The organism is Rhizobium sp. BK176 (assembly GCF_024808055.1).
In genome coordinates, this window is record NZ_JANUBV010000029.1 from 1 (window position 1) to 56034 (window position 56034).

A 56034-nucleotide genomic window follows, 5' to 3' on the forward strand; every position below is an offset into this window, starting at 1 on the left:
ATCTCCGGATCGGGTTTTTCGTGAAGCGACGGCAGTCGAACCTCGATGTCGTTGGCGACACCGAGAACGCCCTTGACCCGCTTGGTTGCTTTCTCCGCCTCATATTTCTGGGCGAAGCTGCGCACAAAGCCGCTGAGCGTGACGACCCCACTTTTCACCGCCACTCCGATGTCAGAGGCATCTATGTCCGGATCCCATTTGAGTTCGCTTTCCACATCACGTTTGATGTCGCTATCTGTTGTCATGTCGCGATCCTCCGTATTGAGTGATTAGGCTACGCTGAAGGTGGTTTTGCCTGCGCAGCATTACGAAGCTAGCTCACATGTGCAGCCTCCGACTTGACAGCTATCAGTTTTGGTTGGGAAGACTTCACGGGCGTTAGCCGGAGCAGAACTAAAAATGTCCGCAACCGGGGGACGGTTGCGGACAATATGGCGGGCTCGAGGGGAGGAGAGGCTTAGCCCGCCTGGACAGGAATGCGCTTTGTGTCTGCTTGCACTTCCGGTGACTTTGGAATTACGAGCGTTAACACACCATTTTTGAACGTGGCCTTAGCCGCATCGGGGTCGATTCCGTCGGGAAGAGGCATAATCCGTTCCACGGCGCCATAGGTTCGCTCCCTGACGAGAACGCCGTTTTTCTCCGCTTCACGATCGGACTTCTTCTCTCCGCGGATTGTCAGCAGACCGTCCCTGATCGACACGTCGATGTCCGCGTCGCTCATGCCCGGCAGCTCTGCTGTTACCGTGATTTCCTTGCCACTGTCGCCGACATCCATACGGACGGTGTCTGGTTGCGGCAGTCGATCTAGTGCCGCGAACGGATACGGCACCATCCGCCAGAAATTGTCGAAAGCGCGGTCGACATCCAGTTGAAGCCCGCGCAAGGGGTCCATCGGCGCAGTTCGGGCCGTTACGTCGCGGCCGGAGCCGCCCTGCCATCGAACGAGATCTGTGATTTTCATTGGGATTCCTCCATCATCCCGCCTTGACGCTGATCCTAGCGGCGGGCGACGGCGCCGATTTCGGCAGATTGAGCCGAAGCACGCCGTCCTTGAACACGGCATCGATCTTTGCTGTATCGATAGGCTCCGAGATCGTGAAGCTACGTTCGTAAGTGCCGTCGCGGTACTCGGCGTGAACCAGCGCATAACCTTCGGGCGCACTGGAAACCGATCGTGCTGAAATGCGCAGAACGCGATTGTCCAGGGTGACGTCGAGGCTCTCCGGATCCGCTCCCGGCATGTCGAGCAACATCTGAACGCCGGACGTGGTCTCGATAATGTCGATCGGCGGGACGAAGACAGGCTCGACCCGGGTTGGTTCCGCCGGTACGGTTCCATTGGTTTCGTGGTCGGTCATGGCGGCATCCTCCTCAGGAGCGGCTGACGGTAATCTTGTGCGGCCTGTCTGCCAGCGGCCGTGGCAGATCGAGCCGGAGCACGCCGTGCCGGAACGTCGCCTTGGCGCGGTCTCCGTCGACGCGGAATGGCAAGATGAGGTTACGGGCGAAGGCGCCGCTGATGCGTTCCTGGCGGTGGATGACAGCGTCTTCCGCCAAGGGTTCGGCGGGGCGGCTGCCACGCAACGTAACCGTGTTCTGGTGGACAGCGATATCGAGTTCCTCTGGCACCACGCCAGGTATCTCGGCCGTGATCACGGCTCCGTCCGCCACGGTCCAGATGTTCATCAATGGGTATTCGGGCGGAGCCGCCAGCCGGAGATTGTCCAACGGCCGGCCCATGTCCCTCTGGGCTGAGCGCATCTGGCGCAGCGGATCGTACCAGCGCACCGAGTTCTCGATGTTGTGCAACATGCCAATCTCCCTTCGTGCTCCGGATCAAGCTGCTATGTCTCCTCAAGGTGCATCCATCCCGCGCAGGCGACATTGATGATCGTCAGTTTAGAGCTGCGGAAATTCGTGTAGTTGCCTTTGGTGTCCTGACGTAAGCCACCAGCAGTCTTCATCCCGCCGAGGGAACATTCGCGAAGGACAGGTCTGCAAAGATGCCGACGAGTAGCAGTGATCCCTATGACATCATTGGCGTCAGGCGCGACGCCTCGCAGAACGATATCCAGGCGGCCTATCGCCGCAGGGCAAAGAAACTCCATCCCGATCTCAACCCTGGAAACAAGCAGGCGGAACAGGACTTCAAAAACCTGTCCGCAGCCTACGAGATTCTGCGTGATGAGGAAAAGCGCCGCCGTTTCGACAACGGCGAGATCGATGCGACAGGCGCGGAGAAGCCCCAACGTCGGTACTATCGTGACTTCGCTGATGCCGGCGCGGGTGATTTTTCCTACGAGAACGGCAAAGGCTTCGCGGATCCCGGTGAAGCCGACATCTTTGCTGAGTTCTTCTCCCGCCGCGGGCGTCGGAATTTCAGAATGCCCGGCGCCGACCTGCGTTACTCGATGGAGATCGACTTTATCGAAGCGATCAATGGCGGCACACGCCAGGTGACGCTATCCGACGGACAGACGCTCGAAATCCGTATTCCGCCTGGCGCGCGCGACGGGCAGATTCTCAGGCTGCGCGGCAAGGGCGGTGCTGGCGAAGGTGGAGCGGAGACCGGTGACGCCCTGATCGAGCTCCACGTGCGTCCTCATCCATTCTTTCGGCGCGAGGGTGACGACATCCGCCTGGACCTTCCGATCACGCTTGGCGAGGCCGTTCTTGGTGGAAAGGTTACGGTGCCTACGCCCGCCGGCCCGGTGCTAGCGATCGTGCCGGAGAATTCGTCGAGCGGCAAGACGCTGCGAGTGAAAGGAAAAGGCGCGGCCCGGCGAAACGGTACCCGGGGGGACGTCTACGCAACGCTAAAGATCGTGCTTCCAGAAAGGCCGGACACCGAACTGAAGGCATTCGTGGCCGGCTGGTCGGCCAGCAAGGGATACAATCCCAGGCAAGGGATGGGGGAATAGATCATGGACCATCAAGAGTTTGCCCGAGATCTTCATATCGATATGACAAGGCTGCGCATCTTCATCAACCGGGGCTGGATATCACCGATCATTCAGGACGGTAGGCCAATATTTCGGGAGGTCGACCGTGCACGAGCCGAGCTTATTGCCGATCTCGCCAATGAAATGGGTATCAACGACGACGGCGTCGATGTGGTGCTGAGTCTGGTCGACCAACTTTACAGCCTCCGCTGCGACTTCAGCAACTTGATCGACGCGCTCGAGGCTCAGCCGCAGCGCATTCGCCACCACGTCGTGAAAGACGTAAAAAAAAGCCAAACAGGCTGAGCGTGCGTGGATCGGGTGCTCTGCGCTGAAACATCATATATATCGAGATGTTCGACAGTCTGACTTCAACAGGTCGAGGCTCGGCTGCGCCAATCAAGGGGCGCCGAGCCCGCCGTCCCCGGACCGCGACACCGACCATCGCCGGACGAAGCACCTCGACGATGGTGCCTTCCGCGGCTGTCGTGTCGGAATGCTGGCGAATGGCGTGATGAACGTGCGGGTCGAAAGCCGAGCCGAGCGGATCGATGCGTTGCAATCCATGGCGTGAGAGCGTCGTCAGCAGGTTGGCTTCGGTGGCCTCCACGCCCTTCAGCACTGGATCGATCGCGTCGCGGTCCGAATCCTCTCGCGGCGCACTTTCGATCGCGCGCCGCAGATTGTCGAGCGTATCAAGCAGGTCTCCCGTCAGTTGCGAGGCGGCAAACTTCACCGCCTCCTCGCGCTGGCGCTGCATTTGCTGACGGATGTTCTGCTGCTCGGCCAGGGCGCGCAGCAGCTTATCCTTTGTCTCGGCGAGTTCCGCCTGGAGCACCGCGGATGAACCCTGGTCAGCCACGGTTTCCGAGGCCGGGGTATCGACAACGGGTCCAGATTCTGCGGGTTTCGGCCTGGGCTTTTGTTTATGGTCCGTGTCAACCATGGCGCTGACCGTTCTTGTCTACTTCCTCAAAATCGGCGTCGATGACATCCTCACCCGATGCGGTGCCCGACGACTCGCCGGATCCGGAGGTCGAAGTGCCAGAAGCCTCATGCACCTTGCGCCAAAATTCACAGATGCGATCTGTAAGGCGCTTTTGCTCCTCAAGCTTCAAGCGTTCGCGTTCGACGCGCCGCTCTTCACGAGGAGTGGCAATGGCGGCGCGTTCGGCCTGCTTTGCCATTCCGGCGGTTCCGCCTGGGTCTTTGCCGCTCGGTAGGAATTCAGGAGAGCAGCTTTGGCGTCAGCTGATGCAGCGCGGCGGTCAAGAAACTCCGCTATTTCTAGCGTTCTTCATTCTTGTCCCCCATGGCAATCGTTGCAGAGGTCAGCGCGCTCTTTCGCGTTTGGCGATTCCGGCCCCGATGTTGTCGACAAGCTCTTGGACAGCTCCTTGGCAGTCGAGCCTCTCGCAACCGATGTGTCTTGGCATCTCGGGCCCGAGCTGTAGATTCCAGCTCTTCCTGCGCGGTCTTTGGATAAGAATTGCGTTTGGACGCTGCTGAAGGCGATATCGCCCGCTGTCGGCTGTGTGAGTCTGCAGTTGGAACCGCGATAAGCTCGGCGAGCAGCCGAAACGAAAAAGGCCAGGCAAAAACGCCTTCCATGGTGAAATGGCTTCCGGCAGTGCCAGTACATCCGTGGTCAAAGGGAAGCGGATTCCGATTTATGCGGACTGCAGATTGCAGGCCGACATCTTGCCCGACTTCATGCTGCGCTCGAGCTCGAAGCCAACCTTTTGGCCTTCGACGAGTTCGCGCATTGCTGCACGCTCGACAGCAGAGATGTGAACGAACGCGTCAGCGCCGCCGTTGTCGGGTTGGATGAAGCCGAAGCCTTTGGTGGAATTGAACCATTTAACTGTGCCGGTGGTCATGATGAACCCTTTCAAAGCATAGAATGAAAAACCGCGAAGCCGATGCCGCGCGGGTGTGAACCGACTATATTTGAAACGGAAGTTCGCTTAAAGCGCGGTGCCAATCGCGCGGTGAACAAAGCTCGGCAAGCAAAAGATCGATGATGCATCTGTAGGGTAACGAGAGCGGCGGTTCAGCGGGTTGCAATCGAAGATGGCATGTTTCGTTTGGTGAGTTTGGCTGAGTCTCCCAGCAGGAAGGCGAGGTTTTCACCGTCGGCCCCAGCGAACGTAACGACGCGGGCCAGATCCAGGCGCTGGACGTCAAGGCCGGCGATCGAATCCTGTTCGGCAAATGGTCGGGCACCAAAATCAAGATCCGTGGCGAGGATCTGCTGATCATGAAGCAAAGCGACGTCATGGGATCATCGAGGCCCACGCGGAGCAAAGAAAGTCGCCTGAGGAGTTGAAGACATGGCTGCGAAAGAAGTCTAACTCCACGCCGACGCGCCTGAACGTATGCTGCGTGGGTCGATGTGCTTTCGAACGCCGTCAAGGTGCTCGGTCCGAAGGGCCGCAACGTGATTAAAGACAAGTCGTTCGACGCCCCGCGCATCACCAAGGACGGCATATCGGTCGCCAAGGAAATCGAGCTGGAAGACAAGCTCGAGAACATGAGGCCGCAAAAACGTTAGCCACGACCGCCGCCTGGTGACTGGCTGCGGTCAATACCTCAGAACTCAATCGTTGGGATTGTGGTCCACAAGAAGGCCCTGCAAGCGGCCGCTCCCGCTTGCGATGGTTGTGTCTTTGAACAACCGCGATACGAGGCGCGGTCGCGATCCTTGCCTCTCATCGATGAGGAGGAATGACATTCTCTTTATCTCGATCGTGATCACGCCTGCATTGTCATGACGACGATATTTGCCGGAATCCACCGTATAAAATCCATTTTCCGCCGCCCAGGCGGCTATCATATCCGCGTTCATCAAGATCCCGCTTTAGGAGGTGCGAACGTGCTTTTCTCTAGCTGTCCCGCTCGTGCAAATCACTTTGCAGTCGTAAGGATACCGTAATAGAAACGCTCCAATCCAGCCAAATCGGTCCACAATTGCAGTTCCCGCTTAGGTGTTGCGAGAAAGACTCGAATGAATGGTCCGAATCGGTACGGCTCAGCCGAGGTCCTACCCCTTAGTGCTTGAGAGGTTCGAACCGACCTCCCTGCCTTGAAGGACGGGGGACGGCACGCACCGCCCGCGCACGTCAGCGAGACTCGGCTCGCTGTCAACGCTACGGTCACGCCCGCCCTCGCAAATGAGCGTTACAAAGGTGGAGCTATTGGCGAACTCTAATCGTGAACCGCATTGACGGGCGTCATTTAAGGCGGATCGCTTCGCTGCTAATGTTTCCGCGGTGTCGGAGGAAGCAACTACGAATATATGTATCCCCAGTGCAACTCAGGCTCCGAATGTACTGTTCCAACCGTGGGTTGGTCCCTTCAACCTGCGGCATCGCATCGTCATGGCGCCACTGACGCGCTCGCGGGCCCGCCATCCGGGCAGCGCTGGCGGTGAGCGCCGACAGCTTGCTCTCAAAGGCGGGAGCTTGTGCCACTTCGCCGGCAAAACGGCGCCCACTACACCAGGAAGAGGTCGCTTACTCAACACAGAAAGGAACTCGATCATGGCAGAAGACACCCTCAAAGGACTCAATGTGGCCATCCTGGTCACCGACGGCTTCGAGGAGGTCGAACTCACCGGGCCACGCAAAGCTCTGGATGAAGCCGGCGCCACGACCAAGATCGTATCGCCCAAACATCAACACGTACGGGCGTGGAATTTCACGGACTGGAGCATAGAGTTGCCGGTCGATGTGGAACTTGATCAGGCCAAGCCGGAAGATTTCGACGCTCTGCTGCTGCCGGGCGGCGTTATCAACCCGGATTCGCTTCGCATTGACTCGAAGGCGGTTGGCTTCGCGAAGGCCTTCTTCGATGCCGGAAAGCCAGTTGCAGCGATCTGCCATGGTCCCTGGACCGTGATCGAGACTGGCGCGGCGCGCGGCCGACGCATGACTTCATGGCCCTCGCTCAAAACCGACATCAAGAACGCCGGCGCAGACTGGGTGGACCAGGAAGTGGTTGTGGACAAGGGGTTGGTCACGAGCCGCAGTCCCGATGATCTTCCGGCATTCAACCGGGAGACGATCAAGCTGTTCAGTGGAGCTGGTGGGCACCGCCATGCCGCATAATGCCAGGTCCACTGGACGGATCAGCAGGCGGCAGCTCGGTCCGCTGCATCGCGAGGTCAGCATTATCGGCCAGGGGACCTGGTACATCGAGGAAGGCGACCCCGCCTCCGCGATCGCCGCGTTGCAACGAGGCATCGATCTCGGAATGAACCACATCGACACCGCGGAGATGTATGGCACCGGCGCCACCGAGGAACTGGTCGGCAACGCCATCGCGGGCCGACGAGATGAGGTATTCCTGGTCTCGAAGGTGCTGCCACAGAACGCCACTCGACTGGGGACGAAGATCGCTTGCGAGAGATCGCTCACCCGCCTCAAGACCGACCGGCTGGATTGCTACCTGCTGCACTGGCGCGGATCGTATCCGCTGGAAGACACGTTTGCGGCTTTCGAGGCGCTCTGTAAGGAGGGCAAGATACTCTCCTATGGCGTGAGCAACTTCGACGTTCCGGATCTTGAAAAGGCATGCGAGATTGCCGGCGAATCGAGCATTGCCTGCAATCAGGTGCTCTACCATTTGCAGGAGCGCGCGATCGAACATGCCGTATTGCCCTGGTGCGAGCAGCACCGTCTCGCCGTCACCGCGTATAGTCCGTTCGGGCACGGCGATTTTCCAGGCAATTACACACCCGGCGGGCGCCTGCTCGCGGATATCGCGAAGGCGCATGATGCGACCACGCGCCAGGTCGCGCTTGCATTTCTGACGCGGGGGCCTTGGGTCTTCGCGATCCCCAAAGCGTCCAGCGTCGAGCATGTCGAAGAGAATGCCGGCGCGTCCGGTATACATTTGTCGCAGGCCGAGATCGCGCGGATCGATGCCGCCTTCCCGCGTGGTCCGCGTCGCCGCGGGCTGCCAATGATTTGACGGTCAAACCAGAGGGCTCGGCCAGCGAGGGCCTGCCGATGTCGCTCTTAGTTGTTCAGGGCCAAGGCGCAACGATCGAATGGCAACTTAACAGTCAACAAACTTCGGACGTCGCATCCATACTGACGGTTATCAAGGTTGGCCGATGCCTTCTCCGCTTATTCTGCTTCACCGCAAATGTTTCAGCGGCAAAACCCACGTCATCGCCCCAAGGAGATTAGTTATGCCAGCAAGCAATCGTGCGATCACTTTCTTGGAACCACACAAGATGGAACTCCAGGACAAAGGATACCCGAAGCTCGAGGACCCGCAGGGTAGGAAGATCGAGCACGCAGTCATCCTCAAGATCATTACGACAAACATCTGCGGCAGCGACCTGCATATCTATAACGGCCGCTTCGCGGCCCCGCAGGGGATGCTGATGGGGCATGAGAACACCGGCGAGGTAGTTGAGGTGGGCTCGCATGTCGAGCGCATCAAGGTCGGCGATGTCTGCTCCGTGCCCTTCAACGTGTCTTGTGGCACATGCCGGAACTGCAGGGAACGCCATACGGAAGTATGCCTCAATGCGAACGAAGAACTCGGCTTTTGTGGCGCTTACGGCTTCAATCTCGGCGGCTGGCAGGGCGGCCAAGCCGAATATATGCTGGTACCATGGGCGGACTTCCAGTTGCTGAAATTCCCCGACAAGGACCAGGCAATCGAAAAGATCAGGGACCTCACCCTGCTCTCCGATATTTTGCCCACAGGTTATCATGGCTGTGTCGTGGCGCGGGTTGGAACGGGCTCCACCGTGTACATTGCCGGCGCCGGGCCGGTCGGTCGCTGCGCGGCTGCGAGCGCGCAGCTTCTTGGAGCGTCTTGCATCATTGTCGGCGACCATAACGAGGCGAGGCGCGATCTGGTGAAAAAAGCCGGCTACGAGGTCGTGGATCCGTCAAGCACCACCCCCGTCGCCGATCAGATTGAGAAACTCCTCGGCACGGGCTCTCGCTGGGTCGACGCGTCTGTCGATTGTGTCGGCCTCGAGTGCCACGGGTATGGGCCGGACGGCAGCTCCGAGAACGTGGAGGAAGCCGTCATCAACACATTAATGGAAGTGACCAAGCCTGCCGGCGCCATGGGTATCCCCGGCGTCTACACTAATTTGGATCCCGGTGCTCGCACAGAACTCAACAAGAAAGGCTACATGGCCCTGGGCTTTCCCGCAGCCTGGGTAAAATCGCCCACATTCACCGCCGGTCAATGTCCCGTCATGCACTACAACCGCGATCTGATGATGGCCATCCTGTGGGACAGGATGCCTTACCTGACACCGCTTATAAACACCGAAGTGATATCGCTAGAACGGGCAGTCGAGGCATATCAAATCTTCAATGACGGATCGCCCAAAAAATTCGTGATCGATCCGCACAACATGACCAAGCTGATGTCGACCGGTTGAACTGGCGAGCGCCGGAAGATTGACGCCGAGCGCCCCCGCGATAGCGCGACCCGGCCCGTGGGCTGCCAAAGCCTCGAATCGATGAAGCCCCGGGGCAGCCCACACTATCGCGACGCCGAGCGGATCGATGGCGACCATTGTCGTCGAAACGTTGCCCTGATGCCATGAACTCTCCTCAACCGGTCTGTGCGAATGATGGAAACCAACAAGCCTCGGTCTCAAGAAGCGGCAAACGAGCCTCCGCGGGGCTTCGTGCGCGTGCGTGGAGCACGCGAGCACAATTTGAAGAGCATCGATCTCGTCATTCCGCGCGATGCCCTTGTGGTGTTCACCGGCGTCTCCGGCTCGGGAAAGTCGTCGCTGGCCTTTGGTACGCTCTACGCGGAGGCGCAGCGGCGCTATCTCGAGTCGGTGTCGCCTTATGCGCGGCGTTTGTTTCATCAGATGGCGGTTCCCGAGGTCGACGAAATCGATGGCCTGCCCCCGGCCGTGGCCTTGCAGCAGCAGCGCGGCTCGCCTTCCACGCGCTCTTCCGTCGGCAGCGTGACGACGCTTTCTAACCTCCTTCGGATGCTCTACTCGCGCGCTGGCAATTATCCCCGACACCAAGTACATCTCGATTCCGAGGCTTTCTCGCCCAACACGCCGGCGGGAGCCTGTCCCCGATGCCATGGACTCGGTCGGGTCTACGAGGCGACCGAAGGCTCGATGGTGCCGGATGATTCCAAAAGCATTCGCGAGCGCGCCATTGCCGCCTGGCCGCCCGCCTGGCATGGCGGCAACCTGCGCGACATGCTGACTACGCTGGGCTATGACGTCGATCGTCCATGGCGAGAGCTGCCGAAGGAAGCCCGCGACTGGATCCTCTACACCGACGAGCAGCCGGTGGTCCCGGTCTACATCGGGTATGACGCGGACGAGGCGCGACGGGCGATCAGGCGCAAGGAGGAGCCCAGTTACCGCGGCAATTTCTCCAGCGCCAGGCGATATGTGTTAAACACCTTTGCCACCACTCAAAGCGCGTCGATCAAGAAACGGGTGGCGCGCTACATGGTGAGCACCGAATGCCCGCTCTGTCACGGCAAGCGGCTTCGCCGCGAAGCGCTTTCCGTCAAGTTCGCCAGCTTCAATATTGCCGACATTTCGCGGATCCCACTGGCAAGGCTCGCTGACCTCCTGCGCCCCTATGCGGAGGCCACCGCCGCTACCCTGACCAAGCTGAAGGCGCAGCATCCGGAGAAGGCGTTGGTAGTGCAGCGGATCGCCGAGGACCTCGGCGGCCGGCTCGCGGTTCTGCTCGACCTCGGACTTGGCTATCTTTCACTGGAGAGAAGCACCCCGACGCTGTCACCGGGCGAACTGCAGCGCCTGCGACTTGCAACCCAAGTGCGGTCCAATCTGTTCGGCGTCGTCTACATGCTCGACGAGCCCTCAGCCGGACTGCATCCCGCGGACACGGAGGCGCTGATGACGGCGCTCGATCGATTGAAAGCCTCCGGCAATTCGCTGTTCGTGGTCGAACACGAGATCGATGTGATCCGCCATGCGGATTGGATCGTCGACGTCGGCCCGGGCGCCGGCGACCGCGGTGGCCGCGTGCTCTACAGCGGTCCGCTGCAAGGGTTCGAGCAGGCAGAGCAATCGCAAACTCGCCGCTACCTGTTCGACCACACTATTGTGTCAGACCGAACGCCGCGCCCACCCAGGGGCTGGTTGCGGCTGCGCGGGGTCAACTGCAACAACATCCATGGGCTCAATGTCGATTTTCCGTTGGGAGCATTTACCACCGTGACTGGCGTTTCCGGTTCGGGCAAGTCGAGCTTGGTGAGCCAGGTCCTGGTGGAATTGATTGCAAAGCAGCTCGGCCATCCCATCCCCTCGATCGATGATGAAGACGACGGGCTCGAGCGGACTGCCGTGACGACACCGCGCGGTCGGATCGCGAGCGGGGCGGAGGACGTCAAGCGCCTGGTGGTCGTCGACCAGAAAGCGATCGGACGCACACCACGGTCCAATCTCGCGACGTACACGGGGCTGTTCGACCACATTCGCAAAATTTTCGCGGCGACGAAGTCGGCGCGCGCCCGTCACTATGACGCTGGACGCTTTTCCTTCAATGTTGCCAAGGGCCGTTGCGAGACCTGCGAGGGAGAAGGCTTTGTTTTCGTCGAATTGATGTTCTTGCCCAGCGTCTATGCACCGTGTCCAACCTGTCATGGCGCTCGCTTCAACGCGCAAACCTTGGACATCGAATATCGCGAAAAGAACATCGCCGCAGTTCTGGGAATGACGGTAGATGCCGCCTACGCCTTCTTTGCCGAGGAGGCGCAAGTGCGCCGATTCCTCAATGTGCTGCGGCAGGTTGGCCTCGGCTATTTGCGACTTGGCCAGCCGGCCACGGAGCTTTCCGGCGGCGAGGCACAGCGGATCAAGCTTGCCTCCGAGCTCCAGCGGCCTCAGCGCGGCGCCACGCTCTACGTCCTCGACGAGCCCACCACAGGACTACACCCGGCTGACGTTGAGAGGCTCGTCGCGCAACTCGACGGGCTCGTCGAATCTGGCAATACCGTCATCGTGGTGGAGCACGACATGCGTGTCGCCGCCGGCAGCGACTGGGTCATGGATATCGGCCCTGGGGCAGGCGAGGAAGGCGGCCGTGTAGTGGCGTTCGGCACGCCAGCCGAGGTCGCGGGGTCGTCCATAAGCCGCACAGCACCATATCTGTCGCGGTTCACGGCCCCGGCCTGCGGCCGAGCTTGAGCCGGTCCAGTAGCAGCGCGCGAATTGAGATCGTCTCCTAGAACGGCCAATCGGGCGCCCCCGAATTGGAGGCGCTGAACGAGGTGATCGAACAGGGCAGATGGTCGCGCCGATCGGGGCGGAGTTGCGTTGGATCAAGCGGTGCGAGCGCATCAACTCGTCGCTGCCGGCCACGTGCTCTGAAAAATCGTCCTGCCGTTCAGCCGGCTCCATCGCGCGTTCCAGTGAACGGTCCCGTTCCCCTTTGCCGCGCGTCCCCTAGAATTGACCGTCGTCAATGCGTTGCGGCGTGCATCGCGCTAGTAAAACCTCAGTGGTGCCGTCAGAAGACGATCCGATACGCGCGGCGGGCCCCGGCATCGACTTGGGCACGAGCTGATAGACACGGCAGATAATTTCGCCGACCTGCTTGTCGCACCAAGGCCGCGCGATCGAGGCCGTGAGATGAACCGGTGAGGATATATGATGCCGAAGGTCGATCCAAGCGATGAGAGGATGTTTCCAAAATTCTCGGGGGCGGAAATCGATCGGCTTTGTCGGTTCGGCTACCAGCAGCGCTACAGCAAGGGCCAACCGCTGTTCCTGACAGGAGAGATCGCCCCCGGCATGTTTCTGCTCAAGAGCGGTCGCGCCCAAGTGACGCGGCGCGACCCGCTTGGACATCTCGCTCCGATCGTGGAAGAGACTGCAGGTGATTTCGTCGCCGAAGTGGAACAGCTTTCCGGTCGGCCGGCGCTGGTCGACGTTCACGCGGTCGACGATATCGAGGCCGTTGTCATTCGGGCCGAGAACCTGCGCGGCGTCATGATCGCGGAGCCCGAGCTTGGCGACCGGATCATGCGCGCCTTGATTCTGCGCCGCATCTTCCTTATTGAGGCGGGCGCCGGCGGACCCGCGCTGATCGGGTCCGAGGACGCTCCCGATGTCGTGCGGCTGCAAGGCTTCCTCGCCCGGAACGCCTACCCCTATCAGGTGCTCGATCCTGCGAGGGATCGCGAGGCCGCTGATCTCATCGACAAATATGCGCCGGATCCGAGCGACCTTCCACTGGCGGTGTGTCCCAAGGGCACAATTCTCAAGAACCCTAGTGAGGCAGACCTGGCACGCGCCCTTGGAATGGTACGGAGGGACGGTCGAGACCGGACGTACGACGTCGCCATCGTCGGGGCTGGCCCCGCCGGTCTTGCGACCGCCGTCTACGCGGCGTCCGAGGGGCTTTCGATCGTGGTCTTTGACGCACACGCGTTCGGTGGGCAGGCCGGGGCGAGTGCGCGCATCGAGAACTACCTCGGGTTCCCGACCGGCATATCTGGCCGGGACCTCGCCGGGCGAGCCTATGTACAGGCGCAAAAATTCGGCGCCGAAATGGCGATCCCGTCCGCCATCGCACGCCTCGACTGCGATCAAAATCCGCTGATGCTGGAATTCGCGGACGGGGCTCTGACCAAGGCTTCGGCCGTGGTGATTGCGTCCGGCGCACGCTACCGTCGGCTCGACATCCCCAATCTAAGCGAGTTCGAAGGACGAGGCGTGTGGTATTGGGCCTCGCCCATCGAGGCAAGGCTTTGCCGGCGCGAAGAAATCGTCCTTGTCGGAGGCGGCAACTCCGCGGGGCAGGCCGCCGTGTTCTTGCGCGACTACGCCGCCAAGATCTGGCTGGTTGTGCGTGGGGCAAGCCTGTCCGAAAGCATGTCCCAATATCTCATTGACCGGATACATGCGGCCAGCACCATCGAGGTGCTGACGAACACGGAGGTTATCGCGCTCTGCGGTTCACCGCAACGACAGCTTGAGCGCATCCGGTGGCGCAACCGCGTTTCAGGTGAGGAAACGGAAAGGCAAGTTCGGCATATGTTTTTGTTCCTCGGAGCCGAGCCGGAGTCTGGGTGGCTGCACGGCTGCGTTTCTCTCGACGCCAAAGGCTTCGTGCAGACGGGTGCGAGCGTGCAACAGGCGATCCCCTCCGCAATCGACGGCGCAGAACCGCTCTCACTGCAATCCAGCATCCCCGGCGTCTTCGCGGTCGGCGACGTGCGTTCCGGCTCGGTCAAACGCGTCGGCGCCGCGATCGGCGAAGGAGCCGAAGTCGTGGCCCAGTTGCATACCTATCTCACCGGTAAGGCGAAGGGCGCCGCCGTTTGCGCCCCGTCCGCCGCCGAGCTCCCGACCGTCTCTCCGCCTTCAACGCGGTAATTCTCCGCCCTTGTCGCGGCCCGACATATCAACGCCAGACAACGCCGGCTCGTTTCCTTGACGTGCAACACGATCTGGTGGAGTTTCAACGAGACGGAAGCGAGTTAACCGTGTTGGCATCGAAGGCCGGCCCGGCATGAACGCAGTTGCCAGCGCCAGAGCGGCGGCGGCTATCGAACGCGCTACCGTCCATCCGGATACAGCCGAGAGCCATGTTGTAGCGGCTGAGTTTGCGACCGTCGCGGCGACCGACGATCATTGGCGTTCACACACTCTCGGCACCGCCCAGGTTCGGGTCTCTTTATCATTGCCCGGCAAGCCTCCGAAGAAGCGGCTCACGGGAGACGGCGATCTCGTAGAGCATGGAGGCGCTCACGCGTTCCTCCTGGATCATATTTCTCGAATGCTGAAAGCTGATGCCTATGGATCGGGCAAGGCCGGGCTTGCGAAAACCGCCCAACTGGACGCGCGACCGCGATCTGCATGCCAACATGCGCATCGGCTGGATCACAGCGGGTAGGTCTTGGCTTAGCAATACCGTAAGAGCAGGAGGCTATTTCGATTCCGACAATGCTTTTGCGTCTTGTCATTCCCGGAATGTGAGTGTGTCGAGATACGCCGTCAGGAACTCAGCAAAATTTCCGAATGCTTGGGGAGTTTGCAGGACTGCGCAAAATGGCATGGGCGCCTTCACCTCGGCGCTACATCCGACTTCAACTCGAGGGCGGGACGTGCGGCATCTGCAAAGAATGGACAGCAGGTGTGTCGCGCAACTGGATAATCGAACATAGGTCAGATATGTTTTGCCGACGGCGCGACGAACCCTTCAAAAGCCTATGTCGAGCGCGATTGAGTGGAAAGATCAAGGCCGCGCCACAATAACACTGACGAAGTCATGCGCACAGAAAATCAGAAGATACTATCGCGGCGCGCCTTATGGCGTTCCTCGATTAGGGGGCGGCAGGTCTGCTCGACCGCCTTTACTGCAAGATCAAGCCTCTTCTTCAAAGCGTCTCCCTCCATTTCTCCCCAACCGATCGCGGCCTCCCATTGATCGCGTTCTTGTTCTCGTCCGGCTGGCTTCTGGCCATGGGTGCGGACCAAATTGCGGGCCGCATCGACAATTTCGTTGTGAATTGCCCTTATCTCGTCGAACGGGCGCGCAGCCTCTTCTCCGAAGTAAGCCATGAAGCGGTATCGGCTGGCCCGGAGCTCGGAGAAGACTTGGCTTTCCTTCGTCAAGCGGTCCACGGGGGCGATGATCTCGCTCTTTTCGGGCTCATCATCGTCCTGTCCAATTTCTGGTCGATCAGTCTCATCTTGATCGGCATCTGACGCCGGAAATCGCGCCCATGTCAGAATGTCCCTGGTCCGATAGAACCCCGCCAAAACCTCTTCCGCCAATTCAGCCTTCCGCCTGCCGACCGTTTCGGCCCTCCATGCATTGAGCCCGCGCATCCCGGCCCAGCCAGCCAGAAGGGCCGCCATGCCGGTCATTAGATTGGCCCATGCGGAAATCCATTCAGGTGACACGACCGACCTTCCGTGCGTACGTTTCGATAAGGCCCATACGTTTCTATCTGCGTTCCGTTTGCCGCCTGTTGGCGTTTGCAGAAGAGACGAAACGCTCAATTATCCAGTTGCGCATGCGTCCGCGTGACGACGTCTTCGCCTCGGTGGCAATTCCATCAACAGTTCAGCCTAGGCTTGGCAATACCGTATAGATGCGCGTTATAAATGCAAGGAATTCTGCCACATAGCTGCGGAGGGATGACGTCAGTTTCACTGGGCAAGTGCGCTCTCGGCGTGCTGGTTGGATCAGGGCGCCGACCCGGTGACCGCCTTCCTGTGTGTCTCTATTGAAGCGCCCGGTCCAGAGATATGCATCCTCTGGCACCGCTACTTCGAGTTGCCGGCTTTTCATCACCTTCTCGACGTCGATGCCGGCGTTGCGCAACCGCTGACAGTGATCGTCCTTGTGGTGATCGGATGGTCCCACCAAAGGGAATGGGCTGGGGCGTCGACTTCATATCAGTCTCCAGGATCCGAGGGTTTGTCCTTATGCCGGATTTCCGCCATGGCTTTTTGTTGCTCTGGCCAAGCCAGGAGGTCCGCCATTTGGAGTGCAAGCCGATCAAGCGGAGCATGATCGAACTCGCTCTCTACCTGCGCTTTGCGAAAGTGCGTCGAGAGCACGCCCCAGAGACGGCCATTGCTGCTGATCAGCGGGGTCGATTGCACGGCAGCAATGCCGTCGGCGCTCATCATGTCGAGCTCAACAGTGCCCACAAACAGGTAACTCGTCGAGACGTCTTCGACAAACACACGCATGCGCCTCGTGAGCGCCGCAGCGCAAGTGGTGTTGGTGTCGCGACGCACGATGCTGAAAAAGCTCTCGGCTTTGCTGGAGAAACCGCGGCTGGCAACAAGTTTAAGGCAGTCGGTACTTTCGTCAAAGCGTTGCAGAGTGCCCATGTCGGCGCCCGTTATGGCGATCGCGATATCTAGAGCCGGGAATAGGTCCAGACCAAGACTCCTGGAGTTTTTTAGCCGCTGTAGGGCCACGTCAATGCTTTGCCCAATCGCACCGTCGATGGGCTCCTTGAGTTTTGCCACCGTCGTGCCTCCGAGAGCTCCGCTGCGTGCGGCCGAGCAAGGCCGAAAATGCAAAGGGGGGATTGCCGCCTAAGCCATTAAGCGATTTTTCGTAATTGTCATGGTTGTCGTGAACGCCAGGAGAATCTGACGACCGTCCATGCGCATGTGCCGTCTGCGAAGAACATTCCCCCGTTGCGCGCCATGCGGCCAAGGTGCGTGAATCGCGGTCTCAGCCGTCAGCACCAGAAGCCGTCGCGCACTTGACGTCGCCAATTGGAAAGCTGGTTTGCTACAACGCCGTTACGGCCCGCGACATCCACTGCTCGCACACCAGGCTCAAGGCTTTCCGCTACAATGCGAGCCTTTACATCATCCGGCCAACGCCGGTTACCGCGACGGGGCTCAACGACGTCATCGCGACCAACAAATCCATCATCCAATTCAGCTTCCAGATACGCTTGGAACCCTTCGCAGCTATGCTCAAAAAGCGGCGGACAATTACGTCCTCAGTGATCTCGGTTAAACATCAATCGCTGTTCCGGTGAGATGAGGTCGATTGAGGCGTGACAGCTAGAGCATGGGTATCGTTACTGCGAGAATAACGACCAATCCGGCCGTCACGAGACATGTTTCAATTAGAAACAACGCCACTTGCCGTCCGGTCATGCCTGGGAAAGCGGATTTCACTGAAGCGTCTCCTTGAAAAAAATTTCCAATGCCAGAACGATAACACAGTACGATGCAGAATATTGTTATTTCTTTCACGGTAAATACCTTGCTTAATTGCAGGCAATGCTCACATCAGTATTTGCGGTGGCTACTCTCACCTCACCTCGTCGGACCCGGATGGGTGGCGATCCCTTGAAGCTGGCCTGCTGTTGGGCGCACGGCCGCAGAAGGCTGATCAAGGCCACGCCAAAGAGTGGATGGCCCATCGTCGACGTTTATGACGCTTATCGCGATGACGCTGCGTCAGCGCCTCCATTGCTCGAAAGGCCGCCTCGATTCCAAGAGGTTGCACCGTTCGAGAACCTTCTGCGCGATACCCGATCGACCCGAATGCCACCGAAGCCGAGCCGGTGGTGCTATTGAGTTTACGGCAGGCTCAGCAGCGATCTAGCACAAATTCGAGATAGGCATTGCAAAACCAAAAATTGAGCTTATTGTTTGTTTATCGACCAATGCTTGTGACGTCGTTCCAGAGCTTTATGCTCCCGTTGGATTTCCTCTCAAATAATCGATCTTATACCGCAAGGCATCGCGGGAACCCCAACGATTGCTTCGAAAGGAAATCGTTATGAACACTGGTACTGTAAAGTGGTTTAATTCCGCTAAAGGCTTCGGCTTCATTCAGCCTGACAACGGCAGCACGGATGTCTTCGTGCATGTGTCTGCCGTTGAGCGTGCTGGCATGCGTGCGCTCTCGGATGGTCAGAAGATCACCTACGACGTCGTCCAGGACCGCAAGTCCGGCAAGAGCTCGGCCGACAACCTTCAGGCGGCATAATAACGTCATTTGCACCGCTGACCACGGATGTACTGGCAGCAAAGCTGAATGACTGTGAGAGGTCGGGTTCATGCCCGGCCTTTTGTTTTTTCGCTATAGAGAACGTCACGCCCGAATTTGCTAGTCCTCGTGACAGGATCGTATTGTAACGTCGTAATCTTTGAAGCATCAGCCAACACGGGCCCGGGCTTCGACCGCTCCCATATCTGGCCTAAGCGGCATCGCACGCAGGAAATGACAATAGCCTGCCCAAACGGCGAGGCAGGCATGTGGTAGACGTAGAAGCCGTGTCATAGGCATCGCTGTCTTAGTGGACGGCCTTACCCAAACGAGAGGAGGATGCGATGTCTTCCAACGAGTATTCCGCATACGTATCACAGAACCTGGTTCGGACGAGTACGTTCGGCTATCATGAACAAGCGACCCTTCGTGTGCTTCTCGACCCCGCGGTCACCCGTGACGCTCGGCTAAAGCTGCCTTTGGCAGGAATGAGAGCATTTCCCGATTTCGGCGTCGATGGAAAATCCCGCATGCGGACGGCACTTTAGGGCACGACGCTCCTTCCGCTTTAGCAAATCCGCTGCGAGACAAACGCCGACCCGAACCTACCGGCTCAAAACAGCCGATATTGATCCTGGCGCTAAAGGAGAAACCAATGGCCAAAGGCCAAATGCGTAGCAACCGAGAAATCCGTAAACCGAAGAAGGACAAAACCGCAGCGGTAGCACCACCGCCATCTGGCCCGCAGGCCAAGCTTACGGGCGGCCACGCGGCGAGTATCGGCAAGAAATAGCATGTAGACCGCTCATCACGCCAATATCACTGCCAAAGGGCGCGACACCGCGCTATTATTCGAGGACTCAATGATCAATGACACCACCCGGAAATTCGCAGAAACTCTGTTTCGCGCGCCGGCCCCAGAAGCCGGCTCCAATGCCGAAAAGCTCCTGAACCTCCGAAAGGGCATGCAGCTGCGCACACGCAAGCTGCGAGATAGCGAGCGAACCGTCAGAGAAGCCGCCCGCCCCTTCCGTTACTCTTCCGCAGCCACGAGGGCGATCACATGACTCAGTTCGATTATACCGGCGGGGCCGGACTCTACGCTGGCAAATCGAAAGCCGGCATAAACGGTCCACGTTATCGGCGGTTCGATACAGCAGCCGAAGCCCTTCGGTTCGCCGTAGAAGACCTGCCGCACAGTCAACAACGAGGCTCTCTGCTGGAGATTGACGAGGCGCGTTTCAACCACAACCAGATCCGTGCGCTCTACGATGCACCCGGCTACCCGCTTTCACGCCGGCTCGGCTAGTCGTACCGCGCTGACAAGGAGAGTGCGTGCCGAGGCTTTCCATACGACACCGTAACACACGACAGCTATTGCTTTCCGGTTCAGCTTTTTCGCCGTCGTTGATTTAGGTCCTCGCGAAGGGCCGGATCTCCTGCTCTACACTCATGACATCACCCTTTTACCTGAAGGCCGTATAGCCTGGAAAGCGGATGTCTTCGGAAACGCAATCGCCACGGCGACGTTTTTCGAGCCGACGCATCAGGTCGAGATCGTCAGCAGCGCCGAGGTCGATCTCCGAAGCCTGGCCGGTGTTCGACATCGCCGCATCCCGGCGCGCTACCCGTTCGTTTACGAGGAAGAGGACTGGCAAAACCTCGGGGTAATGCACAGTACTTGATCCGACCGGCCAGTTCCAGACCTGCGTCATGAGCTTCGGTATGGGTGAAACAACCGATATCCTCTCCCTCTTGAAGGACCTGAGCGCCGGGATTTCCAACGTCATTGGTTATCAGGCATGCGATGACGAAGGAACACGTGCTCCGCTTGAAAACGCTGGCCTTGGGGTCTGGAAGTTGGCGGGATCCAGCAACCCTGTGTGCAGAAGCTGTTCGGGTTCTCGGGCTGGCCACGAGAGCCCTTTCCGGCTACCTCTATAATCCTGGCCGGGGACTTGCTCGGCTCGCCGTCGGTTTCCAAGGACCATGAGATTGAAAGATGCGCATCAGGCTGCCGGAGCGCGCCGTATTTGACGGCATTGGTCGGAGGCTTCATCTGCAAAGCGGGCATTCGCTTCCAGGTCGTCGGTGAATGAGAGTTGGACGCCATCCTCGAGACCGGTCAATCGCCCGAGAAGCACGATGCCCTGGGCGCTGAGCGCTTGAAGGTTTATCGTGTGCGTCGACCCAAGCGCGCCGCGGGGCGGGATGCGTCCGCAAGTCGAATGACCTCCTCCCCCGGCTTGGATGCCCATCGCCGAATGGAAGCTGGCGGAGTGTTCGGCAAAATCGTTCTCTGCGATTTTCACGAGTGATGCCGGAACCTGGTTGCTTGTTTTGGAGTGGCTCGAACCTTCGACTCATATCTTGCAGTTAAATCAGCGGCCGTTCCACATCTACACTTGTTACACCTTCGAACTGCATGCGATGCCATCAGGCTGGCAGCAATCCTGCCGCTCGGTAGCTGTCGATCATTGCATCGAAGAGCGAGATGTCGGAACGGCTGCGGGCAAGCAGCTGCGCTCCCGCGACCGCGGCGAAGATCGCCCGAGCCCGGGCCTCGCTCCCCTTCTCATCCGTTAGGCCGGCATCGAGGAGCCGATCCGCAAGCCAAGCTATATTGACGTCGGCGAAAGTCTGGACCTGTTGGCGGACATGTTCGGGAAGGTCGTCGTACTCTGCTCCGAGGAAGCTCCCGAGGCACAGGCGGTTGCCATTTTCCAGCGACATTCGGAACGTCTGCGGATATTTCCGGAGGCTAGCTGTCGGACCACCTTCTTCCCTCGCAACTTCGTCCAGCCAAGCTCTTGTGTCCTGCCAGTAACGCTCGGCGATCGCCGCAGCGAGATCCGCTTTGCTCGGAAAGTGGTGATAGATGCTGGCGGCCTTGATGCCGACCTCGGCTGCGAGCTCGCGCATGTTGAGGCCGCCATAACCGTGCGACTGAGCGCTCAGACGTCCTGCCGCGAGAATGGCTTCCCTTGCACTTCCGCTCATATGTACCTCCTTCAAGCCACCTAACAAATGTTAGATAGGCGTTGACGATCGGATTGTAAAGGTCTAGTTCTGCATAGCCTACCAACTGTTAGTTAGAGAGAGAACGCCATGAGCAACGAACTGATTTATTCCGACGCCACAAGGCTTGCAGAGCTCATCCGCCGCAAGGACATTTCGCCCGTCGAGGTAGTACAGGCGCATCTCGATCGCATTCAGGCGGTCGATCCCAAGGTCAATGCGATCGTCACCGTTGCGGAGGGAGCGCTGGAAGCAGCCCGGAGCGCCGAAGCCGCAATTCGGGCTGGCGAAGAACTCGGACCGCTGCATGGCGTGCCGTTCACCGTCAAGGATTCCATCGATACCGAGGGTGTCATGACACAGCGTGGCTCGCCAATCTTTGAAGGACGTTTACCCGACCGCGACGCGACCAGCGTCGCCCGCCTGAAGAAGGCGGGCGGCATTCTGCTCGCCAAGACGAACCTGCCGGAGTTCTCCTACTGGATCGAGAGCGACAACCTGCTCTCCGGGCGCTCAAACAATCCGTGGGACCTGGAGAGGACTCCGGGCGGATCGAGCGGCGGCGAGTCTGCCGCGATCGCTGCAGGCATGTCCCCACTCGGTCTTGGGACCGATCTTGCGATCTCGGTGCGGGGGCCGGCGGCGCAGACCGGCATCACCTCGATGAAGGCGACCCACGGCCGCGTACCGATGACCGGCATCTGGCCACGTGCGCCGCGTCGCTTCTGGCACGTCGGGCCGATGGCCCGGTCGGTGCGCGACGTCGCCCTCGCCTTCTCGCAGATGGCGGGACCCGACGGCGAGGACGCGTTCGCGTCGAGCACGGTTCCGTTCGACGCCGGGATCGGTAGACAGCCCTTCCGGCAGCTTCGCCTCGGCTGGATGGTCGGACCCGGCTTCGGACCGGTTGATCCGGAAGTCGTCGCCACCGTCAAGGCGGCTGCCGCGGCTCTGAAGGACATCGGCTTTTCGATCGAGCATGTCGGCATCCCGGCACTGGAGAAGGACTTCGCTCTCGACGTCTTCAACCGTCTTCATGTGATGGAGATGAAGCCGGCGTTTCGCGAAGCAACTGCCGAGCGTCGGGACGACGAACTCTACAAAATGGCGAAGACGATGCTGTCGCTGCCCGACACCTTGATGGCGGACTACATCGAGGCGGAGCAGGCTGCCGAGCGGCTGCGCGATGGCTATGCCGACTACTTCTCCCGCTACGATGCCCTGATCACCCATGTGCTGCCGATCCCCGCCCACAAGCACGGCGTCGAAGAGTTCGTGATCGACGGGCAGAAGGTGGATGCGACGTACTTGCAGGGCGCGACCGTGCCTTTGAACGTCACTGGCCTTCCCGGCGTCTCAATGCGGTTCGGCACCAGCAGTGCAGGCCTGCCGATCAACGTCCAGATCGTCGGCGCGTGGCAGGCGGAGTCGACTATCCTTCATGTCGCCTCGCTTCTGGAGAGCGTCAGTCCAACGCGCGGCCTGCATCCGACGCTCTAAAAATCACTGCACATCAGCACGGCCTTCTCGAGTGGGAAGGCTGTGCTACTTCGCCGCATCGGCGATCAGACCGCAGCCACCGGCGCGCCGTTGCTGTAGCCGACGTGCCAGGCGAGTTCGACCGGAAAGAGGCCGAAGCCTAAGGCGCAGGCAGCACCATCAAGAAGTGCGTGATCGACACCGCCCGCTTGGATGCCCCGGCTTTTCCGCGAGATCTCGTAGTGCAACGATGAAGCCTGATGAATGCATGGATCATGACGTTGTACCGTCCCTGACCAATTCCACACCTGAGGGGCGAGGATAGACAAACCAGCGGAATGCCCTATGTGATCGTCATCGTCAGCAAGCGAATACGTAAGCGCTGGCGGCTGAGGGCTAAGAGCTCCCGCCTGCCTAGGCAGGACGCGCTTATGGTCGATAATTCCGCCGAGACATCTCAGAAAATCATCGGCGGCGACTGGAGCAAGCTGCTTGTTCTCATCGCTGAAGATGAATTCCTCATCAAAACCAATCTCGAAGATGTCGTGACGAAAGCCGGCTTCGAGCACCTCGCCGTATCGAATGCGAACGAGGCTATCCGTGGTTTGGAGGAGGACTCGGCTCGCTTTTGCGCTCTGATAACCGACATAGGGATGCCAGGAGAAACGGATAGTTGGCATCTGGCTCGTCGAGCACGAGAGCCAATCATGCCAGTGATCTATATGACCGGCGACAGCGCCAAGGACTGAGGCCGCTCAAGGCGTTCCGAATAGCGTTTTGTTTCAGAAGCCCTTTGTTCATTCCGTGATGTTGAAGTGCTGAACTCGGCGTGCCGCACATTCGCTTCTTGGCGTTCGAGCCAGCGACACGTCCAAAGCACGAAATATAAATTGAGCCGCGTTCGCGGTGGCTCATTCGGCATTGCCGCGCTATAAACCCGCGCTACTTTCGATAGGAGTTTTTTAGCGATAACAGATGCAAAGCCCTCCCAAATCCTCAAACCAAAGTGCCGGCGAGCCCGGTACGGGCGCCAGCCCCACGGCGGATCCAGGAATCTCAGCCGACCATGTCGTGACACAAGCATCACCCAGCTTGGACACATTGGATGAGGCCGGTTCAGCCTCGCCTGCTCTCGACCCACGACGGGCCTATACATCCTTTGGCCAAAGCCGACTGGCAGCGCACAATCTGCTGCGTGCGCTGGGACATGATTTAAAAGCAAGTTCAACCTTCGCAAAGACCAAGGCTGAGACAGCCGCTTTCTACCTGAAGGCGAAGCTAAAGGCCGCAATCCGGCCGGAAACTACAGCAACTCCCCGCAGCCCTAGGCGACTGGGGGCTGCTCTGGCTAAAGCAGGGACCGCAATTCATGGTCTGCGGGCAATGCTTTCCGAGAGTCGCCGGCACAGTCGACCTAACGCGGGCTGGTGGAAAACCGCTCTGGCATCGGTCTTCCTTGTCGGTCTCCTCGTGGTAGGCGGCACACTTTGGTGGGCTTTAAGGGACGTACCGTGGGGCGAGATCCGCGATGGAACCTTGAAGCCTGTCATAGTGCTAGAAACCGCTGACGGTGCACCGCTGGTACGACAGGGGCCGTATCAAGGGGCGTATGCTCAATACGACCAGTTTCCACCGCAGCTTATCGACGCTGTCCTCTCCATTGAAGACAGGCGTTTCATGGATCATTTCGGCATCGACCTCAGAGGTATCGCAAGGGCGCTCCTGCGGAACTTTGAAGCCGGCTCGGTGGTAGAAGGTGGGAGCACGATCACCCAGCAGCTCATCAAGCTGCAGTATCTCGAGAGTGATCGGACAATAAAGCGGAAAATACAGGAGGTCGTGATAGCCCTGTGGCTAGAGTGGAAACTCGGGAAGAAGGAAATCCTGACGCGCTATCTCAACAGCGCCTATCTTGGTGCCGGCGCGACCGGCATGCCTGCCGCAGCACGCATCTATTTCAACAAGGATATCGGCGCCCTCAATCTGCCGGAATCTGCCATGCTGGCGGGATTGCTGCGGGCACCGAGCCAGTGGAACCCGATCGATAATTCCGAGGGCGCCCGACAACGCAGTGCCGTCGTCCTCGACGCGATGGCAGCTAATGGCAAGATCACCGGATCAAAGGCCGACGAGGTCAAGGCGAGCTTCGCGAAACTCCATCCGACGACGCCAACACCCCGTTCCGGAAGTTGGTTTGCCGACTGGATTTCGCCGCAAGCAAGCGAAATTGCCGGCTCCTCGCCAGGCTCGACGACCGTGCGCACGACCCTGGTGCCGCATCTGCAACAGATCGCCGAAAGGGTTGTGAGCAAAGCTCTCGACAAAGAAGGAAAGGCCGTCGGAGCATCGCAGGCAGCCTTGGTTGCGATGACGCCGGACGGCGCCGTCGTTGCCATGGTCGGCGGGCGCGACTACAAGGCAAGTCAGTTTAATCGCGCCGTCACGGCAATGCGGCAGCCGGGCTCCACCTTCAAGCTGTTCGTCTACTATGCCGCCCTGAAGGCCGGGCTCACCTTGTCTGACCGGATTCTCGACGCACCGATCAACGTCGACGGATGGTCGCCGGAAAACTACCGGGGCGGCTATCACGGCTGGGTTACACTTGCAGAAGCCTTTGCCCGGTCGCTGAATGCCGCGTCGGTTGCACTAGCCGACGAGGTTGGACTCGACAACGTGATTTTGGCCGCTCGAGAGCTGGGCATCGATGCGCCGCTTGCCAACACCCCGTCCCTGGCGCTCGGAACATCCGAAGTAAACCTGCTTAATCTGACCAGCGCCTATGCGTCTGTCCAACTTGGCAAGGCGCCTGTCAAGCCAAGGGGCATCATCGACTTTCAGGCAGCAGGGCAACCACAGGCGTTTCGCGTTGGCTCACAAGCAGGGCCGAATGTCGATCTTTCGCCTTACCAATCAGATCTTCTCGGCCTGCTGCAGCTCGTGGTCGAACGCGGCACTGGACGTGAAGCCGATCCCGGTGGATTTGCGGCCGGCAAGACCGGGACCAGCCAGAACAATCGCGATGCATGGTTCGTTGGCTTCACGAAACCTCTCGTTGCCGGGGTATGGGTGGGCAATGACGACGACACGCCGATGAATGGCGTCACCGGCGGCGCCTTGCCGGCGCGGATCTGGCGGGACTTCATGCGGGAGGCAATGAAGGAGCCTGCGCCGGACAAGTCGAAGCCGACGGGAGGAATGAACGACGGTCAAGGCGCACCCCAGTCCTGCGACATCACCGCCTGCTCCCGCAGCTACCGTTCGTTCCGGCCGTCGGACTGCACATACCAGCCTTACTATGGTGGGAGGCGGCTCTGCGAAAAGTAATGCTTGCCTCGGATTTCTGCCTTGCCGCCAATTGGGGGGCCACCATCGCTTTTTACGCCGGCGTGCTGGCCCGACTCCTTGGCCTGTGATCCTCGACTCGGCACTGTTACTGAAAGTCGTTGAAGCCGAGAAGGGACCTATCAACTGGCATCGCGGTGGGTTGCTCGCCGGCGCGAAGGATACCGGCATCTTTTGCGTGAAGACGCGATGGCGAGCTGAAACACGTCCACGGTCATGACGCGATCCCAATGAGCTTGAGGGCTCGGGATACTATTGCCTGCTTTGTGATACCGAACTTTTCGTAGGGGACTCCAGCCGGTGCTGACGCACCAAATTCGATCATCCCGATGACGTCATCTTCACTTGCAACGTAACGCGTCCATGCGAACTTGGAGAGCGCTTCAACCCTGATCCTTGCGGCATGGCCCAGAACCTGCTCCCGGTACTCTTTCGACGGGGCGTCGAACTGATCCCAGCTCGGCATCGAGACAACAGCCGTCGGGGTAGGTGGCCAGACGCTTCCAGTTCGTTCGCGGCCTCGCTGCCAGGGATACGTCGGTGCCGGTGGCGATGAGGGTCGCTGCCCGCTTGCCCGACGCTTCCTTCAGGACGTAGGCGCCCTTTGCGCAGAGGTTTTCATTGCCGGAGTCAGTGCGCGGCTGAGGAACGTTTTGGCGCGACAGAGCGAGCAGGGACGGCGTCTTCTGATCGCGAAGGGCGATATCCCAGCACTCCAGCGTTTCGATCGTATCAACCGGGGCGGAAGACGTGTCAGAAAAACACCAGGAACCACCACCGTATGGAATGAGCCCGCAATGGACCCCATGTCGTTCATTGCAGCCGGCATGGCGAACTCGCGGAGGCCATTGCTGTCGCTCTGCATACCCAACTACGAGCCTCCACATACCACCCATTATTCCTGGTGATATTCCGCCAGAGAAGGCGCACTTTGGGCCCGCCATGCGGCGCGTCCAGCCCATGGAGGCGAGCGTATCGCTATCTTCGCAGCGTCGCCAGATAGTGCTCGAGCGCCTTGATCGCCTTTTCGCGATCAGTCCCTTTCAGAGCGGAGTCTATATCCAACTGCAGGCCATCCTCACTGTTCGAAAGCATGTTCTTCATCGCTTCCTGGACGATGCGAAAGCCGATCACCCTGTACGTCTTGATCGGATAGGCAAAGCCCTTGACGGTCAGAGGAGGCAGCTCCTCAGCTTCGATTTCCTCCTTGACCAGGGCATAAGTCTCGTCAGCCAGAAGTATGCCGCCGAGGTCGGCATGGCTCTGCAATCTTGACGCGAGATTCACCTCGCCGCCTATGATCGTATAGTCCATCCGATCCGCGCTGCCGAAGTTACCCACGGTGCAATAGCCCGTGTTGATGCCGATGCGGAGATGGAATGGCAGAGCAAAGCCGGCTTCGGCCCATTCAGCACGCAGCTCCTGCATCCTGGACTGCATGGAGATCGCCATTCTGACGCATGCGAGTGCGTCTTCCCTGATGCCCCTGGTCTCAGGATCACCGAAAAACACTAGGATCGCATCGCCAATGAATTTGTCGATCGTCGCGCCGTATTCCAGCGCAAGCTTCGCCATCTCAGTCAGATAGTGATTGAGCAGGTCCGTTAGCTCTTCGGACTCGAGCTTGTCGGTCGTCGCCGTGAAGTCGGCGATATCGGAGAAGAAGACAGTCAGCTTCTTTCGGGTGGATGAAATCTCGACGTTTTGCTTACCGGAGAAAATCGAGGCGAAGACCTGTGGCGAGAGATATTTCGACAGCTTGCTCGCCACCGCTTCCAGCGCCCGGTTCTGCTCGCCGATCCGTATGCTCGCCTCCTCCGCCTCGCTCTTGGCGGCTTCCGTGGCCGTATGCAGCCGCGCGTTCTCCAGCGCAATAGACGCAAGCTGTCCGAAACGCTTCAGAAGCTCGACCTCTTCGGTGCCAAACTCGAGCGCCGAGGCATCGTCGTAGGCAATGCCGAGGACACCGATCACCTGGTCGTCAGACTTTAGCGGCACGGCCATAACCGCCCTGATCGTCACGTCGAGCTGGGCAGCGGCAGCCGCCCGCCCCGACCACGTCGCGTATTCGTTGATGACAAGCGCCGCGCCCGTGTGCCAGACCACACCGGCCACGCCCTCCCTGCTCTTGAGCTGCTGGCCGGCGGCCTGTCCCGTATAGACGCCGACGCCGACCATGCGCTGGAGGACCTCCCCGGCTTGGTCTACGAGGTAGACGTAGCCATGCTCCGTGCCGAGCAACCCGGCGGCGCGTGTCGTCAGATCCGACAGCAGCTCGGTCAGATCCAATCTCGCAATCAGTCCAAGCGAGGTATCGTGCAGGGCGGCCAGATATTCGCTCTGGCGGCGAAATCGCAGCGCGAGCTGCTCCTGTTGCCTTCGGCGGTTTTCGAGATCGTCGAGATTGGAGCCCAGTTGCTCTGTCATGTTGTTGAACGTTGTCGCCAGCTTGCCGATCTCATCGCCCGATTCGACCTGGGCGCGCGCGGCGAGATCGCCTTGGCGAACCCGGTCGGCGACGCCCGTCAGGCGCTGGATCGGTCCCGCAATGCTTTCCCGGAAAATCAGCCCCAAGATCAGGCCGAGAAAAGCCGCGGCCACGCCGCCGAGCAGGACAATGCGCTGGGCCGTTTCGAGTTGGTCGCGGCCGCTGCCGAGATCTGCCTGCAGCCGTTGCTGTTCCTCATTGGCGATCTCGTCGAGAATTCCAAGCATGCCTTCGGCAAGTGGTACCGCCTGCGTGCGGAAGAGATACAGATCCTCTCGCGCATGGTCGCCTTCAACCGCACTAAACATCTGCGCGGGGAATTGCAGAAATGCTGCTCGCGTCTTCGACAGCTTGTCAATCAGCTTTTCCTGGTACGGCGTCAGTGCGGCATTCCCTTCCGTTATGTTCTTCCAGGCCGCATCGTTGATCGTAAAGTTCGCCTCGTATTCGTATTTGAAGCTGTCGCGTTTGGTCGTCACATAGCCCCGCAGCCCTGCGACCATGGCATAAAAGGAACTCTGAAAGGACGCGAGATCGGCCAGATACACCATGTTCTCGGGGGTCGCGTCCCGCTTCTGCTGCGCGAGGATCAGCGCTTTCGCGGTTCCGACAATTGTGGCGATCAATGGATTGGCATCCGCCACGAGCAGTTTGAGGGCCGGTTCGCGCCGGAGCTGATCGTTGCGCAATTCGAAAAGGCGGTCCGTTAGCGGCTGCCAGGGGCTAAGCTTTTCGTGGAGCTCGCGCATCCGCTGTGCGACGTCTGCCGCGGGGCCTGGCTGCGGACCGGTTCTAAGGAGATTTTCCAGCGACTGCATATCTTCCAGAAACGCGGCTTTTGCTGAAGTGTAATTGTCACGGTAGCTCTCCTCACCGAGCGCAAGATAGCCGCGGACGGCACTCAGCATCCGTAGTAAGTCGGCCTGCGCCCGCGCCGAGGCGACCGCACTCGGGGCGCTCAGATCGGTTGTTCTGTTGATGCTTCTGACTGCATCGAGGCTACCCAGATAGTTCAAGCCGACAACGAGCAGCGTCAGCGCCGCCAGAATGCCAAATCCGACCGTTAGCTTGCCGCCGATGTTCAGGTTTCTGAGAGCCGGCGAAGCTGCGCGGACGAGCGCATGCAGTGGGGCGACATAGAATGGACGATTTCTTGCGACCAAACGCTCCTCGTGCTCCCCGCCGTCAGCTTCGACCTTCATGGCTTGCGCCGCCAGTCCGCGATGTTCCACGTCTCGGAGTCCCATGGCGTGGGATCGAAGCCGATGATATCGTTGCGAAGGCCCGGGACGTTTGCCCACTCGACAATGGGAATGACCGCGGAATCGGCAATCAGGAGGTCGTTCATCGCCACGAACAGGCCAATGCGCTTTTCCGGATTGATCTCCCTTTCCGATGCGTCGAACAGCGCTTCGTATTTGTCGCTGCAATAGCGGGACTCGTTCAATCCGGACCAGTTGTTGCTTTTCTGGGCGGCCTCCGCGCAGGTCCACTTGACCATATAGCTTCCCGGATCGGGGCTTTTGTTGCCGGTCGCGAATTCCTCGAGATCCGCGTAAAAATGCTGGCTGGTATTGAGGATATCCGGTGCAGGCGAGAAGAAGATGCTCGAGTCGATCTGCTTGTCCTCGACCTTTATGCCGATCGCGGCCAGATCGGCGCCGATGATCTCCTGGGTTTTCTGGCGGACCGTGTTGACGGAGGTCTGGAAAAGAAGGGTGAAGGGGACGCCGTTCTTGTCCCGGATGCCGTCGCCGTTCGTGTCGCGCCAGCCTGCCTCGTCCAAAAGCACGCGGGCCTTATCCAGATCGAATTCCCAAGTCGTGTTGGGAGAATTGTAGAGAACGGGGGCGACGAGGAGGTTTGCGGTTGGCCGACCAGTCCTCCCGTAAAGCGCGGCGATCTTGTTGCGGTCGACAGCCTTCGCCAAGGCGAGCCTCACCTTGGCATCGGCAAGGATTGGGTTGGGAAACTGCAGGCTCGCGCGCTCGCCATCCATTGTCTCACGGTTTGGGTCGGTGAAATTCAGCATGAGGCGCTCGACGTAGGAGCCAAAGTAGAGCGCCACCTTGCCGATCTGCTTCGCTTCAAGCTCCTGCAATTCGGCATCGCCGATCTGCAGGTTCCACGCGTAGTCGACGACGCCGGTGCCGAGCACCGCCTTTGCGGCCGTCTTCGCATCGCCACCACCCTGCAAGGTCACTTCGTCAAATCCCAGACGCGCCCGGTCGCGGTATTCAGGATTGGGCTCATAGATGATCTTGACGGTGTTGACGACATCCTCGCCGATCAGCAGGACGTCCTCGGGGCGGAACTCCTTGAGGCGATAAGGACCGGTTCCGACGGGGGCCAGGTTGGGCGGCGCGTCGACCGCGACCTTGTTGTTATAGGGGGCAAACACATGCTCCGGCAGGATTGTCCCCTGTATGCCGACGAAGGGGAGCGCCCAGGCGGGATCGACGTCCTTGAAGGTTACCTTGACGGTCAGGTCGTCGAGTGCTTCGACCTTGTCGACCGACTTGTAGGTTCCAATACTAGATGAGCCTACATCCGGGTTGGTGATGTAGGAATAAGTAAAGACAACGTCCTTCGCGGTGAAGGGGACGCCGTCTGACCATTTCACATTTGGCTTTAGTTTCCAGGTGACCGACCTCCCGTCGCTTGCCACCTGGCCGTTGGTCAAGGAGGGAATTTCCGCTGCGAGGAACGGCACCAGATGTCCTTCGGCATCGAAGCTCGCCAGTGGCTCATATACAACGCGGCTGGCCGTCTGATCCTTCACACCGGGGGCAAGATGAGGGTTGAGAATACTGGGCGCCTGCCAGAACAGGAGCTTCAGGGTCCTATCACCCGAATGCGCCTGCTGTGGAACAACCGTAAGCAGCATGAACGCGGTCAGAATAACGGAGCATTGCGCTGTACTGATACTCGTGCGTGACGTCGTCATTTGCGATGCCAATCCGCGATGTTCCATGTTTCGGAATCCCAGGGTGTCGGGTCGAAGCCTTCAAGGGCATTGCTAATTCCGCTGACGTCAGCCCAGTGCACCAGCGGAATTGCAGCGCTATCCAGAACCAGCAGATCGTTCATTTTCACGAAGATCTGGCGGCGCTTGGCCGGATCGACTTCGATGGTCGAGGCTAAATAGAGAGCGTCGTAGTCCTTGTTGCAGTAGCGTGCCCAGTTCGACCCGGACCAGTTGTTGGATTTTTGCGCCGCTTCGGAGCACGTCCAGCCAATCATATAGCTGCCCGGATCGGGGCTCTTGTTCCCGTAGGCGTATTCTTCCATATCCGCGTAGAAGTGCCGCCGGGAGTTGGTGCTGTCGGAGCCGGAACCGAGAAAGATGCTCGAGTCGATCATCTTGTTTTCGAGCTTCACCCCGATCGCCTGCAAGTTCGCCTTGACGATCTCCTGGGTCTGCTGGCGAACAGAATTGACGGTCGTCTGGAACAGGAAACTGAGAGGCACGCCGTTCTTGTCGCGCACACCGTCACGGTTGGTATCCTTCCACCCTGCCTCGTCGAGGATGGCCTTGGCCCTGTCGGGATCGAACGCCCATTCGCTGTTCGGCGAATTGAAGATTGCCGGCGCAACCAGAATGTTGCTGGTCGCGCGGCCCGTGCGGCCATAGAGCGCCGCGATCTTCTGGCGGTCGATGGCAAGTGCGAGTGCGGTGCGCACATTTCTGTCCAACAATGCGGGATGTGGATTCTGTACGCTCGACCGTTCCCCCTCGGCGGTTTCGCGACTGGGGTCGGTAAAGTTGAGCATGATGCGCTCCACATAGGAGCCCCAGGATACCGTCGCCTTTCCGACTCCGTCTGTTTCGAGTGTTTTAAGCACCGAGTCGTCGACCTGAAGGTTCCAGGCATAGTCAACAACGCCTTCCTTCAGCACTGCGTTGGCCGCGACCGAAGCGTCGCCGCCGCCCTGCAGCGTCACCTCGTCGAAGCTCAGCTTGCCGGCGTCGCGAAAATACGGATTGCGCTCGAAGATAACCTTCACGGTGTTGACGACATCCTCGCCGATGACAAGCACGTCCTCTGTCTGAAACTCCTTCAAGCGATATGGGCCTGTGCCGACGGGGGCCAGGTTTACGGGCGCCGTGGCCGCATCGCTGTTGTTGTAGGGAGCAAATACATGCTCGGGCAGGATCATACCTTGGACGCCGACGAAGGGCAGCGCCCAGGCAGGATTAACGTCCTTGAACGTGATCTGCACGGTGTAGTCGTCAACAACAACGACCTTGTTGATGGTCTTGTAAGGCCCGATGCTCGCCGAGCCCACATCTGGATTGGTGATATAATTGTAGGTGAAGAGCACGTCCTTCGCGGTGAAGGGGTGCCCGTCGGACCATTTGACGCCGTGCCTGAGCTTCCACACGACCGAACGGCCATCAGCGCTTACTGCACCGTTCTCCAGCGTCGGAATTTCTGCGGCGAGGAAGGGAACAAGGCGACCCTCGCGGTCGAAGCTGGCCAGAGGTTCGTAGACGATCCGACTGGCGGTCTGGTCTTTAATACCGGGAGCCAAGTGAGGATTGAGCGTGCTTGGAGCCTGCCATAGCAGCAATTTCAGCGCCTTGTCAGCCGAATTGGCGTATAGCGGAACAAGTGCGGTCGACAGGAAAAGAACAATCGGCAGGACGCAACGCGCCCCCAGAAACTGTCCGAGCCGCAAGCAACACCGAGCTACCCCCCTCATCGCACTCCCCCACGATGGCGCTGCCCGACCGCGCTTCCCAGACCCCACAGCGCGTCAGTATGCGAACATTGAATTGAATTCCTTCCATGTATTCTTGTCACCGCACATGTTGATCCCATCGAGGTCGGTTGGCAATATGAGGGCAGAGCGGCACAGCCTGACGGTCGAAAAATTCGACGACCTTCAGGGGTTGCCCAACGGGCAATGCTGCCACGCTGAGGCGACCTCGCCTCGCGGTTGCTGCGGCAATCCACTGGAAATTCCGCTTACCTCGACAGAGGCCGCATTCAAGGCGCTCGTCCGGAAGGCCTTGCAAAGTGTCTTCGGACGACGCGGCCCTGGACGCTGATAACCGCGGCTTTGGGCCGCCGAGAGCGGAAACCATTGCCGCTCTGGCCTCATGTTGAGCGAGGCCCAAAGCCAGGACACAAAGGTGGCATCCACGGTCGCTCGCCGCGGACAATATCGGGAATTTCAGAGTCGATTAGCTAGGTTATTGACATCACGTGAGAATTTTAACTACGCGCCTCTCCGCGCGACGGCTGTTGCGAACACCGCGCTGGCATCACTGACAAGCTCTACGTGCTGATATGCAGCCTGCCCCGCGGCCGCACCATCCGCTCTCAGGATCGCGGTGACAATCCGGTCGTGCTCCTGATAGGATTTTGCCAGTCGCCCGGGGAGACGGAACTGCGCTCGCCGAAAGGGGGCAAGCCGCGCCCGTGTCTGGGTCACCATCTCTAAGACATGATCATTGTGCGCACCTCGATAAAGCCGGGTGTGGAACTCGGTGTTGTAAACCGAATATTCCTCTTCTGCGCCAGCATGCACGAGCCTCATCGACGCCTTGTGCCCGAGTTCCAGCGCCCGCCGCTCATCGACTGTCATTCGCGCTGCCGACAGCCTGGCGCAGATCCCCTCGAGTTCCGCCATCGCCTCGAACATCGAATGCAGGTAGGTCTCCGTGACGGTGGCGACCACGGCGCTTCGGTTCGGCTCGCGATCGATCAATCCCATGGCACCGAGTTCGCGCAGGGCTTCTCTTACCGGCGTTCGCGAAACGTCGAAACGAGTTGCGAGCGAACCTTCGTCCAGTTTCGCGCCGGGGAGGATCAGTCCCGTGACGATCATGTCGGAAATCGCCCGCACCATCTGTTCGACAGTGGTTCCGGTACGGATGACATGTCTGCGGCCGGCGTGCTTCACGGTGCGAATCTGCTCACTTTGACACTATGCATACAGATGGCGCCCATGGCTCAAGAAGTCAAATGAAGTCATGAAGTGACTGTAAAATCGGTTGTTTCCGCACCATTAAGTCCATCTCACAACCGCGGAGAGCCTGACCTTTCGCCTACCGATGAACATCCAGTAATCTTTGATTACTATTTATGCATTTTATCGATCAATCTGTATGCACTTTCCGCATCAGCGATTCTCCGTTTACCAACAAGCGTTCTTAAACAACGCCTTACCTCTTGGCACGCTCATTGCATGCACTTTTCTGTAACATTTTTTCGAACCGGCCCTTGCCGCAAGGAGCATTCCGATGACCAAACTCCTTCCCATGACCCGCCGCCATTTTCTTCAGGCTTCAGCAGCCGGCGCACTCGCCTTGACCCCGGGCCTGTTGCCTGACCGCGCCTTCGCCCAGAGCGCGCTAACCGTCGGCTTCATCTATGTCGGCCCCAAGGACGACTACGGCTACAATCAGGCGCATGCTGAAGGTGCGGCTGCACTGAAGGCGGTTTCGGGTGTCACGATCGTCGAAGAGGAAAATGTACCGGAAACCGTCGATGTCCAGAAGACGATGGAATCGATGATCAATCTCGACGGCGCGACGCTGATCTTCCCGACGTCGTTCGGCTATTTCGACCCTCATATGCTGGCGATGGCGGCAAAGTACCCGGATATCCAGTTCCGCCATTGTGGCGGTCTCTGGCAGGAAGGCAAGAACCCGATGAATACGGGTTCATATTTCGGCTACATCTTCCAGGGCCAATACCTGAACGGGGTTGCCGCCGGCTACACCTCGAAGAGCAAGAAGATCGGTTTCGTCGCCGCCAAGCCGATCCCGCAGGTGCTGCAGAACATCAACGCCTTCCTGCTCGGCGCGCGCTCGGTCGATCCATCGATTACCTGCCAGGTTATCTTCACCGGCGAGTGGTCGCTTGCCGTCAAGGAAGCGGAAGCGACCAATGCGCTGATCGACCAGGGCGCCGATGTGATCACCTGCCATGTCGACAGCCCGAAGGTTGTTGTCGAGACTGCTGCCGGCCGCGGAGCTTTCGTCTGCGGCTATCACGCAAACCAGAGTCCGTTGGCGCCGGAAAAATATCTGACCGGCGCCGAATGGGCGTGGGGCAACGTCTACACCGATTTTGTCAAGAAGGCACAGGCCGGCGAAAAGCTCGGCAACTTCGTGCGCGGCGGCCTCAAGGATGGCTTCGTCAAGATGAGTCCGCTCGGACCTGCAGTGCCGGCCGAGGGACGCACAAAGTTTGACGCGACGCTTGCCGAGATGACGGCGGGCAAGTTCTCCGTCTTTAAGGGTCCGATCAAGGACAACAAGGGCAACGTCGTCGTCACGGCCGACAAGAGCTATGCCGAGGATGCCATCGAGCTCGAGAGCATGGCCTACCTGGTGGAAGGCGTCGTCGGATCCACGGCCTGAGCCAGGGGAGAAACGCCATGACAGTCGAGGCAAACACGTCTGCAATAGCGATCGCTTCCGATCGACCGTCCGTAATCAGACACATCTTCGAATGGCTCGCACGGCGCGCGGAACCTGTTGTTATCAGCTTCGGTGCAATTCTGATCGGACTGGCGTTCTTCTCCCTCTTCATTCTGGTGATCGGCAAATCGCCGGCCACCTTGTTCCAACTGATGTACACGGGCGGCTTCGGCAGTTGGTTCTCGATCCAGAACAGCCTCAGTCGGGCCGCCCCGCTGCTTCTGACAGCGCTCTGCGTCGCCTTGCCGGCCCGCTTGGGGCTCGTCATCATCGGCGGCGAGGGCGCAGTGGTATTGGGGGGCGTTGCGGCTGCGGCCGCGGCCGTGCCGTTTGTCGGAACATTACCTGCCCTCCTCCTCCTGGTTCTGATGGCGGCGGTAGCGATGATCGTCGGCGGCATCTGGATTGGTTTTGCAGGGTTCCTGCGACACTACCGCGGTGTCAACGAGACGATTTCCTCGCTACTCCTCGCCTATATCGCCATCGCGCTGATGAACCAGCTCGTGGAAGGGCCACTGCGCGATCCGGCGAGCCTTAACAAACCCTCCACAGCTCCCCTTCCCGCGCAAGATATGCTCGGCAAGATCCCCGGAATGGACGTGCATTGGGGGCTCGCCATCGGTGTCGTCGCCTGCATCGTCTCATGGGTGCTGATCGAGATCACGAGCTATGGCTTTGCGGCGCGTATCGCCGGCGGCAACGTTCGCGCGGCCCAGATCCAGGGGTTGCCTGTCGGCCGCCTGATCGTCGGCTTCACGGCAATCGCCGGCAGCTTTGCCGGTCTGGCCGGCATGATCGAGGTTGCAGCTGTCCAGGGCAGCGCCAATGCCTCGCTTGCCGCGGGCTATGGCTATACCGGCATCCTTGTCGCCTTCCTGGCGCGCCACAATCCGCTGGCAATCATTCCGGTCGCCATCCTGCTTGGCGGCATAGACGCATCCGGTGGGCTGATCCAGCGCCGGATGGGCTTGCCCGACGCGACCGTGCTGGTGCTGCAGGGAACGCTCTTCGTCGTAATCCTGTTTTGCGAGACCTTTTACGGTCGCTTCAAGATCTTCAATCCCGACCTCTGGAAAAGGCGCTCATGATGGAAGCAAGCGGCATTGGAATCTGGGGCGTCCCCCTCGCGATCCTTGCAGGCGCCATCCGCGTCTCGACACCCTTCATCTTCGTCAGCCTTGGCGAAACCATCACCGAACGCTCCGGCCGCATCAATCTCGGGCTTGAGGGCACGCTCGTCTTCGGCGCCATGACGGCCTACGCACTCGCCGTGCTCAGCGGTTCGCCATGGCTCGGCGTTTTGGCGGCGATGGGGACCGGCGCGATCTTCGGTCTGCTGCACGGATGGATCTGCAAGTGGCCCAAGGTCAACGACATCGCGATCGGCATCGCCATGATGCAATTCGGCCTCGGACTGGCGTTCTTTCTTGGTAAGCCGTTCATCCAGCCGGCAGCCCCTCATCTGCCGTCGATCCCGCTTGGCGCCTGGTCAAATCTTCCACAGGTTCAGGCGGCCCTGAACATCAACGTGCTGTTCATCCTTGGCGGCCTGCTTGCGCTCTTCTTGTGGTGGGCGTTCAAAAACACCCGGATCGGTCTCGTCCTGCGTGTGGTTGGCGACAGCACTGATGCGGCGAAAGCGATGGGGATCAATCCGGAGCGTGTCCGGTTGCTGGCGACCGGTGTAGGCGGATCCCTTGCCGCCGTCGGCGGTGCCTATCTCTCGCTCTATTACCCAGGCTCCTGGAACGAAGGGATCTCTTCCGGGCAGGGCCTGATGGCGGTGGCGCTGGTAATCTTCGCGCGCTGGAACCCGATCGGCTGCTTTCTGGCCGCACTTCTCTTCGGCGGAGCGGGTGCGCTTGGCCCTGCCCTGCAGTCGGTCGGCGTCACAAAGGGCTACTACCTGTTCTACGCAGCGCCCTACGTTCTGACGCTCGCCATCCTGATTGCCACGTCCTCGCCGACCCGCTCGCTTGCCGGAGCCCCCGGCGCGTTGTCGCTCACGAAATAGAGGATCTGCCATGAATGGTTTCTGCAGCCTCAACACGTCAGGTCAGGGCGCCTCCCATTTTCCCCGCCGCGATTACGTCGCCCTTGATGGCTTGCGCCGGTTACGCCCCGTATTCCGGATTGCGCAGCTTCGTTTTCGTCAGCGATCAGTTGACGGGGGAGACGATCAGAAGGTCGTCGACGGCGCATCCCGCGGCTTCGGCACCCAGGCGCGGCACCCGGGTGCGCCGCCTTGGCGAAACCCTCAAACTTGCAGGTGAATAGGAGAAGACAATGGATGCGATGGTCGAAATGAAGGGACACTACATCAATGCCGATCCTTATGCCTGGCCCTACAACGGCGCGCTGAGACCCGACAACACGGCACTCATCATCATCGACATGCAGACCGATTTCTGCGGTCCGGGCGGCTATGTCGATCACATGGGCTATGACCTCTCGCTGGTGCGCGCGCCGATCGAGCCGATCAAACGAGTTCTTTCGGCCATGCGCGCCAAGGGCTACCACGTCATCCACACCCGCGAGGGCCATCGGCCTGATCTCGCGGATCTGCCCGCCAACAAGCGCTGGCGCTCGCAGCGCATCAACGCCGGGATCGGTGACGCCGGCCCCTGCGGCCGCATCCTCGTTCGTGGAGAACCGGGGTGGGACATTATCGATGAGTTGAAGCCGATCGAGGGAGAGACGATCATCGACAAACCTGGCAAGGGTTCCTTTTGCGCTACGGATCTGGAGCTTATCCTCAACCAGAAGCGGATCGAGAACATCATCCTGACCGGCATCACCACCGATGTCTGCGTTCATACGACGATGCGCGAGGCAAACGATCGCGGCTTCGAGTGCCTGTTGATCGAGGACTGCTGCGGCGCCACTGATTACGGCAATCATCTCGCCGCCATCAAGATGGTGAAGATGCAGGGCGGCGTGTTCGGCTCCGTCGCCAACTCCGAAACGCTCGTGAGCCAGCTGCCATGAAGACAGTCCGAGACACTCCGCTCCCGCAACCCGGCACGGCTATAGGCATTGACACAATCGATATGACGATGCGCTTTGGCGCCTTCACCGCGCTCGATCATGTATCGATCAAGGTCCCTGCCGGCAGCTTCCACGCCCTGCTCGGCGAAAACGGCGCCGGCAAGTCGACGCTCGTCAAATGCATTATGGGTTTTTACCACGCGACCTCTGGCTCGCTTTCGGTTGACGGCCACGAGGTGACGATCGCCTCACCGAAGGACGCCAGCAACTACGGCCTCGGCATGGTCTATCAGCATTTCACGCTTGTTCCCTCGCTGACAGGCGCCGAAAATCTTGTCATCAGCCGCGCCGAAGTGCCCACTGTCATCAACTGGGCAAAGGAACGGAAGGACCTTGCCGCGTTCATGGAGCGCATGCCCTTCAAGATCCCGCTCGACCGTCCCGTCAGCGAACTGGCCGCGGGTCAAAAGCAGAAGCTGGAGATCATCAAGCAGCTCTATCTCGGCCGCTCCTTCCTGGTGCTCGATGAGCCGACATCCGTGCTGACACCAGCCGAGGCCGACGAAATGCTCAGCCTCGTGCGTGACATGACCGGGCGCGGTGAGCTGACGGTGCTGATGATCTCTCACAAGTTCCACGAGGTGACAAAGTTTGCAGATGCCGTCTCGGTCCTGCGGCGTGGCAAGCTGGTCGGCAGTGGCAAGGTTGGCGAGATCTCCACATCAGACATGGCGGCAATGATGATTGGCGATGTGAAACTCGCCGAGCTCGATACCCGCGTTCTGGTTTCCGAAATAGCCAAGCCCGTCCTCAAGATGGAAAAGGTCAAGGCGGCCGACCGCTCTGGCCTCAAGACCATCGAGATCGATAATCTGATGGTCCGCTCGGGCGAGATCGTCGGCATTGCCGGCATTTCCGGCAATGGCCAGAAGGAGCTGACGGAAATCCTGGCCGGGCAGCGGCCCGCCGAAAGCGGCCGCGTTACCATCAACGGCGACGCCTATGGCGCGACGCGTCCCGAGACTCGCATGAACAAAGTCCGGTTCATTCCCGAAGAACCGCTTCAGAACGCCTGCGCGCCGCGCATGACGGTCAGCGAAAACCTCGCCTTTCGCACCTTCGACCTGAAGGCAGACGGCAGTGATGCGATCTGGCTTAACAAGGGGTGGATGAGGAAACGCGCCACCGCGTTGATCTCCGACTTCAAGGTGAAGACGGCCTCTTCTTCCTCGCCGATCGCGGCACTTTCGGGCGGCAATGTGCAGCGCGCGGTTCTCGCGCGCGAACTGACTGGTGAGGTTGCCCTGCTAATCGTCTCGAACCCTTGTTTCGGCCTCGATTTCTCGGCCGTCGCCGAAATTCGTGCCCGCATCATTAAGGCGCGCAATTGCGGTACGGCGGTCCTCCTGCTTTCTGAAGACCTCGACGAGCTTCTTGAGATGTCCGATCGCATCATGGTGATTTCTGAAGGCAGGCTGGTCTACGAGACAGAGGCGCGATCGGCTGACATCGGCGCGATCGGCGCTCACATGGCGGGGCATCACTGATGGCAAAGATCAAGGCAGAACCCTTCGCCTTCCCGGTCAGGCACGACCAGCTTGCCCTTATCGTCATCGACATGCAGCGCGATTTCGCCGAACCCGGCGGCTTTGGCGCCAGCCTCGGCAATGATGTCAGTCGCATCACCAGGATCGTGCCTGATGTCAAACGGCTCATCCAGGGCTTCCGCAATGCCGGCTTGCCGGTCATTCACACGATGGAGTGCCACAAGCCCGATCTTTCGGACCTGCCGCCGGCAAAACGCGACCGTGGCAGCCCGATACTCCGCATCGGCGACGAAGGCCCGATGGGTCGCATTCTGATCTCGGGCGAGCCGGGCACCGCAATCCTGCCCGAACTCGCTCCCGCCGAGGGGGAAGTCATCATCGAAAAGCCCGGCAAGGGTGCCTTCTATAACACCGAGCTTAGCGAAGTGCTGCAGCAGAGGGGTATCAAACAACTTGTTTTCGCGGGTGTGACGACCGAGGTCTGCGTACAGACCACGATGCGCGAAGCGAACGATCGTGGCTATCAATGCCTGCTCGCCGAGGAGGCGACGGAGAGTTATTTTCCTGAGTTCAAGGCGGCCACCATCGCCATGATCCGTGCCCAGGGCGCGATTGTTGGCTGGACGGCCCATGTCGATGACATTCTGGAAAGCATCACCAATGCCTGAAACGACCCTAGACCTGCTGACCACAGACGGCTGGAAGGAGCTGGAGTTCGGCCCCTTCCGGAAAAACGTGACAATCCACTGGATCCGTCCCTTCCAAGACGACCAGCCAGGCGTTGCCCTGCTGAAATATGAGGCCGGCGCTTCCGTTCCACATCATCGACATGAAGGGCTGGAGACCATTCTGGTCCTCGAGGGAGTACAATCAGACGAGGCAGGCAACTACGGCCGTGGTCGTTACGTCGTCAATGCGCCCGGTACCGAGCATTCGGTCTGGAGCGATACGGGTTGTGTCGTGCTCATTCAGTGGGACCGGCCCGTAACAATACTGGAAGAGGAAAAAGCATGAATTCGACGATACCAGCCTTCGATATTGGCTCGTTGCACGCGTTTTATCGCAGTGGTGGCAGTGTCGCCGCGATGGTCGAAACGGTCTTCGCCCGGATTGCCGCGGTGAACGATCCCGGCATCTTCATTCATCTTGCAGAAAAGAGTTTTCTCCTGGCTGAGGCGGAAAGGCTCGGCAGCTTCGATCCCTCACGACCGCTGTTCGGCATTCCCTTCGCGGTGAAGGACAATATCGATGTCGCCGGGATGCCAACGACCGCAGCCTGCCCCAACTATGCCTATCTGCCGGAACAGGACGCCACCATCGTCCGCCTGCTGCGGGACGCCGGCGCGCTGGTGATCGGCAAGACCAATCTCGACCAGTTCGCGACGGGTCTGGTTGGTGTGCGCTCGCCCTATCCGATCCCGAAAAACGCCATCGATCCAAAACTGGTCCCAGGCGGTTCTTCCTCCGGTTCGGCCGTGGCAACAGCGCACGGCATCGTCAGTTTTGCACTCGGCACAGACACGGCCGGTTCGGGCCGTATTCCAGCAGGTCTCAACAATATTGTCGGCCTCAAGCCAAGTGTCGGCGCGCTCTCGACAACAGGTGTCATTCCCGCGTGTCGCACACTCGACTGTGTCTCGGTCTTCGCACTCACGGTCGATGACGCATGGACCGTGTTCAGCGTCACCGCCCAACATGATGAGACGGACCCTTATTCCAAGACCATTGCAGCGACCGGCTACGGGAAGGTTCCGCCGGTCCTCGCCATCGGCGTACCTGTGAAAGCCGAGCTGCAATTCTTCGGCGACGCCGTGATGGAAGAGGCCTATTTCAACGCGCTGTCCACGTTGGAAAAACTTGGCCACAGACTGGTTGAAATACCCTTCGGGGCCTTCTACAGGGTCGCCAACCTGCTCTATGAGGGCGCCTGGGTGGCTGAACGCTATGCCGCCATCAAGCCGTTTTTCGACGCCGAGGAGCAGAGCCTTCATCCGGTGACCCGCAAGATCTATGGTGCCGCCAGGACACTTTCGGCAGCCGATGCGTTCAGCGGATTTTATGCGCTGCAGGAACTGAAGAAAGAGGTCGCTCCGCTGATCGCATCGGTCGATCTTCTCTGCGTACCAACCGCCCCCACTCATTTTACGCTCGCCAATATCGAGGCCGAGCCGATCCGCGAGAATTCGCGCCTCGGAACGTATACGAACTTCGTCAACCTGCTCGACCTATGCGGTATCGCCGTGCCGACCGGCACGCGCTCCGACGGACTTCCCGCGAGCGTGACGCTGCTTGCTCCCTCCGGTCGAGACGGGCTTGCAGCAACTGTTGCCCGGGATCTGCATCGGGCAACCGGCATGAGGCTCGGGGCGACGGAGTGGTCGCAGCCTCCCTACGCTCCTCCCGCGTCGGACACTGAAAGTGAGGACCTGATCGATATCGTTGTCGTCGGCGCACACCTGTCAGGCATGCCACTGAACCATCAGCTTACCGATCTCGGTGGAAAATTCTCTCGCGACGCATGGACGTCCGGCGCGTACCGGCTTTATGCGCTCACCGGGACCGTGCCGCTAAAACCCGGCATGACACGTGTTGGCGAAGGCGAAGGAAGGAAGATCGAAGTGGAAGTCTGGAAGCTAACAACCGCTGCTTTCGGTGCCTTCGTGGCAGCCATCCCTGCTCCCATGAGCATCGGAACCATCATGCTGTCGGATGGCACGTCCGCAAAGGGGTTCCTGGTTGAACCACTGGCGCTTGTCGGAGCAGTTGACATAACGAACTACGGCGGCTGGCGGACCTATCAGCGAGAGCTTTCGTTGGCACACAAGGTCGGCTGATGGCCCATCCATGAAATAGCAGGCAATTACAGATCTGTTTCAGTTATCTGTTCGAGACTACCGAAGAACGGGGCGGGTCCTCTGGTCATCTGGATAAATCAGCCAGCGGTTCTCGGAGAAATAAGCTCTCGTGCGAGTCTGCTGGTCAGAAGCCTGGGAAAGGACCAGCGAAAAATTGTAACTGTTCTCCTGGCTGGGCTCTCTTCTGAAGTCAAAATATGCACCAAAGCGCTCATATCTGGTGTCAGCGAGTTTCTGGACCGGGATCAGGGCTTCCTGAAAGTCCCCCCACCCCGCCTGGCCGACGATGACCTCGAAGATGCGCATAAGGGAGGGATCAAGCACCCCCTGATCATCTGTGTTCGGCCCGACAATTCTACCGGTGATCTCAGTGATATCGCCCGATGGATTGCCTCGAACACGCAGAAACGTCGACCGAAGAGGACGGACCTCGTCTCGCTCGTAAATGCGCTGAAAGTAGCACTCGTAGTTCACACTTCGCATGGAAGCGGCACGCCATTGCGTCGTGTCGATGCCCGCGTCACGAAACGCAGTGCAAATCTCAGGCCCCGAAATCCGCCATGTGCGCGAGAACTGGCTTGTCAGTTCAGAAACCGGAGCATCGAAAAGGCGCGTTCCCTTCAACACGTATGGGCGTGCATCGGCACCCACGGCAATCAAGTCGCCGGTCGACCGCGTTAATCGTGCCTGCTTTTGAACGACAGGATATTCGCTTGGTGGAGCGAGATAGCTCCAAAAGTGTGCATTGCTTGATAGCGCGAGGCTCCCCGCAACAGCGAAACAGAGAAGACCGATGAGGGGCGTTTTACGGCTTTTTATCCAGAGCGGCGGCCTAGTTATCCGACTTCCTGAACTCTGGCTTCCCAAATCAAGCACCGTCGTGAGGTAAATGCGAGATCTCTAAGATAGCAGTGGTTGAACTGATATGGAAGATATCGGCCAGCTTGCTATGCTTTTCATGACGTTGATGGTGTCGCCGCCGAGGCGAACACTGCCGCGATCATGGGCTGAGGTTGACGCCCCGGCGTGCAATCATCCTAGCATTTCTGGAGTAGAGTTCCAGAATTGCAAGGAAGCGACGTCCTGAAGCCGCCCTCTAGCGGCAGCCATGCTATTTTTCTTTCAGCCTTTCTAAAGCCGTTCACCCTTTGCCGAGCCGCCGACATACTCCTGGGGGAGGCATCGCTGATCGCTGTTTCCTTGCCGTGCCTGTGCGAACTCCTGTGGATACTGCGAAGGGGTGCGAAGCGGGCAAAACAACAGATTGCGGTAACTGTTTGTGATCTGTTGGACGGCGGGAATGTCGTGATGAAGGGATCGTGCGTTTGCGCTAGTCAGAGGCCCAAGGCCGCGCCATCCTTGCGATGATCAGAGCCGGCAATGTAACCGTCACGGTACCGGCAAACAAGTTGCGCGCCGCCGAAAGCAAAACTGTTGTCGGGACTATTCCGGCTGATGGTGTGACCACGGCTCACAAGGCCGTCAATCGTCGCCTGCGGCATGGTGTGCTCGACTGCCACGTCCCGACCTGAAACGAAGCGCCACCGTGGAGCGTCGCTTGCCGTCTGAGGGTTCTGCCCGAATGCGATCATACGCACGACCATCTGTACATGCCCCTGAGCCTGCATTGGGCCACCCATGACTCCGAAACTCATCAACGGCTGATTATCTTTCATCAGGAAGCCGGGGATTATCGTATGGAACGGCCGTTTCCCGGGTCCAACCTGATTTGGATGACCTTTTTCTGTGGTGAAGCCCAACCCGCGGTTTTGCAGATGGATGCCGGTCCCGGGAATGACAACTCCCGAGCCGAAGCCCGAATAGTTCGACTGGATGTAAGAAACCATCATGCCCTTTTCGTCACAAGCGGACAGGTAGACAGTGCCACCCAGTCTCGCCTCAGACCGTGGCGGAATAAGTGTGATTGTTTTTCCTTTATAATCCAGCTTGCGCTTCAAACGCAGACGGAACGAACCTCACAACAGGGCGGAATCGAGTCTTAAAACCTCAGATCGTCCCGGAAGTCGGTCAGGTGGCGCGAAGTCTCCGATGGCTTTAACCAGGTCCTCCGGACATTGCTCCACCAGTGCCATCACCACCGTCGTTGTCGTGGTAGTCATCGGCGCGCGGCAGACGCAACCGTATGCCTTCGCGGTCCCCTACTTCTGGAAGGACAAAAGCATTGGTCTTGCTCAAAAGTGCCATTGCACCCGGCAGCGTCGTCCAATCGATTGCGTGTGAGTAGCGCTGTCCGAATTCGAGGGTTTTGAGAAGAGTGTCCGGGTTTCCGTAGTTGCTCATCAGCCTAAGTCCCTCCAGATAGTTCGAGCGGTAGACGGTAGGAATGATGATCCGCGCTTCGTTCCCTGCTGACAGTTCGGCATTCATCATAATGCGTGCTGACCTGCCGTTACCGTCGGCAAACGGGTGAACCTCCGCGACCATGAACATCATGAATATTGCCCGGTCCAGTGGCGCTTCGAGTCGTTGGTAGATATCGAATCCTTGTCGTAGGGTTCCGACAACATCTTCTGGCCTGACGAAGATGGTTGCACCTGCTTTGTTGCCGGACGACTTGAATTCTCCAGGCTTCTTTTCGGGACGCCCTTCCATAATCCTCTGGTGACGTTGCTTCAGCAGTTCGAGAAATTCTTCGAAATTCTTGGGTGTTCGACCGTTGTCGTCTGGGTTGGACACCACGGCAAAGGTACCCTGTATATCGTGAGCGTCTGCAGGCCGTTCTGGCGGGATCGCCCCGTTGAAGATGATATCCTCGGCCTCCTCGACCTCGAACTCTGTACCTTCAATAAAGTTCGAGAAATACGCTTCGAAAAAGGCCATGTGCACGGCCGAGGAACCGTTGAGATGAGCGATCCGTGGACTTTGAGGGGCCCTTGCCCTGAGTACGTCGTACATTGAGTTGAGCAGGTCGACCCTCTTGTGATCGAACGGCATCCCGGTTGCATGGGCGATGGCCGAAGGTGCCGAAAGCTTGACGTCCCTCGTCCCGAGGAGCGTACCGATAATGGTATCCAGGTCGTTGGACTCCTTGACCAAACCGAGGACGCGGCCTGCGTCTTTAATCTGGTCACGCAGAAGATTCAGGCCAGCCTCTCCGTTGGTACGAAGATACTTGGTGAGGTGTTCTTCAATCTCAACTCGGGAAGCGGTCCGTGAAACCCCGGTTCGGGCGCGAGAGGACACCATGTTTTCGACAAATGCACGCGCTCGCGACGAACAGTAAAGACTATCGCGCATAGGGAAATCGCCTACCACCCTCCCGACACCTACACGTGCGCGGAGCGTGATACCAGGAAGTTCGACATCCCGTTTTGACCCGGCATCGAGGAAGACTGTTCCGTCACCTGCCGGCTTCATTTCGAGCGCGGTGCGATCAACGATGACAGCGTCAGGAAAATAGAGGGGGACGATCTTCCATACATTCCGCCTGACCAGTTCGGCAGGATCACCCGAGAGATGACTTGTGAACAATCGACTACCGAGGGGCCGAAGCTTGCCAGCTTGCACTGCCCGCGAAATCTGAAGCGAAGTCGCTGTTGTGGACACTATGAAATCTGGAATATCGACCATTTTCTCTCCTTAGCCGCACCCGCGGCGCTGAAAATGCAAAGATTTATGACTTAGCAGATCATCAATGAAAATTTTCAGCACTTAATCATGATGCAACGTATGGATTGAATCTGCATTTAACAAGTCGCGCGTGAGCATTTATGAAAACTTTGGCACTTTAACCAAGTGCCGTTGATGATTTATCCGACTTAGCGTCAATGTATGTCGAGTTTGTATCACACGTGGAAGCAAGGAGCCGATCAATCGGGAATTTGATCGCTCCTCATTTGCTGACCGTTTCAGCATTCGGGTTCTGGATTGCTCGGTCGATGGCGCAACCGGCCTTTTCAAGCAGAGCTTGCGCGGCGTGCAGACGGAGCGTCAGGGACGGCGCCTGCGATGCTCTGTTGAAACGGCTAATCGATATCGCACTCACGGCCTGGCCACGGAAGAGTAGCACCTAGAGGGACCTGATGTGAGGGATCCGAACCAGCGACTCTGCAGTTCCGCTGCTTTGATGTCATATCGAAAGGACATCCAAGTGTAGAGGAGACTTTCCCTCATCAAAATCAGATCGGTCTTGCCAACGAGATCCCGTTCGACATAGCCGGGTCATGCACAGGCCACGACGATCGTCGGAGGCGCCTTCAGGCAGGTTCCCAAGCCAGGAATGGCCGACGCTGACAGCGGGACAGAAGATCAACGTTCTTGATAATAGTTGATAAAACGCCGATCTTGTCTCCTATCGTGCGATGGCTGACAAGGCCGACAAATCAGCATGATCCTTGAGGTCCACCGGGTACTCAGGTTGCACATGTGCAGAGGATCGGTGTCATCAGCCTGACATGTGCATCCATGCGCTCCAGAACCTTTGCCGGAACGACCTCGCGTTCCGGTAGCGACCACCAGCGACCATTTACGCGCTCGACCATTTCGACCACCACCCTCAAAACCGCGGCTTCCGGCAATCGCGCGCGATTGGCGAAGGCTTTCCATCGCTGTGCATCCAATGCCTTGAAAGGACGCTCGCCGGCGAGCGACAGAGCCATGGCGTCCGCCGGGATGTACGGGATCGTCGAGAGCACGTCATAGACAGGCGCGAGATCCGGTTTGTCACCGACACCTCGATAGATCAATGACCAGTTTTTCAGGTGCATGTCGCCATTGCCCGTCAAGGCAGCTAGAGCCAATCGGCGGGCGAACTCGAGAGCGGCTGCGGACGACACGGCAATGTTCAAGGCCGCAGCGATATCATGATAGGCGGCTCCTTCATACTTCCGGGAAGGATTGACGCCGAAGACCTGGGCGAAGTCCTCGATATGGATCCGCTCACCATTGATGCTACGATCGAAGCGTTTGACGAGCAGGACTTTTCCATCTGACAGCGTTTCGAACTCTTTTGGAATTCCTTCGAGCTCCGATTGCTCGACAAGTTCGCGTTCCGGCACCTCCATGCCGATCGCTTCTGCCAAAGCAAGATTGGCATACTCGTTCTCCGAGACGCCGGGAAATGAGGTGGACGGAAACTTGGCGATATACGACCCCTGCTCGTCACCAAGCGGCAGGGTCACGCCGCCGCCCTTCCCCGTGTTCTTGATGACTGAGAGCTTCATTTGCACACCTGCAAGCGAAAACCGGGCTTTCGGTTTCGGGACTTGTATATCGTTGAGATGCACCACAGTTCCGTCGCTCGGCACGACGCGGACGGCACCCGGCAGGTCCGAGCCGAGTGCGACAAGCAGGTCGAAATCGTTCCCGGCGCGTATGCTATCGGCGTGATGCTTTTCCATCGCCTCGCGCAGCTTGTCCTCTGGGAGAAGATTGGCGAAGAACGCCGGCAAGGCTCTGGCAATAGGCTTCGGGTCTTTGCGCAAGCCCCCGTTGGCGGCGCGAAAAGACAGGCTAAGAACGGGAAATCCGCCGGTCGCGCGATAGCTATCATCGAAACTGAACGCGTTGAAATCACCGGGCGTCCTTACGAGCGTGCCTACCTTCACGTCGTTCAGCAGCACGTCGAGCGACGAGATGGATCTCGGATTGGGAAAGGCCTCAGTCACCACGTTCACCGCCTGGATTTGCAACGAATGCCGGAAGATCATCGAGATCGTCGTGTGGCCGCAGTAAAGCATCGACGGCCGGCACCATCGCCTGCGGGATGAGCATTAGCTCAAGCCCGAGAGCACGGGCGATGTTGATTAAAGTCGTCGTACGCGCGGCGCTACTTCCAGCCTCGATTTCACGGTATCGAGGCCGCGATATGCCTGCCATGTCGGCGACCTGCTCTTGGGTTAATCGCTGGACCTTACGAGCGGCCTTCAGCAGTTGCCCGATATCCAGCAGTGCGTTTGACTCGGAGCGTGCCATCATCCTTACCCGTCCCGTCTTCTTAGAGCTGGTGGGTGAGCTAGCAAGATCATCCCTTCCAGTCAAACAAAAAGATAAACATACGGATCATTTCAGAACACATGATCTGTTTACATATCATTAATGACGTTTTCAGACGACGCCGCGAGGCGTCCCCACCTTACATGCTTCGTTAAACGCCGACGCTTATTTCCGCTCGCCCTCGGCACCGGTGCTGACAAGAAATGGAATGAGCATGCCCAAACACGATCTCTCATCACGTCATTTTCAGAAAAAAATGTCCGAATTCCGCGAGGTACGTATTGCACCGATGTCCTCGAAGCGGGTGCTGGAAAATGTCCGCCCTCGACTTTTTGAAGCGGATTGACGCCGAAATGCCCAATGGGCCGGACGTGCATCTGGTGATGGACAACTATGCCACCCAAAAGAGACCAAGGGTCAAGGCATGGCTCGCGCGCCGCCCACACTGGCATGTTCACTTCACGCCAACGTCGGCATCCTGGATCAATCAGGTCGAGCGATGGTTCGCAGAGCTGACGCGAAAACAGTTGCAGCGCGGCGTACACCGTTCCACTGCAGAACTTGAAGCCGACATCGACGCTTTCATCGAAACCCACAACGACAATCCCACCCCATACAAGTGGGTCAAATCCGCCGACCAGATCCTCGCGTCGGTCAAACGCTTTTGCCAGAAGACAATGAACCGAACTTCAGATTCAGGTGACTAGACTAGTCAGTCTGATCGTTTACCGTAAGCGGCCGCCGATGATCCGCTCGTGTGAGGACTGGCCAGACACGTAGCGCGCGATCAAATGACCGATCTGACAAACTATCTCGTAGTAATTGGATGGAAACGGATGGATAATAGTACATGAGAGTGTCTCATGAATTGGATGGGAATATGGAATTTCTAAACACGGCGACCGTCCCGATCACGCCCGAAATCCTTTCGCTCATCGCCGAAATCGACGAATTCAAAGGTGCTTGGCGTGCGATCTGCCGGATCGCGCCTGAGGGGCTGTCCATCCTTCGGCGTGTCGCCACGATCGAACGTCGGTTCCTCCACACGTATTGAAGGGGCACGCCTGACCGACCCGGAGGTCAAAAAGCTGCTGGCAAATATCCGCCTCGGGTCATGCGGAGGTGATGGAGACCATCTTCAATACTTACGAAGCTATTTCGTTCACCGAGAATCATATCCGTCAGCTCCACCGCGACCTTCTTGCGCATTCGACAAAGGCCGAGCGGCATCGCGGCGCCTACAAAACCCTCTCCAACAACGTGGAAGCGTTTAACGAAGAGGGCGAGAGCCTCGGCATCGTTTTCGAAACGGCCTCGCCGTTCGATACGCCGCGTCGAATGCAGGAACTGATCGCCTGGCTGAATGAGCAAGGGCGAGAAAAGCGGCTCCATCCACTTTTGGTCGTCGCGATCTTCGTTGTCGTTTTCCTAGAAATCCATCCATTTCAGGATGGCAATGGCCGCCTATCGCGTATTCTGACCACCTTGCTGCTCCTGCGGGCCGGCTACGCTTACGTCCCGTACAGCTCGCTCGAAAGCATCATCGAGCAAAGCAAGGAGAGCTATTACATCTCGCTTCGGCGCACGCAGGGAACGATCCGCAGCGCGCAGCCCGACTGGAATCCCTGGATCGAGTATTTTTTGAGAGCCCTGCATCGGCAGAAGACCCGGCTTGAGAAGAAAATGGAGCGCGAGCGTATTATCCTCGCCGACATGGCGGAATTATCCGTTACATTGCTCGAGTTGGCGCGCGAGCAAGGGCGGATTACGGTCGCGCAGGCTGCCCGGATCACCAATGCAAGCCGTCACACCATCAAGGACCATCTCAAGGCACTTGTGGATCAAGGGCACCTCATCCTGCACGGTGCCGGCCGCGGCGCCTGGTACGGTCTTTCCTGATGAATCGGATGTCAGGCCCATCTGAATGGTTTGCAGTTGAAGGGAACAGAACCAGCGCGGCACTATTCAAATGAGCTAAGCTTCTGAAAACCCTAGAAAAGGATAGTAGTGGCCCGGGGGGATCCCCGAGCCTTTTTCGCTTATTTCGCGGTCTTTATCTTGTTGACCTCTTCGGCGCTCAATTCGCCAACAGTCGTCACCTCGCCATTGGTGATCTTCCAGAGACGGAACGGGCCGGTGATGTCGCCGTATTGATCGAAGCTGACAGGGCCGATGACGCCTTCGTACTTCACAGGCTTGCCGTCCTTGATGAGCTGCAGAGCCTTGGCAAACTCTTCCTTGCCGGCATGGATCGGCGTGCCGCCTTCGGCCACCACTCCCGGCACCGCAGCCTTGATGGCGGCAGCATCCGCTTTGCCCGCCTTGGCGATGGCAAGTGCGACGATCGCACCGGCATCATAGGAGCGGTCAGCGGCCGGGGCAGAAGGCGAGATGCCGCCGGAGAAGGCTTCATAATTGCCGTTGAAATACTCGGTCGACGCCGTCGGGCTGGTGCCGGAGGAGGTGCCATAGGCGTTCTCCAAATACTGCGCGCCGACACTCTCGATGAAGTCCTTGGAGTTCATGCCGTCGTTCAACAGGAATGTCTGCTTGCCACCGCCGGAAACCCAGGCGCGGGCAATGGTGGCGCCATCGACGGGAGTGCTGACGAGATAGAGCGCATCGGGATCACCGGCCATGGCGGCGCTGGCTTCCGAGGCGTAGCTCGACTGCTTCTCGTTATAGGGCGTGGTCGAGGTGATCGTGCCACCGAGCTTCTGATAGGCGGTCGCGAACTCCTTGACCATGTTCACGCCGAAATCGTTGTTGACGTTGATGATCGCGATCTTCTTCAGGCCTTGATCAATCGCGAACTTCGCAGCCGCCGTGCCCTGTAGCGCATCGGAGGTAATGGTGCGGAAAAAGACGCCGTTGGTCTTGCCGCTGCGGCCAAGCTCGGTCAGCGTCGGCGAAGACGATGCAGGCGATACCTGCACGACGCCGGCCGGCGCCGTCACCGATGTCAGGATCGGGATCGAGACTGACGAGATGATGCCGCCGATGATGACGGGCACCTTCTTGATGTTAACGAGCTGCGTCGCCTGATCGACGGCAACGTTACCCTGGCTCTGGCCGTCGCGGGTATCGGCCACGACCTTGCAGCCATTGACGCCACCGGCGTCGTTGATATCGCGGAAAGCCATCTCGACGGACTTGGCACCCGCCTTGCCATATTCACCGGCCGGACCGGTCAGTTCCATGACGAGGCCGACGGTGATGTCGCAGTCGGCCGCCAATGTCGGCGCCGTGGACGCAGCAAGGGCAGCGACCATGGCGGAAAGCAGGAATGTCGTTCTCATTTTTGTTCCCCTTTGTTGAGATTGTACTTCATAATGCTGCCGTGGCGGCCTTCCCTGTTCCGCTCCAGCGCATAAACGTCGCCGTCGAGCGGCTTTGAATGCGCAAGGACCGCATCAATCTCGGCCCTGTCCGTTTCGCTGAGCACGATATCGGCGATGGCGAGATTGGACTGCAGGTGATCCCTATTGCGGGCGCCGACGATCACGGCCGCGACGCCAGGCTTGGTCAGCATGGCGGCGCTGGCGATGGTCGCGATATCGGTGCCGTGGCGGTCGGCGATCCCGCGCAGCGTCGATAGCAGGACCTGGAACAGGTCCCAGCCGCCGAAATCATCGATGATTAGCTTGTATTTCGTGAGCGACCGGTTTTCGAGCGGATGCTCCGGCTCCTTTTGGCCGAGCCAGCGATCGCCCAGGAAGCCGCCGGCCACCGTGCCATAGCAAAGCAAGGCGAAGCTCTTCTCCTGAGCAAGCGCCACCATGCGCTTTTCCGGGCGCCGGTCGAGCAGCGAATATTGCAGCTGCAGCGAGGTGAAGGGCACGCCGGAGCCGATGATCGCCTCGATATGATCGGTGTCGAAATTGGTCCCGCTGATCTTGCCGATCTTGCCGGCCTCATGCAGCTCCTTCAGCCAGCTCGCCGTCGCCAGCCAGCCCTCGATATCATAGGCCCACCAGTGGAACTGAACGAGATCGAGGCAATCGAGGTTGAGCCGCTTGCGCGAGGTATCGATGACGCCTTCGACGTAAGCCTTGCTGATGTTTGGCAGGACCGTGAGATCGGGAACGAACTTGGTGTGGACGCGGATGCGCGAGAGGGCCTCAGTGCCGCGCAGGTTTTTGTAGGCAACGCGGAAACGGCCGATCAGCTCCTCGACACCGGTATAGATATCGGCGCAGTCGAAGGTGGTGATGCCGGCATCGGCAAAGGCAATCATGTCCTCGAGGGCGCTCTCGCCATCGATTGCGCCATGGCCGCCCGCCAGCTGCCAGCCGCCGCGAATGACGCGGGAGATTGCGTAACCGGGGGCGATGGTGATGCGCTGCATATTGGTCGGCCTACTCGTCATTCAAGGGAACCGCCGTGGTGGCGGCATGGCTGAAACGGCGCAGGCCCGTGCGGGTGATCCTGAGCCGTGTCGAGCAATTGGGATCCGGGCAAGCGATGTCGGCGTCCGTCGTCATCCAGTCGTTGCGATCTGTCGGACGCTGCTTGGCCGCGAGCAGCGGCAGCACGGAGGAGAGCGAGTAGATCGAAATCCCCTGCCCCTGTGGCAGGTGCAGCATCTCGCCTTTGAGCTCGAAATGGTCGCCCGGCTTGGCGCCGCAATAGACCGCGCCTCCTTCCGGAATGATCACGTCGACCCTCAGATCAAAAAGGTCGAAGCCGTCGTCGATGGGTTCAGCCATGATGGTCTCCCGGCGCGTGATCTTCAGGTTCGGCGTCCAGCCGCCCGCGGATCAGATCGAAGGAGCGGCTGATGTCGTTGGAAAGCGATCGGATCGCGGCCTCGACATCGCGCTTTTCGAGCGCATCGATCAGCGCCCAGTGATGATTGGTGGCGGCAAGTCCGCCCTGTTCGTCATGAATATGCGCGGCCTTGCGGATTATCGCGCCCGATTGCAGCCACAGGCTCTCGACGATCGGGATCAGCACCTGCGAGCGCGCTGCATGATAGATGTGGAAATGAAACTGCTGGTTCAGCGCTGATGTGACATGGCCAATATCCTTGCCATGCTGCTCGAAAGCGAGATCGCAATCGACATTGATCTGCTTCAGCACGGCAAAGTCGTCATCCATCAGACTGGGCAACGCCAGCGCAACCATCTGGCCCTCGATCAAGATGCGGGCGCGGGCGAGATCGTCGAGACGTTCACGGGTGATGAGTGGCACGCGCACCGAGCGATTGGGCAGCGATTCCAGCGCCTGTTCGGACACGAGGCGCCCAAGCGCCTCGCGCACCGGCATGGTGCTGGTCTGCAGCCGCTCGGCGAGATCGACGATGCGCAAAACATCGCCTGCATCGAACATGCCGTTGATCAGCGAGTTCCGGAGCTGCGAGTAGACGCGGTCCTGCAGCGTCTCGCGCCCGACCGGAGCGAGCGCGTCGTCACGGTAGTGACCGCCATCGGCGGGCGTCCTCGCCTGGGCTCCTGCAGACGGTACTACCCCCGTCTGGACTACCATTGAGCCTGGTCCGTGGAAGGCCGGTTTTTTCGGTTGCTTTTAAACATGGGGTAAAGTTTGATCAAACATCACCGATCAAATCAAGAGACTTCTTTCTCCATGCCCTTGCCAATGCCAGACGCCCCAAAGAAAGCGGCAGAATCCGCGAGAGCCGTGATCGACGCGCGCGAACTAATGAAGTCGTTTCAGGGCAACGTGGCCGTCGGCGGCATGTCAATCAGGCTCGGCGAAGGCGAAATGGTCGGCCTCATCGGCCCGAATGGGGCCGGCAAGACAACGCTGTTCAATCTGATCGCCGGTAGTCTCAAGCCGACGTCGGGCGAAATCTGGATCGGTGGTCGGGAGGTGTCGCAGGAAAGCCCGGAACGACGAATTGGTCGCGGTGTCGGCCGTACCTTCCAGATCCCGAAGCCCTTTCTTGAGATGACCGTGCTCGAGAACGTGCTCGTCGGCGCACAGGCGCAGGACGGCGAGCGGTTGGTCGCCAACTTCCTGCGCTTCGGCCATGTCAGGCAGCAGGAGCGGCTGGCGATTGAGAAGGCGCGCGCGCTGCTGGAGTTCGTCACCTTGTCCGGCCTTGGGGGACAGCCCGCAAAGGTGCTGTCGGGCGGGCAGCGCAAGCTGCTCGAGCTCGCGCGCATCCTGATGGCGGATCCGCAAGCGATCCTGCTCGACGAGCCGGCGGCGGGCGTCAACCCGGCGCTCTTGGAGACGATCATGGAACGCGTGCTGGATCTCAATGCGCAGGGCAAGTCGATCTTGCTGATCGAGCACAATATGGACATGGTGTCGCGGCTCTGCTCCCGCGTCGTCGCCATGGCGCTCGGCAAGCCGCTGGCCGAGGGCACGCCGGCGGACGTCGCCTCCAATCCCGATGTGATCGAAGCCTATCTCGGAGCGGCGGCATGACAGCGACAGCGCTTCAAACCCATGCGCTGATCGCCGGATACGAACCCGACCTGCCGATCGTGCGCGGCGTCGATCTCTCGGTGGCGCCGGGCGAGCTGCTGGTGCTG

At 59.2% G+C, this 56034-nt stretch carries 55 protein-coding genes and 6 pseudogenes (1 of these 61 only partly in view); 32 read left to right on the plus strand and 29 right to left on the minus strand.

All coding sequences use genetic code 11. From position 1 onward, the window contains the following. The 4 genes from FHT76_RS36955 to FHT76_RS36970 all read right to left on the minus strand — a co-directional run. Nucleotides 1–245 (minus strand): BON domain-containing protein (locus FHT76_RS36955; RefSeq protein WP_259186562.1); only part of this gene is annotated, 245 nt, incomplete at its 3' end. A 212-nt stretch (nucleotides 246–457) separates the two neighbouring features. Continuing rightward, on the minus strand, nucleotides 458–964 hold the full coding sequence (locus FHT76_RS36960; RefSeq protein WP_259186564.1) for an Hsp20/alpha crystallin family protein: 507 nt from the start codon (nucleotides 962–964) through the stop codon (nucleotides 458–460). A 13-nt stretch (nucleotides 965–977) separates the two neighbouring features. Continuing rightward, entirely contained in the window at nucleotides 978–1361 is a 384-nt protein-coding gene (locus tag FHT76_RS36965; protein WP_259131172.1) for an Hsp20/alpha crystallin family protein, read from the minus strand. A 13-nt stretch (nucleotides 1362–1374) separates the two neighbouring features. Next, nucleotides 1375–1815 (minus strand): Hsp20/alpha crystallin family protein, encoded by a 441-nt coding sequence (locus FHT76_RS36970; protein ID WP_183759032.1) that lies wholly within the window; start codon nucleotides 1813–1815, stop codon nucleotides 1375–1377. Nucleotides 1816–2006: 191 nt separating this feature from the next. On the opposite strand from FHT76_RS36970, the gene FHT76_RS36975 reads away from it, so the two are divergent. Both FHT76_RS36975 and FHT76_RS41540 read left to right on the plus strand, forming a co-directional pair. Continuing rightward, nucleotides 2007–2924, plus strand: a complete 918-nt coding sequence (locus tag FHT76_RS36975) for a DnaJ C-terminal domain-containing protein (RefSeq protein WP_183759030.1) — start codon at nucleotides 2007–2009, stop codon at nucleotides 2922–2924. A 42-nt stretch (nucleotides 2925–2966) separates the two neighbouring features. Next, the gene (locus FHT76_RS41540; protein ID WP_405049324.1) at nucleotides 2967–3251 is read left to right on the plus strand and encodes a hypothetical protein; all 285 of its coding nucleotides are present in this window, start codon (nucleotides 2967–2969) and stop codon (nucleotides 3249–3251) included. Here the strand turns inward: FHT76_RS41540 and FHT76_RS36985 are convergent. The 3 genes and pseudogenes from FHT76_RS36985 to FHT76_RS36995 form a co-directional block, all read right to left on the minus strand. Then, entirely contained in the window at nucleotides 3163–3807 is a 645-nt protein-coding gene (locus FHT76_RS36985; protein ID WP_259131176.1) for a nucleotide exchange factor GrpE, read from the minus strand. The genes FHT76_RS41540 and FHT76_RS36985 overlap by 89 nt on opposite strands. 232 nt (nucleotides 3808–4039) lie before the next feature. Beyond that, nucleotides 4040–4246 (minus strand): annotated as a pseudogene (locus FHT76_RS36990) (DUF6481 family protein); the annotation flags it as partial. A gap of 369 nt (nucleotides 4247–4615) precedes the next feature. Then, complete coding sequence (locus FHT76_RS36995) at nucleotides 4616–4825, minus strand: cold-shock protein (RefSeq protein WP_259131178.1); 210 nt, start codon at nucleotides 4823–4825, stop codon at nucleotides 4616–4618. Between the two features lie 233 nt (nucleotides 4826–5058). Here FHT76_RS36995 and FHT76_RS37000 point away from each other — a divergent pair. Then, nucleotides 5059–5229: pseudogene (locus FHT76_RS37000) on the plus strand (co-chaperone GroES); the annotation flags it as partial. A gap of 94 nt (nucleotides 5230–5323) precedes the next feature. Then, nucleotides 5324–5490 (plus strand): annotated as a pseudogene (gene groEL, locus FHT76_RS37005) (chaperonin GroEL); the annotation flags it as partial. A 54-nt stretch (nucleotides 5491–5544) separates the two neighbouring features. Here the strand turns inward: groEL and FHT76_RS37010 are convergent. Then, a complete protein-coding gene (locus tag FHT76_RS37010) occupies nucleotides 5545–5793 on the minus strand; it encodes a hypothetical protein (protein ID WP_259131180.1) in 249 nt (82 codons plus the stop codon). Nucleotides 5794–6487: 694 nt separating this feature from the next. Here FHT76_RS37010 and FHT76_RS37015 point away from each other — a divergent pair. The 5 genes from FHT76_RS37015 (at nucleotide 6488) to FHT76_RS37035 (ending at nucleotide 14316) form a co-directional block, all read left to right on the plus strand. Then, nucleotides 6488–7054 (plus strand): type 1 glutamine amidotransferase domain-containing protein, encoded by a 567-nt coding sequence (locus FHT76_RS37015; RefSeq protein ID WP_183759023.1) that lies wholly within the window; start codon nucleotides 6488–6490, stop codon nucleotides 7052–7054. Between the two features lie 19 nt (nucleotides 7055–7073). Further along, the gene (locus tag FHT76_RS37020; RefSeq protein WP_405049325.1) at nucleotides 7074–7919 is read left to right on the plus strand and encodes an aldo/keto reductase; all 846 of its coding nucleotides are present in this window, start codon (nucleotides 7074–7076) and stop codon (nucleotides 7917–7919) included. Nucleotides 7920–8142: 223 nt separating this feature from the next. Continuing rightward, nucleotides 8143–9363: a glutathione-independent formaldehyde dehydrogenase gene (locus FHT76_RS37025; RefSeq protein WP_183759019.1), complete on the plus strand. Its 1221-nt coding sequence runs from the start codon at nucleotides 8143–8145 to the stop codon at nucleotides 9361–9363. A 192-nt stretch (nucleotides 9364–9555) separates the two neighbouring features. After that, a complete protein-coding gene (locus tag FHT76_RS37030) occupies nucleotides 9556–12123 on the plus strand; it encodes an excinuclease ABC subunit UvrA (RefSeq protein WP_259131185.1) in 2568 nt (855 codons plus the stop codon). Nucleotides 12124–12585: 462 nt separating this feature from the next. Continuing rightward, complete coding sequence (locus FHT76_RS37035) at nucleotides 12586–14316, plus strand: FAD-dependent oxidoreductase (RefSeq protein WP_259186567.1); 1731 nt, start codon at nucleotides 12586–12588, stop codon at nucleotides 14314–14316. A gap of 909 nt (nucleotides 14317–15225) precedes the next feature. Here FHT76_RS37035 and FHT76_RS37040 read toward each other — a convergent pair. The 3 genes and pseudogenes from FHT76_RS37040 to FHT76_RS37050 all read right to left on the minus strand — a co-directional run. Next, the gene (locus FHT76_RS37040; protein WP_259131189.1) at nucleotides 15226–15849 is read right to left on the minus strand and encodes a hypothetical protein; all 624 of its coding nucleotides are present in this window, start codon (nucleotides 15847–15849) and stop codon (nucleotides 15226–15228) included. A 498-nt stretch (nucleotides 15850–16347) separates the two neighbouring features. Next, on the minus strand, nucleotides 16348–16932 hold the full coding sequence (locus FHT76_RS37045) for a GAF domain-containing protein (protein WP_259131190.1): 585 nt from the start codon (nucleotides 16930–16932) through the stop codon (nucleotides 16348–16350). 230 nt (nucleotides 16933–17162) lie between these two features. After that, nucleotides 17163–17354, minus strand: a pseudogene (locus FHT76_RS37050) (transposase); the annotation flags it as partial. An 857-nt stretch (nucleotides 17355–18211) separates the two neighbouring features. Here FHT76_RS37050 and FHT76_RS37060 point away from each other — a divergent pair. From FHT76_RS37060 to FHT76_RS41545, 6 genes are all read left to right on the plus strand, one after another. Then, nucleotides 18212–18421 carry a cold-shock protein gene (locus FHT76_RS37060; protein ID WP_183759007.1) on the plus strand — a complete coding sequence of 70 codons (210 nt, stop codon included), beginning with the start codon at nucleotides 18212–18214 and terminating at the stop codon, nucleotides 18419–18421. 344 nt (nucleotides 18422–18765) lie between these two features. Further along, the gene (locus FHT76_RS37065; protein WP_259131192.1) at nucleotides 18766–18969 is read left to right on the plus strand and encodes a hypothetical protein; all 204 of its coding nucleotides are present in this window, start codon (nucleotides 18766–18768) and stop codon (nucleotides 18967–18969) included. A gap of 107 nt (nucleotides 18970–19076) precedes the next feature. Beyond that, nucleotides 19077–19214, plus strand: coding sequence for a hypothetical protein (locus FHT76_RS37070; RefSeq protein WP_259131194.1), 138 nt, complete (start codon nucleotides 19077–19079; stop codon nucleotides 19212–19214). Nucleotides 19215–19284: 70 nt separating this feature from the next. Beyond that, nucleotides 19285–19488, plus strand: a complete 204-nt coding sequence (locus FHT76_RS37075; RefSeq protein ID WP_259131196.1) for a hypothetical protein — start codon at nucleotides 19285–19287, stop codon at nucleotides 19486–19488. Beyond that, entirely contained in the window at nucleotides 19485–19730 is a 246-nt protein-coding gene (locus tag FHT76_RS37080) for a hypothetical protein (RefSeq protein WP_259131198.1), read from the plus strand. The genes FHT76_RS37075 and FHT76_RS37080 overlap by 4 nt, the downstream gene beginning before the upstream one ends. A gap of 148 nt (nucleotides 19731–19878) precedes the next feature. After that, nucleotides 19879–20106: a hypothetical protein gene (locus FHT76_RS41545; RefSeq protein ID WP_405049326.1), complete on the plus strand. Its 228-nt coding sequence runs from the start codon at nucleotides 19879–19881 to the stop codon at nucleotides 20104–20106. 324 nt (nucleotides 20107–20430) lie between these two features. Here the strand turns inward: FHT76_RS41545 and FHT76_RS37090 are convergent, their stop codons facing one another. Both FHT76_RS37090 and FHT76_RS37095 read right to left on the minus strand, forming a co-directional pair. Further along, nucleotides 20431–20733, minus strand: coding sequence for a hypothetical protein (locus FHT76_RS37090; protein WP_259131202.1), 303 nt, complete (start codon nucleotides 20731–20733; stop codon nucleotides 20431–20433). Between the two features lie 124 nt (nucleotides 20734–20857). Continuing rightward, the gene (locus FHT76_RS37095; RefSeq protein WP_259131204.1) at nucleotides 20858–21421 is read right to left on the minus strand and encodes a TetR/AcrR family transcriptional regulator; all 564 of its coding nucleotides are present in this window, start codon (nucleotides 21419–21421) and stop codon (nucleotides 20858–20860) included. A gap of 108 nt (nucleotides 21422–21529) precedes the next feature. Here FHT76_RS37095 and FHT76_RS37100 point away from each other — a divergent pair, with 108 nt between their 5' ends. Then, on the plus strand, nucleotides 21530–22939 hold the full coding sequence (locus tag FHT76_RS37100; protein ID WP_259131206.1) for an amidase: 1410 nt from the start codon (nucleotides 21530–21532) through the stop codon (nucleotides 22937–22939). A 65-nt stretch (nucleotides 22940–23004) separates the two neighbouring features. Here FHT76_RS37100 and FHT76_RS37105 read toward each other — a convergent pair whose 3' ends face one another. Next, complete coding sequence (locus tag FHT76_RS37105; protein ID WP_259131208.1) at nucleotides 23005–23166, minus strand: hypothetical protein; 162 nt, start codon at nucleotides 23164–23166, stop codon at nucleotides 23005–23007. 90 nt (nucleotides 23167–23256) lie between these two features. On the opposite strand from FHT76_RS37105, the gene FHT76_RS37110 reads away from it, so the two are divergent. Further along, nucleotides 23257–23667 (plus strand): response regulator, encoded by a 411-nt coding sequence (locus FHT76_RS37110; RefSeq protein ID WP_259131210.1) that lies wholly within the window; start codon nucleotides 23257–23259, stop codon nucleotides 23665–23667. Nucleotides 23668–23893: 226 nt separating this feature from the next. Continuing rightward, on the plus strand, nucleotides 23894–26242 hold the full coding sequence (locus FHT76_RS37115) for a PBP1A family penicillin-binding protein (RefSeq protein ID WP_259131212.1): 2349 nt from the start codon (nucleotides 23894–23896) through the stop codon (nucleotides 26240–26242). Between the two features lie 232 nt (nucleotides 26243–26474). On the opposite strand, the gene FHT76_RS41550 is transcribed toward FHT76_RS37115, so the two are convergent. The 6 genes from FHT76_RS41550 to FHT76_RS37140 form a co-directional block, all read right to left on the minus strand. Continuing rightward, the gene (locus FHT76_RS41550) at nucleotides 26475–26726 is read right to left on the minus strand and encodes a transketolase-like TK C-terminal-containing protein (RefSeq protein ID WP_405049323.1); all 252 of its coding nucleotides are present in this window, start codon (nucleotides 26724–26726) and stop codon (nucleotides 26475–26477) included. Next, the gene (locus FHT76_RS37120; protein WP_259131214.1) at nucleotides 26644–27147 is read right to left on the minus strand and encodes a hypothetical protein; all 504 of its coding nucleotides are present in this window, start codon (nucleotides 27145–27147) and stop codon (nucleotides 26644–26646) included. The genes FHT76_RS41550 and FHT76_RS37120 overlap by 83 nt, the downstream gene beginning before the upstream one ends. Before the next feature lie 91 nt (nucleotides 27148–27238). After that, nucleotides 27239–29950 carry an adenylate/guanylate cyclase domain-containing protein gene (locus tag FHT76_RS37125; protein WP_259131215.1) on the minus strand — a complete coding sequence of 904 codons (2712 nt, stop codon included), beginning with the start codon at nucleotides 29948–29950 and terminating at the stop codon, nucleotides 27239–27241. Then, nucleotides 29947–31695: a peptide ABC transporter substrate-binding protein gene (locus tag FHT76_RS37130; RefSeq protein WP_259131217.1), complete on the minus strand. Its 1749-nt coding sequence runs from the start codon at nucleotides 31693–31695 to the stop codon at nucleotides 29947–29949. Before FHT76_RS37130 ends, FHT76_RS37125 begins: the two co-directional genes overlap by 4 nt. After that, nucleotides 31692–33455 (minus strand): peptide ABC transporter substrate-binding protein, encoded by a 1764-nt coding sequence (locus FHT76_RS37135; protein ID WP_259131219.1) that lies wholly within the window; start codon nucleotides 33453–33455, stop codon nucleotides 31692–31694. Before FHT76_RS37135 ends, FHT76_RS37130 begins: the two co-directional genes overlap by 4 nt. A 519-nt stretch (nucleotides 33456–33974) precedes the next feature. Beyond that, a complete protein-coding gene (locus tag FHT76_RS37140) occupies nucleotides 33975–34661 on the minus strand; it encodes a GntR family transcriptional regulator (protein WP_183758992.1) in 687 nt (228 codons plus the stop codon). A 340-nt stretch (nucleotides 34662–35001) separates the two neighbouring features. Between FHT76_RS37140 and FHT76_RS37145 the strand changes: the two genes are divergently transcribed. The 8 genes from FHT76_RS37145 to atzF all read left to right on the plus strand — a co-directional run bounded on the left by FHT76_RS37145 (nucleotide 35002) and on the right by atzF (nucleotide 43555). Continuing rightward, nucleotides 35002–36126 (plus strand): BMP family ABC transporter substrate-binding protein, encoded by a 1125-nt coding sequence (locus FHT76_RS37145; RefSeq protein WP_259131221.1) that lies wholly within the window; start codon nucleotides 35002–35004, stop codon nucleotides 36124–36126. Between the two features lie 17 nt (nucleotides 36127–36143). Next, nucleotides 36144–37274, plus strand: a complete 1131-nt coding sequence (locus FHT76_RS37150) for an ABC transporter permease (protein WP_183758988.1) — start codon at nucleotides 36144–36146, stop codon at nucleotides 37272–37274. Continuing rightward, nucleotides 37274–38200: an ABC transporter permease gene (locus FHT76_RS37155; protein ID WP_183759042.1), complete on the plus strand. Its 927-nt coding sequence runs from the start codon at nucleotides 37274–37276 to the stop codon at nucleotides 38198–38200. The genes FHT76_RS37150 and FHT76_RS37155 overlap by 1 nt, the downstream gene beginning before the upstream one ends. A 272-nt stretch (nucleotides 38201–38472) precedes the next feature. Next, complete coding sequence (locus FHT76_RS37160; protein ID WP_183758983.1) at nucleotides 38473–39174, plus strand: cysteine hydrolase family protein; 702 nt, start codon at nucleotides 38473–38475, stop codon at nucleotides 39172–39174. Continuing rightward, nucleotides 39171–40721 carry an ABC transporter ATP-binding protein gene (locus tag FHT76_RS37165; RefSeq protein ID WP_259131223.1) on the plus strand — a complete coding sequence of 517 codons (1551 nt, stop codon included), beginning with the start codon at nucleotides 39171–39173 and terminating at the stop codon, nucleotides 40719–40721. Before FHT76_RS37160 ends, FHT76_RS37165 begins: the two co-directional genes overlap by 4 nt. Continuing rightward, nucleotides 40721–41389 (plus strand): cysteine hydrolase family protein, encoded by a 669-nt coding sequence (locus FHT76_RS37170; protein ID WP_183758979.1) that lies wholly within the window; start codon nucleotides 40721–40723, stop codon nucleotides 41387–41389. The genes FHT76_RS37165 and FHT76_RS37170 overlap by 1 nt, the downstream gene beginning before the upstream one ends. Then, nucleotides 41382–41735 (plus strand): cupin domain-containing protein, encoded by a 354-nt coding sequence (locus tag FHT76_RS37175; protein WP_259131226.1) that lies wholly within the window; start codon nucleotides 41382–41384, stop codon nucleotides 41733–41735. The genes FHT76_RS37170 and FHT76_RS37175 overlap by 8 nt, the downstream gene beginning before the upstream one ends. After that, nucleotides 41732–43555, plus strand: coding sequence for an allophanate hydrolase (gene atzF / locus FHT76_RS37180; protein ID WP_259131228.1), 1824 nt, complete (start codon nucleotides 41732–41734; stop codon nucleotides 43553–43555). The genes FHT76_RS37175 and atzF overlap by 4 nt, the downstream gene beginning before the upstream one ends. Nucleotides 43556–43612: 57 nt before the next feature. Here the strand turns inward: atzF and FHT76_RS37185 are convergent, their stop codons facing one another. Then, the gene (locus FHT76_RS37185) at nucleotides 43613–44452 is read right to left on the minus strand and encodes a DUF6030 family protein (protein WP_259131229.1); all 840 of its coding nucleotides are present in this window, start codon (nucleotides 44450–44452) and stop codon (nucleotides 43613–43615) included. Between the two features lie 276 nt (nucleotides 44453–44728). Here FHT76_RS37185 and FHT76_RS37190 point away from each other — a divergent pair. Then, nucleotides 44729–44902, plus strand: a pseudogene (locus tag FHT76_RS37190) (VapC toxin family PIN domain ribonuclease); the annotation flags it as partial. 8 nt (nucleotides 44903–44910) lie between these two features. Here the strand turns inward: FHT76_RS37190 and FHT76_RS37195 are convergent. The 4 genes from FHT76_RS37195 to FHT76_RS37210 all read right to left on the minus strand — a co-directional run bounded on the left by FHT76_RS37195 (nucleotide 44911) and on the right by FHT76_RS37210 (nucleotide 49510). Then, a complete protein-coding gene (locus FHT76_RS37195) occupies nucleotides 44911–45534 on the minus strand; it encodes a gamma-glutamyltransferase (RefSeq protein WP_246712792.1) in 624 nt (207 codons plus the stop codon). Between the two features lie 97 nt (nucleotides 45535–45631). Next, on the minus strand, nucleotides 45632–47167 hold the full coding sequence (locus tag FHT76_RS37200; protein WP_259131231.1) for a Fic family protein: 1536 nt from the start codon (nucleotides 47165–47167) through the stop codon (nucleotides 45632–45634). Nucleotides 47168–47949: 782 nt separating this feature from the next. Continuing rightward, entirely contained in the window at nucleotides 47950–49203 is a 1254-nt protein-coding gene (locus FHT76_RS37205) for a type II toxin-antitoxin system HipA family toxin (RefSeq protein ID WP_259131233.1), read from the minus strand. Then, the gene (locus tag FHT76_RS37210) at nucleotides 49196–49510 is read right to left on the minus strand and encodes a helix-turn-helix domain-containing protein (RefSeq protein WP_183759038.1); all 315 of its coding nucleotides are present in this window, start codon (nucleotides 49508–49510) and stop codon (nucleotides 49196–49198) included. The genes FHT76_RS37205 and FHT76_RS37210 overlap by 8 nt, the downstream gene beginning before the upstream one ends. A 344-nt stretch (nucleotides 49511–49854) precedes the next feature. Here FHT76_RS37210 and FHT76_RS37215 point away from each other — a divergent pair. The 3 genes and pseudogenes from FHT76_RS37215 to FHT76_RS37225 all read left to right on the plus strand — a co-directional run. Then, nucleotides 49855–50238 (plus strand): annotated as a pseudogene (locus FHT76_RS37215) (transposase); the annotation flags it as partial. A 173-nt stretch (nucleotides 50239–50411) separates the two neighbouring features. After that, nucleotides 50412–50585 (plus strand): hypothetical protein, encoded by a 174-nt coding sequence (locus tag FHT76_RS37220; protein ID WP_259131235.1) that lies wholly within the window; start codon nucleotides 50412–50414, stop codon nucleotides 50583–50585. A gap of 71 nt (nucleotides 50586–50656) precedes the next feature. Then, nucleotides 50657–51430, plus strand: coding sequence for a Fic family protein (locus FHT76_RS37225; RefSeq protein ID WP_259131237.1), 774 nt, complete (start codon nucleotides 50657–50659; stop codon nucleotides 51428–51430). Nucleotides 51431–51570: 140 nt separating this feature from the next. On the opposite strand, the gene FHT76_RS37230 is transcribed toward FHT76_RS37225, so the two are convergent. The 4 genes from FHT76_RS37230 to FHT76_RS37245 are packed head-to-tail and all read right to left on the minus strand — an operon-like array spanning nucleotide 51571 to nucleotide 55018. Then, nucleotides 51571–52803, minus strand: coding sequence for an ABC transporter substrate-binding protein (locus tag FHT76_RS37230; RefSeq protein WP_259186569.1), 1233 nt, complete (start codon nucleotides 52801–52803; stop codon nucleotides 51571–51573). 23 nt (nucleotides 52804–52826) lie between these two features. Beyond that, nucleotides 52827–53879, minus strand: coding sequence for an aldo/keto reductase (locus FHT76_RS37235; protein ID WP_259131248.1), 1053 nt, complete (start codon nucleotides 53877–53879; stop codon nucleotides 52827–52829). A gap of 10 nt (nucleotides 53880–53889) precedes the next feature. Further along, a complete protein-coding gene (locus FHT76_RS37240) occupies nucleotides 53890–54240 on the minus strand; it encodes a TIGR04076 family protein (RefSeq protein ID WP_183758968.1) in 351 nt (116 codons plus the stop codon). Next, nucleotides 54233–55018, minus strand: a complete 786-nt coding sequence (locus tag FHT76_RS37245; RefSeq protein WP_259131239.1) for a GntR family transcriptional regulator — start codon at nucleotides 55016–55018, stop codon at nucleotides 54233–54235. Before FHT76_RS37245 ends, FHT76_RS37240 begins: the two co-directional genes overlap by 8 nt. Nucleotides 55019–55117: 99 nt before the next feature. On the opposite strand from FHT76_RS37245, the gene FHT76_RS37250 reads away from it, so the two are divergent. Next, the gene (locus tag FHT76_RS37250) at nucleotides 55118–55927 is read left to right on the plus strand and encodes an ABC transporter ATP-binding protein (RefSeq protein ID WP_259131241.1); all 810 of its coding nucleotides are present in this window, start codon (nucleotides 55118–55120) and stop codon (nucleotides 55925–55927) included. Then, a protein-coding gene (locus FHT76_RS37255) for an ABC transporter ATP-binding protein (RefSeq protein WP_259131242.1) crosses the window boundary here: on the plus strand, nucleotides 55924–56034 show its 5' portion. The gene runs 630 nt beyond the window's last position; 111 of the gene's 741 nt are visible here — the first part of the coding sequence; the start codon lies at nucleotides 55924–55926; its stop codon lies off the right edge, out of view. The genes FHT76_RS37250 and FHT76_RS37255 overlap by 4 nt, the downstream gene beginning before the upstream one ends.

Excerpts from the sequence above, each read along its gene's own strand:
- FHT76_RS37155 (WP_183759042.1), top strand. The coding sequence starts at position 37,274 with ATGGAAGCAAGCGGCATTGGAATCTGGGGCGTCCCCCTCGCGATCCTT.
- FHT76_RS37095 (WP_259131204.1), bottom strand. The coding sequence starts at position 21,421 with ATGAGCGGAAGTGCAAGGGAAGCCATTCTCGCGGCAGGACGTCTGAGC.
- FHT76_RS37165 (WP_259131223.1), top strand. The coding sequence starts at position 39,171 with ATGAAGACAGTCCGAGACACTCCGCTCCCGCAACCCGGCACGGCTATA.
- FHT76_RS37115 (WP_259131212.1), top strand. The coding sequence starts at position 23,894 with ATGCAAAGCCCTCCCAAATCCTCAAACCAAAGTGCCGGCGAGCCCGGT.
- FHT76_RS37235 (WP_259131248.1), bottom strand. The coding sequence starts at position 53,879 with ATGCAGCGCATCACCATCGCCCCCGGTTACGCAATCTCCCGCGTCATT.
- FHT76_RS37175 (WP_259131226.1), top strand. The coding sequence starts at position 41,382 with ATGCCTGAAACGACCCTAGACCTGCTGACCACAGACGGCTGGAAGGAG.
- FHT76_RS37110 (WP_259131210.1), top strand. The coding sequence starts at position 23,257 with ATGCCCTATGTGATCGTCATCGTCAGCAAGCGAATACGTAAGCGCTGG.
- FHT76_RS37100 (WP_259131206.1), top strand. The coding sequence starts at position 21,530 with ATGAGCAACGAACTGATTTATTCCGACGCCACAAGGCTTGCAGAGCTC.
- FHT76_RS37080 (WP_259131198.1), top strand. The coding sequence starts at position 19,485 with ATGACTCAGTTCGATTATACCGGCGGGGCCGGACTCTACGCTGGCAAA.
- FHT76_RS37200 (WP_259131231.1), bottom strand. The coding sequence starts at position 47,167 with ATGGTCGATATTCCAGATTTCATAGTGTCCACAACAGCGACTTCGCTT.
- FHT76_RS37025 (WP_183759019.1), top strand. The coding sequence starts at position 8,143 with ATGCCAGCAAGCAATCGTGCGATCACTTTCTTGGAACCACACAAGATG.
- FHT76_RS37035 (WP_259186567.1), top strand. The coding sequence starts at position 12,586 with ATGATGCCGAAGGTCGATCCAAGCGATGAGAGGATGTTTCCAAAATTC.
- FHT76_RS36965 (WP_259131172.1), bottom strand. The coding sequence starts at position 1,361 with ATGACCGACCACGAAACCAATGGAACCGTACCGGCGGAACCAACCCGG.
- FHT76_RS37150 (WP_183758988.1), top strand. The coding sequence starts at position 36,144 with ATGACAGTCGAGGCAAACACGTCTGCAATAGCGATCGCTTCCGATCGA.
- FHT76_RS41540 (WP_405049324.1), top strand. The coding sequence starts at position 2,967 with ATGACAAGGCTGCGCATCTTCATCAACCGGGGCTGGATATCACCGATC.
- FHT76_RS37250 (WP_259131241.1), top strand. The coding sequence starts at position 55,118 with ATGCCCTTGCCAATGCCAGACGCCCCAAAGAAAGCGGCAGAATCCGCG.
- FHT76_RS37210 (WP_183759038.1), bottom strand. The coding sequence starts at position 49,510 with ATGGCACGCTCCGAGTCAAACGCACTGCTGGATATCGGGCAACTGCTG.
- FHT76_RS37230 (WP_259186569.1), bottom strand. The coding sequence starts at position 52,803 with ATGGTCGCTGCCCTTGCTGCGTCCACGGCGCCGACATTGGCGGCCGAC.
- FHT76_RS37170 (WP_183758979.1), top strand. The coding sequence starts at position 40,721 with ATGGCAAAGATCAAGGCAGAACCCTTCGCCTTCCCGGTCAGGCACGAC.
- FHT76_RS37245 (WP_259131239.1), bottom strand. The coding sequence starts at position 55,018 with ATGGTAGTCCAGACGGGGGTAGTACCGTCTGCAGGAGCCCAGGCGAGG.
- FHT76_RS36960 (WP_259186564.1), bottom strand. The coding sequence starts at position 964 with ATGAAAATCACAGATCTCGTTCGATGGCAGGGCGGCTCCGGCCGCGAC.
- FHT76_RS36975 (WP_183759030.1), top strand. The coding sequence starts at position 2,007 with ATGCCGACGAGTAGCAGTGATCCCTATGACATCATTGGCGTCAGGCGC.
- atzF (WP_259131228.1), top strand. The coding sequence starts at position 41,732 with ATGAATTCGACGATACCAGCCTTCGATATTGGCTCGTTGCACGCGTTT.
- FHT76_RS37120 (WP_259131214.1), bottom strand. The coding sequence starts at position 27,147 with ATGTGGAGGCTCGTAGTTGGGTATGCAGAGCGACAGCAATGGCCTCCG.
- FHT76_RS37010 (WP_259131180.1), bottom strand. The coding sequence starts at position 5,793 with ATGAACGCGGATATGATAGCCGCCTGGGCGGCGGAAAATGGATTTTAT.
- FHT76_RS37225 (WP_259131237.1), top strand. The coding sequence starts at position 50,657 with ATGGAGACCATCTTCAATACTTACGAAGCTATTTCGTTCACCGAGAAT.
- FHT76_RS37060 (WP_183759007.1), top strand. The coding sequence starts at position 18,212 with ATGAACACTGGTACTGTAAAGTGGTTTAATTCCGCTAAAGGCTTCGGC.
- FHT76_RS36995 (WP_259131178.1), bottom strand. The coding sequence starts at position 4,825 with ATGACCACCGGCACAGTTAAATGGTTCAATTCCACCAAAGGCTTCGGC.
- FHT76_RS37075 (WP_259131196.1), top strand. The coding sequence starts at position 19,285 with ATGATCAATGACACCACCCGGAAATTCGCAGAAACTCTGTTTCGCGCG.
- FHT76_RS37015 (WP_183759023.1), top strand. The coding sequence starts at position 6,488 with ATGGCAGAAGACACCCTCAAAGGACTCAATGTGGCCATCCTGGTCACC.
- FHT76_RS37240 (WP_183758968.1), bottom strand. The coding sequence starts at position 54,240 with ATGGCTGAACCCATCGACGACGGCTTCGACCTTTTTGATCTGAGGGTC.
- FHT76_RS37065 (WP_259131192.1), top strand. The coding sequence starts at position 18,766 with ATGTCTTCCAACGAGTATTCCGCATACGTATCACAGAACCTGGTTCGG.
- FHT76_RS37070 (WP_259131194.1), top strand. The coding sequence starts at position 19,077 with ATGGCCAAAGGCCAAATGCGTAGCAACCGAGAAATCCGTAAACCGAAG.
- FHT76_RS37220 (WP_259131235.1), top strand. The coding sequence starts at position 50,412 with ATGGAATTTCTAAACACGGCGACCGTCCCGATCACGCCCGAAATCCTT.
- FHT76_RS37145 (WP_259131221.1), top strand. The coding sequence starts at position 35,002 with ATGACCAAACTCCTTCCCATGACCCGCCGCCATTTTCTTCAGGCTTCA.
- FHT76_RS37135 (WP_259131219.1), bottom strand. The coding sequence starts at position 33,455 with ATGAGGGGGGTAGCTCGGTGTTGCTTGCGGCTCGGACAGTTTCTGGGG.
- FHT76_RS37030 (WP_259131185.1), top strand. The coding sequence starts at position 9,556 with ATGATGGAAACCAACAAGCCTCGGTCTCAAGAAGCGGCAAACGAGCCT.
- FHT76_RS37125 (WP_259131215.1), bottom strand. The coding sequence starts at position 29,950 with ATGAAGGTCGAAGCTGACGGCGGGGAGCACGAGGAGCGTTTGGTCGCA.
- FHT76_RS41550 (WP_405049323.1), bottom strand. The coding sequence starts at position 26,726 with ATGCCGAGCTGGGATCAGTTCGACGCCCCGTCGAAAGAGTACCGGGAG.
- FHT76_RS37160 (WP_183758983.1), top strand. The coding sequence starts at position 38,473 with ATGGATGCGATGGTCGAAATGAAGGGACACTACATCAATGCCGATCCT.
- FHT76_RS37130 (WP_259131217.1), bottom strand. The coding sequence starts at position 31,695 with ATGACGACGTCACGCACGAGTATCAGTACAGCGCAATGCTCCGTTATT.
- FHT76_RS36970 (WP_183759032.1), bottom strand. The coding sequence starts at position 1,815 with ATGTTGCACAACATCGAGAACTCGGTGCGCTGGTACGATCCGCTGCGC.